Raw genomic sequence first — 54,899 nt, 5'->3', positions numbered from 1 at the left:
CGAGGGTGAACAGGCCCACGAGTCCGACGGTCGCCACGAGGCTGACGCCGAAGACGGTGCCGAGAGCTGCCCAGTCGATGTTCATGCTGCGGTGTCCTTCTGCTTCAGACCGTGGCCGGTCGGCTGGGCTCCGGTGCGGCGCCCCCCGGTGCGGGGATGGTGGCCCTGAGTTCGTCGGCGGACAGTCCGGCCGGGGGAGGGGCGACGGCCGCGATGGCGGTGGTCACCACACCCGCGGGCTCGTCGGGGGTGACGCTGTGCTGGTCGACCGGCTGGCGGCGGGAGAGCGACCAGATGACACCCGAGCCCGCGATCAGCAGGGCGGCCACGGCGGCGACGCCCCAGGGGCCGTTGCGGGTCAGGTACTCGGCGCCCGCGCCGACCACGGCCGCCGCGGGAAGCGTCAGGCACCAGGCGACGGCCATCCGGGTCGCGGTGGACCAGCGGACCACCCCGCCCTTGCGGCCGACGCCCGCGCCCAGCACGGCGCCCGAGCAGACCTGGGTGGTGGAGAGGGAGAAACCGAGGTGCGAGGAGGCCAGGATCACGGTCGCGGCGCCGGTCTGGGCGGCGAAGCCCTGCTGCGGCCTGAGTTCGGTGAGCCCCTTGCCCATGGTGCGGATGATGCGCCAGCCGCCGAGGTACGTACCGAGTGCGATGGCCGTGCCCGCGGAGACGATGACCCACAGCGGAGGGTTCGAGCCCGGGGCGATGACGTTGCCGGTGACCAGGGCGAGGGTGATGACACCCATGGTCTTCTGCGCGTCGTTGGTGCCGTGGGCGAGGGAGACCAGTCCGGCGGAGGCGATCTGGCCGGCCCGGTAGCCCTTGGCGGTGGCCTTCTCGTCCGTACGGCGGCCGATCCGGTACGTCAGCTTGGTGGCGAGCACCGAGGCGATGCCGGCGACGACGGGTGCGGCGACCGCGGGCAGCAGCACCTTGGTGACGACGACATCGCCGTTGACACCGGAGGAGCCGACCGACATCAGCGTGGCGCCGATGAGTCCGCCGAAGAGCGCGTGGGAGGAGCTGGACGGCAGGCCGAGCAGCCAGGTCAGCAGATTCCAGAGGATGGCGCCGACGAGCGCCGCGAAGATCACCTCTGTGGTGATGCCCTGTTCGTTGATGATCCCGCCGGAGATCGTCTTGGCGACCTCCACGGACAGGAATGCTCCGACGAGGTTGAGTACGGCGGACATGGCCACCGCGGTCTTCGGCCGGAGAGCGCCGGTCGAGATGGTCGTCGCCATCGCGTTGGCCGTGTCGTGGAAACCGTTCGTGAAGTCGAACACGAGAGCGGTAATGATCACGATCCCAAGGAGCAGGGTCAAGTGTTCCATTTACCTGGGCAATCGTTCGAGGTCATTGACGAGACGAACGTAGGCAACCTGGATGAACGGAAGGTGAACTGGGGCAGGCGCTGTGGTGACTCCGAACGGGCGCTCTCCTTCCGCTTGCCGCCGCTCCTACCGCCGTCCGCGGGCGGCTGGCATCATCGCCGGATGACCGACCCGACGGCAGGCCCCCCATCGCAGGAGAACGACCCGGTCGCCCGCGCCTGGCACGACGTCGTGGCCACCGCCCGCAGAACGGCGGCGGAAGGCCTGGTCGTCGGCACCTCGGGCAACGTCTCGGTCCGCTGCGGCGACCTGGTCCTCGTCACCCCCAGCGGGGTTCCGTACGACCGGCTCGGCCCCGAGGACACGGTTGCCGTGGACCTGGAGGGCCGCCAGGTCCTGGGCGAGCTGAAACCGACCAGCGAACTGCCCCTGCACCTCGCGATCCACCGCGGCACCGGAGCCACCGCCGTGGTCCACACCCACGCCGTCCACGCGACGGCCGTCTCCACCCTGGTGACCGAACTGCCGGTGATCCACTACATGGCCGCGGCGCTGGGCGGCCCGGTGCGGGTCGCCCCGTACGCGCTGTACGGATCGGACGAACTGGCCGGGAACATGCTCGTCGCGCTCACCGACCGCACCGGCTGCCTGCTGCAGAACCACGGCACGGTCACCTACGGGACCTCCCTCGACCAGGCCTACGACCGCACCGCCCAGCTGGAGTGGATGTGCCGGCTCTGGCTCACCGCGTCCGCACTGCCCGGCCGCACCCCCACCCTGCTGTCGCCCGCCGAACTCTCCGCCGTGAGCGAGAAGCTCCGCGGTTACGGCCAGCAATGACGGGCCGGGGCCGCCCCGCCACCGTTGGGTCCGGCCCCGTTTGCTCCCGCCCGCTGGCAGCCCGGCCCACCGAGCCGGACACTTGAGGCGTGCGCCCGGCTACCGCGACGGCAACGGCCGTCACCACCCTGATCGGCGTCGGCGCGGCTGCGGTCGCAGCCGGCCGGCTCGCCGGCGACGCCGCCCTCAAGGCGCGCCGGGGCCGCCCACTGCCCGACGAACCCCGGCTCTCCGTGCACGCCACGGCGCCCGGCCAGGTCACCCTGACCCGGTGCCTGGCCTCGCTGCGCCCCGGTATGTACGGCCTGGCGGGCCCGGACGTCCAGGCGGTCGTCGGTCCCGTCCTGGACCGGGCGCCGCACACCGCCGACACCGTCGTCCGCCGCCTGGAGCGGATCGGTCACGGCTCGCTCGCCCCCGGAACCAAGGTGCGGCTCACCCCGCAGGTGTACGCCGGGGACCCCCGCTCCGCCCTCGGCATCGACTGCACCGACGTGGAGATCCCCGGCGAACTCGGCGCCTCACCCGCCTGGTTCGTGCCGGGCCCCCGCCCCACCTGGGTGATCACCGTGCACGGCCTCGGGGCCACCAGGGAACACCCCATGAACGTGCTGGGCTTCCTGCACCACCTGCAGTTCCCGGTCCTCGACATCTCCTACCGGGGCGACCCCGGCGCACCCGCCTCCCCGGACGGACTCGGGCACCTCGGCGAGACGGAGTGGCGCGACCTCGACGCGGCCATCCGGTACGCCGTCGGCCACGGAGCCAGGCACGTCATCCTGCACGGCTGGTCCACCGGCGCCTCCATGGCCCTGCACGCGGCGGCCCGCTCGGCCCTGCGCGACCGCATCAGCGGACTGGTGCTCGACTCCCCGGTCCTCGACTGGGAGGCCACGCTGCGCGCGCTGGCCTCGGCCCGGCGCACCCCGGCCGCCCTGCTGCCGCTCGCGGTACGGGCCGCCCAGGGGCGCACCGGCCTGGACGGCGACCGGCTCCGGTCCGCCGCCGACCCCCGGGCCCTGCACGTGCCCACACTGATCTTCCACGGCCCCGACGACCGGCTGGCGTCCTGGCAGCGCTCCCGCGAACTCGCCGCGATGCGGCCCGATCTGGTCGAGATGCGCACCGTCGCCGACGCCCCGCACGGGGCCATGTGGAATGCGGACCCGGCCGGATACGAGGAAGCCCTGCGGCGCTTCCTGACCCCGCTGATGTAGCGGCGGGAGACCGGCGTACGCCCTCCGTCAACCTGTAACGAGGGGTTCCGTTTGGGCTTTCGGCCCGTCAGAGGCAAGACTGCTCCCCGTGACGTCCCGTAACCCGCGCGACTCCAGACTCCGACTCGTCCGCCCCCGGCCTCTGGTCACGGCCCGCCGTGTCGTGAGCAACCGGCCAATCCGCCCCACCCCGCGCCCGCCGGAGGGGACTCCCGCCCCGGCGGAGCTGGCCCGCCAGGCCAGGGCACTGCTCGCCGACGCCGTACGGATCGCCCGCTGGGCCGGGGCCGTCCTTCCCCACGCCCTCGGTTCCGACCGGCCGGGGGAGCCCCCGTTCGTACAGGCCGGTGCCCTCTCCGCGCCGGCTGCCGAACAGGCCGTACGCACACTGGCACTGACGCCTGAAGAGGTACGTGCGGGCTGGGACCGCGCCCGGCTCGCCGGACTTGTCGAACTGCACGGGGACACCGCACGCCCCGGCTGGCGGCTGCGCGCCTGGGACGGCGACGACATCGCGGTGCTGCGCGGCTGGGTGGCGCTCTTCGACGCCTGGTCGATCGTCCACCCGGCCGCCGCGGACGTCGCGCCGACCGCCGTGGCCGAGGTCGTCGAGGCCATACCGCAGGTGCTGTCACTGCTCCAGCTCTCCGCCGGCCCGGTGACCGTGCCCGCCCTGCTCGACCTGCTCCAGCAGCGGGTCGCCGAGCTCCACGACGAACGCTGCGAGGTGCCCTACGGCCCGCAGCAGCAGCCCGCGACGCCGTCCTCGGCCGCACTGCTCCCCGCTCTCCTCGACTGGGCCCTCCAGGGCCTGGCCGCCGTGGGCGCACTGACCCTGGCACCCGGCCAGGCGACGCTCACCCCGCTGGGCAACTGGGCGGTCTGGGTCAAGCTGGAACAGATCTGCGTCGCGGCGCAGAGCCCGGCGGGCAACATCGAACAGCCCGCCGACGACATGCTGCGTGGCTGCGCCCAGCTGACCCCGGGCCCGGCCCGCGCCGAGTACCGCGCCTGGCTGGCCGCCCGCACCGTCGGCAGCGCCGTCACCGAACTGCTCGGCGTCGCCCGTGGCGAGGACGCGCTGCTGCGCGGTCTCGCCTTCGAGGCGCTGCGCGTCGTCGGCGCCCCCGCGGAGGCGGCGGTACGCGGAGCGGCCGGAGAGACCTCGCTCCGCCCGTACGCCGTGCTCTGGCTGGCCGAGTACGAGGGAGCGGACCCCGAGGACGCCCACGACGCGCTCACCCGTGAGGAAGCGACCTGGCTGTGGGTGGACACCGCGGCGGCCGTGGCCGACCACGGCGAGAGCCCCCTGCTGGTCCGGCACCTCGAATCGGCCGTGCAGGGCACCGTCCCCGCGCTGCTCGAAGAGGTACGGGCGGTGGGCCATCCGCGGACCGTGCAGGTGCTGGTGGCCCTGGCCGCCGCGCACCCCGACCCCGCGCTGGCCAAGGCCGTGCGCAGGGCCGCGTTCCAGGTGCACACCGGCGGCGTCTGAGCCCGGCGGCCCGGTGCGCGGCAGTACGCGCACCGGGCCGCCGGTCCGCCCCCCCATGTACCGGCTGGTCTAAACCGGCCGCGGCGACAGAGTGGTTGCACGGCACCGTTAGACTGGGCCACATGGCATTTCTCCTTGTGCATTAGCCGGCGTCGAAGGAACCCCTCCGCCTGCCCTTCCGCCGTCCATACCGCCCTGGAGTTTTTCCGTGATCACCGCTTCCGGCATCGAGCTGCGCGCCGGCGCCCGAGTCCTCATCGAGTCCGCCTCCTTCCGTGTCGCCAAGGGCGACCGCATCGGCCTCGTCGGCCGCAACGGCGCCGGCAAGACCACCCTCACCAAGTGCCTCGCGGGCGAGGGCATCCCCGCCGGGGGCACCATCACCCGCTCCGGTGAGGTCGGCTACCTCCCGCAGGACCCGCGCACCGGCGACCTCGACGTGCTCGCCAAGGACCGCATCCTCTCCGCCCGTGACCTCGACTCCGTGCTGCGCAAGATGCGCGAGAACGAGGAGCGCATGGCCAACGGCCAGGGCGCGACCCGCGAGAAGGCGATGAAGAAGTACGAGCGCCTGGAGACGGAGTTCCTCACCAAGGGCGGGTACGCCGCCGAGGCCGAGGCCGCCACCATCGCCGCCGCGCTCGGACTGCCCGACCGGGTGCTCGGCCAGCCGCTCCACACGCTCTCGGGCGGTCAGCGCCGCCGGGTCGAGCTCGCCCGGATCCTCTTCTCGGACGCCGACACCCTCCTCCTCGACGAGCCGACGAACCACCTCGACGCGGACTCCATCGTCTGGCTGCGTGACTACCTCAAGAACTACCGCGGCGGCTTCATCGTGATCTCCCACGACGCCGAGCTCGTCGAGACGGTCGTCAACAAGGTCTTCTACCTGGACGCCAACCGCACCCAGATCGACGTCTACAACATGGGCTGGAAGCTCTACCAGCAGCAGCGCGAGGCCGACGAGAAGCGCCGCAAGCGCGAGCGCCAGAACGCCGAGAAGAAGGCCGCTTCCCTCAACTCGCAGGCCGACAAGATGCGCGCCAAGGCGACCAAGACCGTCGCCGCGCAGAACATGGCCAAGCGCGCCGACCGGCTGCTCGCGGGTCTCGAAGCGGTACGGGTCTCCGACAAGGTGGCCAAGCTGCGCTTCCCCGACCCCGCCCCGTGCGGCAAGACCCCGCTCATGGCGGAGGGCCTGTCCAAGTCGTACGGCTCGCTCGAAATCTTCACCGACGTGGACCTCGCGATCGACAAGGGCTCACGCGTCGTCATCCTCGGCCTCAACGGCGCGGGCAAGACCACGCTGCTGAAGCTGCTCGCAGGCGTCGAGAAGCCCGACACCGGCGAGGTCATCGAGGGCCACGGGCTGAAGATGGGCTACTACGCCCAGGAGCACGAGACCCTGGACCCGGACCGTTCGGTCCTGGAGAACATGCGCTCGTCGGCGCCCGACCTCGACCTGGTCCAGGTCCGCAAGACGCTGGGCTCGTTCCTCTTCTCCGGCGACGACGTCGACAAGCCGGCGGGCGTGCTCTCCGGTGGTGAGAAGACCCGGCTGGCCCTGGCCACCCTCGTCGTCTCCTCGGCCAATGTGCTGCTCCTCGACGAGCCCACCAACAACCTCGACCTGGCCAGCCGCGAGGAGATCCTCGGCGCGCTGCGCACCTACAAGGGCGCGGTCATCCTCGTCACCCACGACGAGGGCGCGGTGCAGGCGCTGGAGCCCGAGCGGATCATCCTGCTGCCGGACGGTGTCGAGGACCTGTGGGGTCCGGACTACGCGGACCTCATCGCACTGGCCTGATCCCGTCCCCGCCGGTTCCGGCCGTTCCTGGCCGGTTCCGCAGGGTCGTGCTGCGACCTGATCCACTCCGGATGGATCATTCGGCCTACCCGTGATCCTTCATCTGGGTGAGACGCTCTCGTACCACGGCGTGTCCCACGCCTGGCCGCCCGCTCCCGGAGCGGCGCACGGGTCCGTACCGCCCTCTTGCCAACCGACCCCCGCTGACCAGCCATTTCGCGCCCAGCGGGGGTTTGGCGTATCCCCGGCCGTCGGCGGAATGACGAAATCCGGCCGGGACAGTGAGGCGTGCCACAGAAATCCGTGTCCCACAGACCTTGCCGAATGGGTGGCCAGGAAGCCGTGTAGGGGTGATCATGAGAGTCCAGAGCGCACTTCCTTGAGGAGGCACGGGTGGCCGAGACTCTGAAGAAGGGCAGCCGGGTAACCGGCGCCGCGCGCGACAAGCTCGCGGCAGACCTGAAGAAGAAATATGACTCCGGTGCGAGCATCCGGGCGCTGGCCGAAGAGACCGGCCGCTCCTACGGATTCGTCCACCGGATGCTCAGCGAGTCCGGAGTGACGCTGCGAGGACGCGGCGGAGCAACGCGAGGCAAGAAGGCCGCTACGGCCTGACAGGCCCGCGGTCCGGGGTTCGCCGGCTCGAAGGTGACCACCCGCCCGGTCGAAAGGCCGACATGGTGGTTACTGTGCAGTCACTTAACTGTCTGCACCCGAACCGGAGATCCCATGACCTCGCTCGACAACGTGCTCGACAAGGACGGCGTACGGCTCACCGTCGAGGACGCGGTCGCCACGGTGACCCTGACCAATCCCGCGAAGCGCAACGCCCAGTCTCCCGCTCTGTGGCGGGCGTTGACAGAAGCGGGACGGTCGCTGCCGGGCACTGTCCGCGTCGTGGTGCTGCGTGGTGAGGGCAAGTCCTTCTCCGCCGGCCTGGACCGTCAGGCGTTCACGCCTGAGGGCTTCGACGGTGAGCCGTCCTTCCTCGATCTGGCACGTGGCGATGACGCCGCGCTCGACGCTGCCATCGCCGAGTACCAGGAAGCGTTCACCTGGTGGCGCCGCACCGACCTGATCACGATCGCCGCCGTACAGGGCCATGCGATCGGCGCCGGGTTCCAGCTCGCCCTCGCCTGTGACCTGCGGGTCGTCGCCGAGGACGTGCAGTTCGCCATGCGCGAGACCAGCCTCGGACTCGTCCCCGACCTCACCGGCACACACCCGCTGGTGGGGCTCGTCGGCTATGCCCGCGCGCTGGAGATCTGCGCCACCGGCCGTTTCGTCCACGCGGAAGAGGCCGTCCGCACGGGCCTCGCCAACATCGCCGTCCCCGCCGACGAGCTGGAGAGCGCGGTCCAGGACCTGACCGCGGCGCTGCTCGCCGCCCCCCGGGACGCGGTGATCGAGACGAAGGCGCTGCTGTTCGGCGCCTCGGACCGTACGTACGAGGAGCAGCGCACCGCCGAGCGCGCCGCTCAGGGCCGCAGGCTGCGTGACCTGGCGGGCCTGTCCGACTGACCGCGCGCCGCTCCTCCGCCACGGAGGTGCTCCTCCGCCACGGAGGACGGAAAGGCGGAGGAGCGCCCTCAGGCCACCCGCTGCGCGCGGTGCTTCGCCGCGCGCAGCCGGACCTCGGCCGGCAGCTCCGCCAGGCCCGCCGATGCGCGGGCGTGCTCCAGCGCCTCGGTGGTGAGGCGCGACAGGGCGGCCGTCGGCTGGGCGTGCGCCGTGAGGACGAGACCCACCCGGGCCTCCGGCGCGGTCCGCCGGCCCGTCAGCCGGACGGTCGCCCGGTCGACGCCGCGCAGTGACTCGGCCTCACTGGACAGGACGTTCTCCAGGGCCCGGCCCCTGAGCCGCGCTCCGTTGCCGTCACCGCTGGCCACGAGCACCTCGGAGAGCCGCGCACGGCGCAGCTGGGCGAGCAGCCACCAGAGTGCGAGCAGGACGATGACGGCGAGCGCCGCGATGACCACCGGCCACCACCAGCCGTTCTTGCGCCACTTGTCCCGGTCGGCCACGCTGAGCAGCACGTCGTGGGGCCCGTCGAAGGGCCACCAGGACGGCACGGAGAAGTTGAGCCCCGCCGCGAGCACCGCGCCGCCGAGCGCGAGCAGCACCAGTCCGGCGAGACAGAGCAGTACCCGGTTGACCGGCCTCAGCATCGCCGTCACCCCTTCCTGGCAGGACGGCCGACACGCACGGAGAGTCCGGGCGACGAGGCGAGCCCCAGCTCCGTGATCCCCGCGTCCAGCGCGGCGTCCAAGTCGGCCCGTACATCGTCGAGTTCACGGAAGTGCGAGCGCGCACGCGCCTTGACCCTGGAGCGCTTCACACGAATGTGTACGGACTGCACACCCGCCACCTCCATCGCCCGGTCGCGCAGTACCAGCGCCGCCGCGTCCCGCTCAAGACCGCCCTTGACCTGTGGGCTGTCGCGGCGCATCGACAGCAGCGAGCGCAGTCCGGGGGTGAGGGCGAGCACGATCAGCCACAGGCCGATCGCCATCGCGACGCCCGCGCCGACCTTGATCCAGATGTTGTCGAGGGGGCGCGTCGCCAGATCGTTCGCCACCACACGGCGCCAGTGCATCGCGGGGCGTCCCGCCCGTACCGCCGACACGTCGTAGAGCAGCACACCGGCCGCGGCGAGCAGGAGAAGTGCCAGCAGTCCGGCCGGGATCCGGCGCCGTGACCAGAAACGGCCCGCCCGGCCGCCCGAACCCGGGGGCCGGTAGGCCGTGGCGGACGACAACGGCTCCAGATCCGCCGAAGGCGACTTCTCGACGGCGGGAAGCCGCTGGGTGCTGTTGTCGGGTTCGCTCATCGGGCCCTCCCCCGATCGGCGCCACGGGTCTGTTCCGAGTGCAGCCGCTCGATCTGTACCGCCACCTCGGGTACTTCCATGCCCGCCAGTGTCTCGACCCGCTGCTTGACCCGGCGGCGCACCTCACCGCACTGGGCGCCGATGTCTGACGGGTAGGCCAGCTCCAGACTGACCCGTACCCGCGCACGGGCCTCGTGCACCGTGACCGCGGCGTTCGGGGCGGCGCCGCCCTCGGGTACCTCGCCGATCGCCTCCCGGGCCGCCTGCGCGGCGATCTTCGACACGACCCGGTCGGCGATCCGTGTCGAACCGCGCTCCGCGGGCGCGACCTGAGTGGTCATCGCCGCCCGTCACCGTGGTCGCGTCCGCGGAAGAAGTCGCCTGCTTCCAGGTCACCGTCGAGGAACTTGCCCGCGACGAATCCGACCGCGCCGAGCGCGGCAACCAGAAGGAAGGCTCCGAAGCCGCCGAAGTAGCCGGCGAAGCCAAGTGCCATACCGACCAACAGGCCGACCACAGCCATACTCATCCTGCACTCCTTAGACCGACCGGGGTTGGGCCCTACTGAAGGCGGGACTCCGGCTCTTCGTCGTCCTCCTCGTCGGGCAGCTTCACATCGCTCACCGCGATGTTGACCTCCACCACCTCCAGGCCCGTCATCCGTTCGACGGCCGAGATGACGTACTCGCGTACCTCGCGTGCGACCTCCGCGATCGAGACGCCGTAGTCGACGACGATCTCCAGATCGAGAGCCGTCTGGACTTCACCGACCTCGGCCTTCACCCCCCGGGACACGGACTTGGTACCGCCCGGGACCCGGTCGCGCATGGCACCGAAGGTGCGCGAGAGACCGCTGCCCATCGCGTGGACACCGGAGACGTCACGGGCTGCGAGGCCCGCGATCTTCTCCACCACACCGTCGGCGATGGTGGTGCGCCCGCGCGAAGCGGGGCTGCCGCCACCACGTTTCGTCACGTCCGTCCTGCGGGGCTCCTGGCCGGCCTGCCCCCTCCCGGGGGTCTCGGACTGGTTCTGCTGTGCGGTGTCGCTCATCGCCGTACGTCCCTTTCCGAGCGGTAGCGGATTCCGGTGCCCACGTTATGTGCGCTTGCCCGATTCCGCGCCGGGAATGCGGCAGGGTGGAGACATGACGGGTGACGGAGACGACGGTTGGACAGCGGCGGTACGCAGTCGGCTCGCCCTCGGCAGGCTGCTGCCGCTGGGCGGTGCCCACGACGGGGCGTGGATCGCCGAACAGGCCGCTGCCGCCGTGCTGCGGCGGGCCGCGGACGGTGTGTCAGGGATGGCCCTCGGCAAGCTGCGGATCGCCCTGGCCGACCCCGGGCCGGACACGGTGCCGCAGGTCCCGCCGCCGCCGAGCGCCCTGCCGCCGGGTCCGCTGCGGATCGAGGCGGAGGCCGAGGGGACGACCGGGGGAGAGTCGCTGCCCGCCGCGGTCGACGGCCTGCGTGACGCGCTGTTCGCCGCCGCCGCGGACCTGCTCGGCCTCGCTGTCACCGAGGTGGACGTGCGGGTGACCGGCCTGCTCGACGCTCCGCGGGATCCGTCGGCCCGGGTTGGGCCGGACAGGCGATTGGCAGCGGTACGCGGTCCTGTGGCGGAGGCCGCGGCGGCCGTCCCCGGGGTCGCCCACCTCACCGGGGCGCTGGGGGCGGCCGTGCACAGCGGGGACGGCCACGTACGGGTCGAGATCGCCGTGGCGCCGGGTCACCGGGCGCTGGACGTCGCCGCGGCCGTCCGGGCCGCCGCCGCCCGCGCCGCCGACGGCGGGCCCTCCGTGACGGTACTGGTCACCGCGGTGGAACTGCCCTGAACGCGGCCTGTTCCGGCGGGTGTTCAGAAACCGTGCCGGGCGCCTCCGTCGACCGGCAGCATCACGCCGGTGAGATAGGAGGCCCCCGGCGACAGCAGGAACGCGGCCGTCCTGCCGAACTCCTCGGGCTTCCCGTACCGCCGTAGCGGAATCCCCGCCTCACCGCGCGTCCGGGCCGCCTCCGCGTCGCCGCCGAGGGCGTCCAGCTGCCGGACCCGGTCCGTGTCGATCCGGCCGGGCAGCAGTCCGACCACCCGGATGCCGCGCGGGCCCAGTTCGTCCGCGAGCGACTTCGCGAAGCCCGCCAGGCCGGGGCGCAGGCCGTTGGAGATCGTCAGCCCGCCGATCGGCTCGTGCACCGAGGCGGAGAGCACGAAGCCGATGACTCCGCCTTCGGAGAGCTCGGCCGCCGCCGTACGGGCCAGCCGCACCGCGCCGAGGAAGACCGTCTCGAACGCGGTACGCCACTGCTCGTCGGTGTTGTCGGCCGCCGAGCCGGGGGCCGGACCGCCGACGCTGATCAGGATTCCGTCGAAGCGGCCGAAGTGCTCGCGCGCCGTGGCGATCAGCCGCGCGGCGGCAGCGGGGTCGCTGTTGTCCGCGGCCACTCCGAGCGCGTTCGGGCCCAGCTCGGCCGCCGCGGCCTCCGCGGACTCCGCCTCCCGTCCCGTGACGATCACCTTCGCGCCGTCGGCCGCCAGTTCCCGGGCGGAGGCGAACCCCAGTCCCCTGGTGGCGCCGGTGACGATGTAGACGCGGTCCTTCAGTCCAAGATCCATGCACCTATCCTGCATCCTCCTCGGGCGCCCCCTGCGCGCGGGCCAGTGCCAGAGCGGTGTTCACCAGACCGATGTGGCTGAACGCCTGCGGGAAGTTCCCGAGCTGCCGGCCCGCCGCCGGGTCGTACTCCTCGGCGAGCAGGCCCACGTCGTTGCGCAGTGCCAGCAGCTTCTCGAAGAGACACTCGGCCTCGGCGACCCGGCCGGTCAGCCGGAGCGCGTCGGCCAGCCAGAACGAGCAGACCAGGAAGGTGCCTTCGCTGCCGGGCAGCCCGTCGACCGCAGGGCCCCCGGTGCTGTAGCGGCGCACCAGACCGTCGTGGCTCAGCTCCTCGCGCACGGCGTCGACCGTGCCGATGACCCGCGGGTCGTCCGGCGGCAGGAAGCCGACCTGGGGGATGAGCAGCGTCGCCGCGTCCAGCTCCTTGGAACCGTACGACTGGGTGAAGGTGTTGCGCACCGGATCGAAGCCCTTGTCGCACACCTCCTGGTGCACCTCGTCGCGCATCCGCCGCCACCGCTCCACGTCGCCGCGCGCCCGCGGCTCGTCCTCCAGGGTGCGTACGGCGCGGTCGGCGGCCACCCACGCCATCACCTTGGAGTGCACGAAGTGGCGGCGCGGTCCGCGTACTTCCCAGAGCCCTTCGTCGGGCTCGCGCCAGCGGGTCTCCAGGAAGCCGAGGAGGCTCAGCTGGACGTTCCAGGCGTGCGGCTTGTTGACGAGACCGGAGGTGCGGGCCAGGTGCAGCGAGTCGATGACCTCCCCGTACACATCGAGCTGGACCTGGTCGACCGCGCCGTTCCCGGTCCGTACCGGTGCGGAACCCCGGTGGCCGCGCAGCCAGCCCAGCTCGGTCTCGGGCAGCCGCCGCTCGCCCGAGAGGCCGTACATGATCTGCAGATCGCCGGGGCTGCCCGCGACCGCGCGCAGCAGCCAGTCCCGCCAGTCGGCCGCCTCGTCGAGATAGCCGCAGGCGAGCAGCGCGCCCAGGGTGAGGGTGGAGTCGCGCAGCCAGCAGAACCGGTAGTCCCAGTTGCGCACGCCCCCGATCTCCTCCGGGAGCGAAGTGGTCGGAGCGGCGACGATCCCGCCGGTCGGGCCGAAAGTGAGCGCCTTGAGCGTGATCAGCGAGCGGATGACGGCCTCGCGGTACGGCCCCCGGTACCGGCAGCGCGCCGACCACTCCTCCCAGTCGGCCAGGGAGCTCTCCAGCGCCTCGTGCGGGTCGGTGAGCGCCGGCCGGGGGTCGTGCGAGGGGTGCCAGGTGAGCACGAACGCCACCTTCTCGCCCTCGGCGACAGTGAACGACGAGCAGGTGGAGAAGTGGTGGCCCCAGGTCTTCACCTCGGGCTCGCTGCGCAGCCACACGGAGTCGGGACCCGCCACCGCGACCCGGTGTCCGTCCGCCCGGCGCATCCAGGGCACGACCGACCCGTAGTCGAAGCGCAGCCGCAGCGTCCCGGACATGGCCACCTCGCCGGAGACACCCTCGATGATCCGCATGATGTCGGGTGCGGTGTCGCGCTGCGGCATGAAGTCAGTGATCTTGACGGTGCCGGTCGGTGTCTCCCAGACCGATTCCAGCACGAGGGAGTCCCCCACGTAGCTCCGCCGTGTGCAGTTGCCCGCGCCCGTCGGGGCGATGCGCCAGTGGCCGTTCTCGTCGTCCCCGAGCAGGGAGGCGAAACAGGCACCGGAGTCGAAGCGCGGCAGGCACAGCCAGTCGATGGAGCCGTCCCTGCCGACCAGGGCCGCCGTCTGCAGATCGCCGATGAGGGCGTAGTCCTCGATACATTGGGTCACGCTCTCGCGTGTTCCCTGGAGCGGGCCGGGCTAAGCGGCTGCCGGTACCGGTTCCGGCGCGCTCTTCGCCCCGGCAGCGGTCCGGTCGCGCTTTTCACGCCGTACGAGAACCACCCATCCGATGGGCACTCCGGCGGTGAACAGCCACCACTGGACGGCGTACGCCATGTGCGGACCGATGTCCGAGTGTTCGGGCGTCGGGATCAGCTCGGGGGAGTCGCCCCTGGGCTCGGGCGCGGTCTGCTCGATGTACCCGCCGAGGACCGGTCTGCCCAGCGCCTTCGCCTGCTGGGCGCTGCTGATCAGCATCACCTGGCGTGGCGGGAGCCCCTTGACGTTCCTGATCCCGCTGGCCGCGGTCGTCTGATCGGCCATCAGCCGACCGGTCACCGTCAGGTCGCCCTTGGGGGCGGCGGGGATCTTGGGGAGGGTCATCTGGCTGCCGTTGTCGGGGATCCAGCCGCGGTTGATCAGCACCGTCTTGCCGTTCGTCAGGACGAACGGGGTCAGGACGTGGTAGCCGACGGTGCCGTCGGACGAGGTCCTGCGCCGTACGACGACCTCGTCCGCGGTGTCGAAGTGACCGGTCGCGGTCACCTGGCGCCAGTACTCGTCGTGCGGGACGGTGTGCCCCGGAGCGGTGAGGTCCTCGACGGGTACGGGGGTCGCCTTGAGGTTCTCGCCGATGAGGGCGTTCTGTGCGACCTTGTGCTGGTGGCGGTGCAGCTGCCAGAAGCCCAACTTGATCATCGTCGGCATGAGGACGAGGGCGACAAGGGTGAGGATCACCCACTGCCGGGTCAACAGGAAGCGGTACACGCCTTTGAAGGTACCCCTCAGGTGAAGGCCCCCGGACGGGGGGTCCCGTCGGGGGCCGAACCGGACCTCAGACCTTGTCGACGATCCCCACCTTCCCCTCCGCGCGGGCGCAGTGCCCGCCGCAGTACCACTGGCCGTCGACCTCCACGCCCTGGCCGATGACCCGGACGCGGCAGTGTTCACAGATGGGCGCCATGCGGTGAATGGCGCAGGAGAAGCAGTCGAAGACGTGAATCGCGCCCTGCGCGTGCACCTCGAACGACATGCCGTAGTCGTTTCCGCATACCTCGCAACGTGCCATGCGCCACAGGGTGGGACGGCGGAGCGGCGGCGGGCGAGCGGACGGCGGGCGAGTCGCCCGTCAATCACCCGTCTGCCGGGGCCGGTGTGACATCGCGCAGCAGTTGCGTGAACGCGGCCTCGTCCACGACCGGGGTGCCGAACGACTTCGCCTTGACCGTCTTCGACGTGGCGGAATCCGGGTCGTTGGTGACGAGCAGGCTGGTCAGCCGGGACAGGCTCGTCGCCACGTGCAGCCCGGCCTCGGCCGCCCGGTCCTCCAGCAGCTCGCGGTCGACCGAGGTGTCGCCGGAGAACGCCACCCGCATGCCCTGCAACAGCGGTTTCCCCGGCTCGTACCGGCCCGGATTCGGATAGGGACAGACCGGACGCTTCCGGGAGGGGCGCCAGTTGCCCTGCCGGTACGAGGCCTGGTACCCGACGCGCGGCGCCGGCGGGGCGTCCGACCACTCGGTGAGCGGCAGGCACTCCAGGAGCGGCAGCCGCACCCCGTCCCGGGCCGCCGCGTGCAGACTCGGACGGAAGGCCTCGGCGAGCACCCGGGCGTCGTCGAGGGCGTGGTGCGCGTGTTCCTGTACGACGCCGAAGTGCGCGGCGAGCGACTCCAGCTTGTGGTTGGGCAGCGGGAGCGCCAGCTCCTTGGAGAGCGCGATGGTGCACAGCCGCTGGCGGACCGGGGCGGTGCGCTGCGCGCGTGCGTACTCCCTGGCGATCATCTGCCAGTCGAAGATGGCGTTGTGCGCCACCAGGACCCGGCCGTCGAGCCGTTCGGCGAACTCGGCCGCGATCTCCGGGAAGAGCGGGGCGCTCTCCAGGACGTCACTGGTCAGACCGTGGATCCAGACGGGCCCGGGGTCCCGCTCCGGATTGACCAGCGTGTACCAGTGGTCCTCGACGTTTCCGCGGGCGTCGAGCCGGTAGACGGCAGCGGAGATTATCCGGTCGTCGCGGGCGAGGCCGGTGGTCTCCACGTCGACGACCGCGTATCCCTGCGGGTAAGCGGTCGGCCATGCTGTCGCTGTTGTCTGGCGGTCGTCGAGCATGGTCACAGAGAATACGGGCCCCGACCGACAACCTGGGAATCCCGGGGTCCCCGGCCGCCGCTCAGGGCGCGAACAGGCTCTGCACCAGGGCAGTGACCGAGAGGGTGAAGAGGTGTTCGGGGTCGGCCGGTCCGGCCAGCGCGCGCGCCAGGGCCGGGTCGTGCTCCGCGGCCGGAGTGTCCCAGAGCTCCTCCTCGCCGGGGTGCTGGGCGGGTGAGCGCTCGCGGTTGCGCTCGACCAGTACGAAACCGACGGTCTGGAACTGCACGGCCCGTACCGCGTCGGCGGCGCGCGCCCCGCGCAGCCCGGCCGCGTGCACCTCATGCACGAGCGCCTGCTGTGCGGGGAGGAACATCCGTTCCGTCAGGCCGCGTTCATGGACCATCGCGATCAGGTGCGGGCGTCCGCGCAGCTCCTTGCGCAGCGTTCTCGCCACCGACACGACCCGGTCCGCGGGTGTGCTGCCGTGCGGGGTTATCTCGCCGAGTTCCCGCACGGTGCGTTCGACGAGGGCGTCCAGCAGCGACTCGCGATTGCCGATGTGCCAGTAGATCGAGGTGACCGCGGTGCCGAGTTCGGCGGCGAGTTTGCGCATGGACAGGGCGCGCGGTCCCTGCTCCTTCACCAGCTCCGCCGCAGCGGTCAGGATCTCCTCGCGGGTCAGCGAAGGTCGTGGCACGGGACTCTCGACTTCCTTTCCTGCATGGCTCTTTACCCTTCACGGGCTCTGCTGTAACTGTGTTACAGGCTACCTGCGAAAGGTGACGACATGGCACGCGTACGGTACGGCGCGCGCACCGGCGAAGAGATCTCGGCCGCCCGCGCAGCGAGTTCCAGGCTTCCCGACATCTGGTCCACCGGGGTGGTGGCGGTCTGGGAGAGCGACCCCGACGCGGTGGCAGCGGTGCTGCCGCCGCCGCTCGGCCCGGCCGGACGGCCGCTCGTCCGGGCCAACATCAGCAAGGTCGATCTGCCGGGTTATCCGCTCGGTGCGGGCTCGGTGGCGGTCGCCGCCGTCCACGAGGGGGTGGAGGGCTGGTATCCGCTCGTCATGCCGATGACCCATGAGCGCGCCCTGACCGGCGGGCGCGAGGTCTTCGGCGAGCCGAAGAAACTGGGTGAGGTCACCGTCGAGCGGGACGGCGCGACCGTGCGCGCGGTGCTCGCCCGGCACGGCATCGCCTTCGTGGAGGTGCGGGGCGAGGTGACAGGCCCCCTCCCGCTGCCCGGACCGCGCGAGAAGGTCGACTTCTACTTCAAGTTCCTTCCCGCGGTGGACGGTCAGGGCTTCGACACGGAACCCGTGCTCGTCCACTGCACGCGCCACGAGAAGGTCCGCAGGCTGGAGGAGATCTCCGGCGAGGTGCTGCTGCGCGAGTCGGCGTACGACCCGGTCGCGGACCTCCCCGTACGCCGTGTCGTCGAACTCACCATCGGTGAGAAGACCACCGACCAGCGGGGCCGGGTCGTCGGGCCGGTGGACGCGCAGGCCCTGCTGCCGTACATCCACCAGCGTTACGACGATCCCCAGCAGATCCTCGACGGCCCGCCGGAAGGGAGCGTCTGATGCGGCTGGAACCGGGCCGGGTGGCCGTCGTCACGGGCGCCGCGAGCGGCATCGGCCTCGCCATGGCACGGAAGTTCGCCGCCGGTGGGCTGAAGGTCGTACTCGCCGATGTGGAGGCGGCGGCGCTGGACAGCGCCGCGGAGGAACTGCGCGCCGAGGGCGCACAGGTACTGGCCCGCGTCGTCGATGTCGGTGAGCGTGACGAGGTACTGGCGCTCGCCGACGCGGTGTACGGGACCTTCGGCGCCGTCCATGTGCTGTGCAACAACGCGGGTGTCGGCTCCGGTGCGGAGGGCCGCATGTGGGAGCACGATCCCAACGACTGGAAGTGGGCCTTCGCCGTCAACGTGTGGGGCGTCTTCCACGGCATCCAGGCCTTCGTCCCGAAGATGATCGCCTCCGGCGAACCCGGCCATGTCGTCAACACCTCGTCGGGCGACGGCGGTATCGCCCCGCTGCCGACCGCCTCCGTGTACGCCGTCACCAAGTCGGCGGTGGTCACGATGACCGAATCGCTGTACGCACACCTCAGGGCGGAGGGCGTGCGGGTCGGAGCGTCCGTGCTCTTCCCCGGGCCGCACATGCTCCGTACCGGGCTGTGGGAGTCGCACCGCAACCGGCCCGAGCGGTACGCGAAGGAGCGGCCCCGCAGGACCCCCTACCGCAGTCTCGACCAGTGGGAGTCCGCGATGAAGGACTCCGGGCAGGAGGTGCGGTTCACCCCGGTCGAGGAGGTTGCCGAGCTGGTCGCCGAGGGGATCGAGGCCGAGCGGTTCTGGCTGCTGCCGGAGAGCGAGCACAGCGACCTGCAGATCAGGAGGCGCGCGCAGTCGATGCTCGACCGGGCCGCCCCGTCGTACCTGGAGAACTTCGTACTCGACTGACCCGTCCCCGGCCGACCCGCACCGGCTGATCCGTCCCTGGCCGAGCCGCGCCGACTGATCCGTCCCCGGCCGACCCGCACCGACTGATCCGTCCCCGGCCGACCCGTGCCGACTGATCCGCGCCGACTGATCCCTTCCGTACCCGACCGAGGAGTCAGCGATGACAGACCCGTACCTGATCATCTCCTCCGACTGCCACGCCGGTCTGCCGACCGAGCAGTACCGGCCGTATCTGGACCCGCGCTTCCACCGTGCCTTCGACGGCTTCCTCGGCGAGCGCGACGCCCGCCGCGCGGAGATGACCCGGCTGGGGGTGCGCAACGAGGCCTTCGCCGCCCAGTGGTTCACGGACAACGAGGAGGGACTGAAAGGCGGTTGGGACACCGGCCGGCGCCTCAAGGAGCTCGACGGCGACGGAGTGGCGGCCGAGGTCGTCTTCCCCGACGCGGACGCCGTGGACAGCCGGACCGCGGCACCCTTCGGGGTCGGCCTCGGGCTCTCCGGGGACCAGGACCCCGACCTCGGGATGGCCGGTGCGCAGGCGCACAACCGCTGGCTGGCCGAGTTCGTCGGAGAGCACCCCGAACGGCACTGCGGGGTCGCGCTCCTGCCCATCACGGGCGAGGTGGACCGGGTCGTCGCCGAGGTGTACCGGGCGAAGGAATCCGGGCTCGGCGCGCTGATGATCCCCGCCATGTGGGTGGACAAGGCGCCCTACCACGACCGGCGTTACGACCCCGTGTGGGCAGCCGCCGCCGAGACGGGCATGCCGGTCGTCACCCACTCGGGCGCCGCGCCACGCCATGAGTACGGTGACCACCTGGGCATCTACGTGAGCGAGGTGACCTGGTGGCCGTCCCGCCCGCTCTGGTTCCTGCTCTGGTCAGGTGTGTTCGAGCGCCACCCCGGGCTGAAGTTCGGCATCGCCGAGTCCGGTTGCTGGTGGCTGCCCAATCAGCTCTGGTTCATGGACCGCCTCTACCTGGGCGCGCACGGCGGGAAGAAGCTCTCCCCGTTCGCCGAGCTGCAGCGCCCGCCGAGCGAATACCTGGACCGTCAGGTCTTCATCTGTGCCACCAACACCAAACGCCGCGAGCTCGCCCTGCGTTACGAGATCGGCGTCGACAACATCCTCTGGGGCAGCGACTTCCCGCACCCCGAGGGCACCTGGCCGCGGACCCGTGAGTGGCTGCGGAACACCTTCCACGACATTCCGGTCGACGAGACCCGGCGCATGCTGGGCCTGGCGGCAGCCGATGTCTTCGGCTTCGACACGAAGGCGCTGGAGCCGATCGCCCGGCGGATCGGCCCCACCCCGGACGAGCTGGGCCAGCCGGCCGACCAGACAGCCGTCGAGGCCGCCTGGGCGAAGTCCCGTGAGGTGGGCCGCCACTGGCTCACCGGCCATGAATTCCCGCAGACAGGGGTCCTGTGATGTCCCCGGTGGACCGCTACACCGTCATCTCGGCCGACTGCCACGCCGGCGCCGACCTGCTGGACTACAAGCCGTACCTGGAGAAGCGCCACCACGAGGACTTCGACGCCTGGGCGGCCACGTACGTCAATCCGTACGAGGACCTCGTCGCCGACACCGCCGACCGCAACTGGAACTCCGCCCGCCGGCTCGCCGAACTCGAAGCGGACGGCATCGTGGCGGAGGTCGTCTTCCCCAACACCATTCCGCCGTTCTTCCCGAGCGCCTCGCTGATGGCCCCGGCGCCGTCGAAGGAGGAGTACGCGCAGCGCTGGGCCGGGCTGCGCGCCCACAACCGCTGGCTCGCCGACTTCTGCGCGCAGGCGCCGGGACGGCGGGCGGGCGTCGCCCAGATCCTCCTCAACGATGTCGGGGAGGCCGTACGGGAGGTGCGTCGCACCCGGGCGGCGGGCCTCACCGGCGGGATCCTGCTGCCCGGCGCCCCGCCGGGCTCCGGGGTGCCCGAGCTGTACTCGCAGACGTACGACCCGCTCTGGGCGGTCTGCGAGGAGCTGGGAGTCCCGGTCAACCACCACGGCGGCTCGGCCTCCCCGCCGCTGGGCGACGAACCCGCCGCGCGGGCCGTCTTCATGGTCGAGACCACCTGGTTCTCGCACCGCGCCCTCTGGCATCTGATCTTCGGCGGGGCCTTCCGGCGGCACCCCGGCCTCCGGCTCGTCCTCACCGAACAGGGCTCCGGCTGGATCCCGCGGGTCCTCGACATGCTGGACTACTACCACGGCCGACTGGTCTCGGCGGCCTCGAAGGCGGCCACCGCCGAGTCCAAGTTCGGTGCGGGGCTCGCTACTTCGATGGGCGGCGGGCCCAGCGAGGTCTGGCGCGACAACTGCTTCGTCGGTGCGAGCTTCATGCGTCCGCACGAGGTGCCGCTGCGGGAGCAGATCGGCCTGGACAAGATCATGTGGGGCAGCGACTACCCGCACGACGAAGGCACTCATCCCTACACCCGCGAGGGTCTGCGGATCGCCTACGCGGGGCTCCCGCGCGAGGAGGTGGCCGCCATGGTGGGCGGCAACGCCGCCCGGGTGTACGGCTTCGACCTCGCCCTGCTCGATCCCGTCGCCGCGAAGACGGGGCCGACCGTGGCCGAGGTCGCCGAGCCGCTGACGGAGGTCCCGGCGGACGCCACGAGCCCGGCCTTCGCCCGCGGAGGGTCGGTCCGGGTGTGGTGAGACGCGGGGTCCGAGCGGGTCGGTGCGGATCCCCGGCGGGAGCGGGTGAGACCCTCCCTGGGTGACTGATCAGACCCACGACGAGGCCCACGGCGGCGGCATCGGGGCCCGCCTCAACTGGCTCCGGGCCGCCGTGCTCGGCGCCAACGACGGTGTCGTCTCCACCGCGGGCATCGTCGTCGGCGTCGCCGGTGCCACCGACTCGCGCGCCGCGCTGCTCACCGCCGGACTCTCCGGACTGCTCGCCGGATCGATGTCGATGGCGGCGGGGGAGTACGTCTCGGTCTCCACCCAGCGCGACTCCGAGAAGGCCGCCCTGGCCCAGGAGAGGCGCGAGCTGCGCGAGACCCCGGAGGCCGAACTCGCCGAGCTGGCCGGGCTGTTGGAGGGCAAGGGGCTCTCCGCCGAACTGGCCCGCGAAGCCGCCGAGCAGCTGACCGAGCGGGACGCCCTGCGCGCCCACGCCGAGGTGGAACTGGGCATCGACCCCGACGACCTCACCAGCCCCTGGCAGGCGGGGGGAGCCAGTTTCCTCGCCTTCACGGTGGGCGCGCTGCTCCCGCTGCTGGCGATCGTCCTGCCGCCCGCGTCCCTGCGGCTGTACGTCACGGTGCTCTCGGTCCTGGCGGCGCTGATCCTGACCGGGTGGTGGAGCGCCCGCTCGGGGGCGGCTCCGGTGCGTGCGGCGGTGGTGCGGAACGTCGCCGGGGGAGCGCTGGCCATGGCGGTGACCTACGCGGCCGGTGCGCTGCTGGGGGCGGCCGGGGTCTGAGCCCCGGCGGCCGGGGCGCTCCGGAGGGCGCGTCGGCGCCCCTACCGGCAGCGGTACCAGCAGTGGTATCGGCAGCCGTATCGGCAGTGGCATTGGCGGAAGTCACCAAAACTCGCTGACAGATCGTCTCGCATACTTGTCAGTAACAACATCTAGCCGCAGCCGATCGCCCGGCCGTACCGTGCTGGCATGCCGAACCTGCCTGATGTCGTGCTGTGGTCCGTACCGGCTTTCGTCCTGCTCACCGTCGTGGAGATGGTGAGTTACCGGTTCCACCCGGACGAGGAGGCCGCCGGGTACGAGACCAAGGACGCCGCCACCAGCGTCGGCATGGGTCTCGGCAGTCTGGTCTTCGACGCCCTCTGGAAGATCCCGATCGTCGCCGTCTACACCGCGGTGTACGAACTGACCCCGCTGCGCATCCCGGTGCTGTGGTGGACGGTCCTCCTGATGCTGCTCGGGCAGGACTTCTTCTACTACTGGTCGCACCGCGGCCACCACGTCGTCCGCATCCTGTGGGCCTGCCACGTGGTCCACCACTCCAGCCGCAAGTTCAACTTCACGACCGCGCTGCGCCAGCCCTGGACCACGCTGACCGTCTGGCCGTTCTACGTCCCGCTGATCGCCCTCGGCGTGCATCCCGCGGCCCTCGCGTTCTGCTCCTCCGTCAACCTCGTCTACCAGTTCTGGGTACACACCGAACGGGTCGGCACGCTGCCGCGCCCCTTCGAGTACGTGCTCAACACGCCCTCCCACCACCGGGTGCACCATGCCTCCCAGGGCGGCTACCTGGACCGTAACTTCGGCGGCATCCTGATCGTCTGGGACCGGCTGTTCCGGTCCTTCACGGGCGAGGGCGAGCGGCCCGTCTTCGGGCTGACCAAGAACATCGCGACCTACAACCCGCTGCGTGTCGCGACCCACGAGTACGCGGCGATCGCCCGGGACGTCCGGGCGGCCGACAGCTGGCACGAGCGCGCCGGGCGGATCTTCGGCGGGCCCGGCTGGCAGCCGGCGGGACGCTCCCCCGCACCCGGCGCCGGGACCGTTCACGAGGCGACGGCAGCCGAGCGGATCGCGTGACGACGGATCCGGCGGTGCCGAAGCCGGTGACACCGGAACGGGAGATGCCTGAACAGGTGGTGCCGGGTCAGGTGCCGGAGCCGGTGGCGCAGAGCAGGGCGGCCCGGCTGCTGCTGCTCGTCTTCGTGCTCGTGGCGCTCGTCGACCTCGTCGCCGTTCTCGCCCACTGGCCCACCGCTCACACCGTCGCCAAGCCGCTGCTGATGCCGCTCCTCGCGGCCCATGCGTACGCCCGCGGCGCCCCCCGTCCGCTGCTCGCCGCGCTGCTCTTCGGCTGGGGCGGCGACACCCTGCTCCTCATCGACGCGGACCCCGCCTTTCTCGCCGGAATGGCGTCCTTCGCGGCGGGACACCTCTGCTACCTGGTGCTCTTCGGGCGCCGTCGTACGCCTCCGGGCCGGGGGAGTGCCAGGCGTACCGGGCCGGCCGTGGCGTACGCCGTCGCGCTCGGCTGCGCGATCGCCGTTCTCTGGCCCGGCCTGCCCGCCGGGCTGCGCGTCCCGGTGGCGGGATACTCGCTGCTGCTCACCGCGATGGCGTACCGCGCGGGCGGGCTCGGCCGGTACGCCGCGCTCGGCGGGGCGCTCTTCCTGGTCTCGGACACCCTGATCGCCACCGGTATCGCCTCCCTTCCGCAGCTGCCCGCGCCGGACTTCTGGGTCATGGCCACCTATCTGGCGGCCCAGTGCCTGCTGGTCACGGGGGTACTCCGGTGCGGGGCCACGCCGCCGTCGGCGTACCGTGACAGTCGTACATCTGTCTGACCAGCAAGGATTTCCCCATGCGCGCCACCGTCATCCACGCCCCTCACGACATCCGGGTGGAGGAGGTGCCGGACCCCGAGATCCAGCAGCCCGGCGACGCGGTCGTCCGCGTGCTGCGCGCCTGCATCTGCGGCAGCGACCTGTGGGCGTACCGCGGTGTTGCCGCCCGTAAGCCCGGTCAGAGGATCGGCCACGAGTTCCTCGGCATCGTCGAGGAAGCGGGCTCCGGGGTGAGCGGCTTCGCGGCCGGGGACCTCGTCGTCGCCCCCTTCGTCTGGTCCGACGGCACGTGCGAGTACTGCGCCGAAGGGCTCACCACCTCCTGCACGCAGGGCGGCTTCTGGGGTTCGGTCGGCTCCGACGGCGGTCAGGGCGAAGCCGTCAGGGTGCCCTTCGCCGACGCCACACTCGTCAAGCTCCCGGCCGACGCCGCCTCCGACGACCACCTGCTGACCGCGCTGCTCGCACTCTCCGACGTCATGGGCACCGGCCACCACGCGGCCCTCGGAGCGGGCGTGCGCCCCGGCAGCACGGTCGCCGTCGTCGGTGACGGGGCCGTCGGGCTCTGCGGCGTGCTGGCCGCCAAGCGGCTCGGCGCCGAGCGGATCATCGCGCTGGGGCGGCACCAGGTGCGTACCGACATCGCCAGGACGTTCGGCGCCACGGACGTGGTCGCGGCGCGCGGTGACGAGGCCGTCGCCGCGGTACGTGACATGACCCGCGGGCAGGGCGCCCACGCCGTGATCGAGGCCGTCGGCACCGAGCAGTCGATGCGCACGGCCGTCGCCATCGCCCGCGACGGCGGCGCCGTCGGCTACGTCGGCGTACCGCACGGCAGCGGTACCGGCCTGGACCTCAGCGACATGTTCGACCGCAACATCGCGCTGCGCGGCGGCGTCGCGCCCGTCCGCACCTACATACCCGAACTGCTCCCCGACGTACTGGACGGCACGATCGACCCCTCGCCGGTCTTCGACCTGACCGTCGGCCTGGACGGTGTTCCGGACGGCTACCGGGCGATGGACGAGCGCACCGCGCTCAAGGTGCTCGTCAAGTAGGCCCGGCGGGCCTCGACCGGTCCGCCGGGCCGTCGGTGGGGGCGGCCGGCCGCCCCCACCGGAGGTGCTACCAGGTCACCGCGTTCAGGGCGTTGACCAGGCCGGACCCGTAGAAGCCGTTGTGACCCCGGCCGCCCTGGCAGACCGCGTCGACGGTGCCGTCACCGTCGATGTCGTACGACGCGGGGCAGGCCAGCTTGTCCGCCTCGGCGGACAGCAGCGCCTTGACCAGCTGCGGCGAGGCGTGCGGGTGCGTGGACTTGATCAGCGCCGCGACACCCGCGACATGCGGGGACGCCATGGACGTACCGGCCATGTAGGCCCAGCCGCCGCCGGGGACCGGGCCCAGGATCAGGCCGTTGTTCGCCGGCGCGTCGGGGGCCTGGTAGGCGGTGGAGTCACCACCGGGGGCCGCGACGTCGATGATTCCCCGGCCGTAGTTGGAGAACGACGACTTCAGGTTCTTGGCGCCCGTCGCGGCGACCGTGACGACCCCCGGCAACTCGGTGGGTATGTCGAGGCACTTGGACGGGTCCACCGTCCGGTCCCCCGGGGTGCCGTCGTTCGGGCTCGACGGGTCGGTTATCGAGTGCGAGGCGAGGTCGTAGCTCTCGTTGCCCGCGGCTGCGACATTGACCGTGCCCTTCTTCTCCGCGTACTGCGAGGCGCGGGTGACCGCGTCGACCAGGGCCCGCTGGTCCGGGTCGTCCTTGCAGTTGAAGTACCACGGGTCGGTGTAATAGCTGTTGTTGGTCACGTCGACCCCGTGGTCCGCGGCCCACATGAAGCCGCACACGACGGCCTCCGTGTAGAAGGACCCGCCCGTCGTGCCCACCTTGATGCCCGACACCTTCACCCCGGGGGCGACCCCGGTGATGCCGACGCCGTTCTTCGCGCCCGCGATCTCACCTGCCACATGGGTGCCGTGCGGGCTCTCCTCGGCGGTCGGCCGCCAGGCACCGTCCGTGGTGTCGGGCTTGCCCGTCACACAGTTGACGGAGGCCTTGCGGTCGAAGTTCGGTGCGATGTCCGGGTGGGTGTCGTCGACGCCCGTGTCGATCACCGCGACCGTCACCTCGGAACTGCCGAGAGTCTTCTCGTGCGCCTTGTCGGCCTTGATCGCCTTCAGGTCCCACTGCAACGGCTCCAGCGGGTCCTCCCCGGAGGCCGCCTTCGCCGACAGCGACTTCAGCTGCTTCGCCGTGAGCTTCAGCGGGGTACCGACGTCCGTCGTCGACTCGGCGGGCAGCGGCGCGGTGCGGGTGGCACCGGCCGAAGAGACGCCCTTGACCGCGCGGACGTTCTTCGCGAAGTCCGGGTCGGCCGAGTGCGCGACGATCACGCCGATCTTGTCGTACGTCATCACCACCGAACCGCCGGCCCGGGAGATCGCCTGTCTCACCGAGTCCAGCGTGCGGTGGTCGGTTCTGGTGTTCACCACGTACGAGAGTGCAGGGCCCGTGGCGTGCGCCGAGCCACCCCCCGACTCCGCGGTGGCCGTGCCCGGCAGGAAGCCGAGCGAAGCGACGAGTGCCAGTCCGGCGGGCAGCGCGACCGCGCGCCACCGCCCGGATGCCAGATGAGCCATGGGTTCTCCACATCATCCGTATCAGCCGCCCTGCTGCGGGACGCAGTTGGGCGGTACATGACCAGCGAAACTATCGCTGATCATCGGCGGACAGCAATCAATCGGTCAAGAATCAACCAGCGTTGAACCGGGCCGCCGCGCGCTCCGTGCCGTTGTCGGGGGGACCCGCACCACCCGCCTCCCGACAGCCCAGCCGCTCCGGCCCCACCCACACCGCGTCGCGAGGAGAATCCGTGGCTACCGATGCACCGCAGCGCCCGGACGGAACGGGCCCCGGCCCGGCCCGGCCCACGGCAGAGAAGTACGTCGAGGTGCAGGAGGGCGCGGAATTCGGCGAACTGCGCCGCGCCCACCGCTCCTTCGCCTTTCCGCTGACCATCGGCTTCATCGCCTGGTACCTGCTGTACGTCCTGCTGTCGAGCTACGCCGGCGGCTTCATGGGCACCACGCTCCTCGGCCACATCAATGTGGCCCTGGTCCTCGGTCTCGCCCAGTTCCTCACCACGTTCCTCATCGCCTGGCTCTACTCGCGGCACGCCGCGACGAAGCTCGACCCGAAGGGCGCCGCGATCAAGTCCCGTATGGAGGCCGACGCATGAGCCCCGCAGTCCAGCTCGCCGCCTCGGCCACCACCGAGCACCGGCCGCTGATCATCACGCTCTTCGCGGTCTTCGTCGTCGCGACCCTGGTCATCACCGTCTGGGCCGGACGCCAGACCCGCAGCGCCGCGGACTTCTACGCGGGCGGCAGGCAGTTCTCCGCCTTCCAGAACGGACTCGCCGTCTCCGGCGACTACATGTCGGCCGCCTCGTTCCTCGGCATCGCGGGCGCCATCGCACTCTTCGGCTACGACGGCTTCCTCTACTCGATCGGCTTCCTGGTCGCCTGGCTCGTCGCCCTGCTGCTGGTCGCCGAACCGCTGCGCAACTCGGGCCGCTACACGATGGGCGACGTCCTCGCGTACCGGATGCGCCAACGCCCCGTGCGTACCGCGGCGGGCGCCTCCACCATCGTCGTCTCGATCTTCTATCTGCTGGCTCAGATGGCGGGCGCCGGAGTGCTCGTCTCCCTGCTGCTCGGCATCACCAGCGACGCGGGCAAGATCGCCATCGTCGCGCTGGTCGGCGTCCTGATGATCGTGTACGTCACCATCGGTGGCATGAAGGGCACCACCTGGGTGCAGATGGTCAAGGCCGTCCTGCTGATCGCGGGCACCATCCTCATCACCTTCCTGATCCTGCTGAAGTTCCACTTCAACGTCTCCGACCTGCTCGGCTCCGCGGCCTCGAACAGTGGCAAGGGGAAGGCCTTCCTGGAACCCGGCCTGAAGTACGGCACCTCGGGCACCACCAAGCTGGACTTCATCTCGCTCGGCATCGCGCTGGTGCTCGGCACCGCGGGCCTGCCGCACATCCTGATCCGCTTCTACACCGTGCCGACGGCCAAGGCCGCCCGCAAGTCGGTGAACTGGGCGATCGGCATCATCGGCGCCTTCTACCTGATGACGATCGTGCTCGGGTTCGGCGCCGCCGCCCTCCTCAAGCCCGCCGACATCATCGCCTCCAACCCGGCGGGCAACACCGCGGCACCGCTGGCCGCCCTGGAGATCGGCGGCGGCGCCGACTCCACCGGAGGGTCCATCCTGCTCGCGGTGATCTCGGCGGTCGCCTTCGCCACCATCCTCGCGGTGGTCGCCGGACTGACCCTGGCCTCCTCGTCGTCGTTCGCGCACGACATCTACGCCAACGTCATCCGCAAGGGCAGGGCGACCGAGAAGGAGGAGATGCGCGCGGCCCGCTGGGCCACCGTCGCGATCGGCGCCGTCGCCATCGTCCTCGGTGCCTTCGCCCGTGATCTGAACGTGGCGGGCCTGGTCGCCCTCGCCTTCGCGGTCGCCGCCTCCGCCAATCTGCCCACTCTCCTCTACAGCCTGTTCTGGAAGAGGTTCACCACCGGCGGCGCCCTCTGGTCGATCTACGGAGGGCTCGTCTCCTCCGTGGTGCTGGTGCTCTTCTCGCCGGTCGTCTCCGGAAAGCCCACCTCGATGTTCAAGGGCGTGGACTTCCACTGGTTCCCGCTGGAGAACCCGGGCCTCATCTCGATCCCGCTGGGATTCCTGCTCGGCTGGCTGGGCTCGCTGCTCTCGAAGGAGGAGCCCGACAAGGGCAAGTACGCGGAACTGGAGGTCAAGTCCCTCACCGGGTTCGGAGCGCACTGAGCCGGTCGCCGGAGCACGGCGGAGACGGTACGGACCGGGGCCGCGTCGTAGATCTCTACGACGCGGCCCCGCCGTACCTCGTGGTAATCGGCCCTGTTGCTGTCACAGGGGTCGCGTACGCTCGGTTGCATACAGTTCTTCAGCAGGGATTCCTCGTGGGAAGGGGGCCGCAGTGCTTATCGACACCTTTGGCCGCGTAGCCACTGACCTGCGCGTTTCACTCACCGACCGCTGCAATCTGCGGTGCACGTACTGCATGCCCGAAGAGGGGCTGCAGTGGCTGGCGAAGCCGGATCTGCTCACCGACGACGAGATCGTCCGGCTGATCCGTATCGCCGTGACCGGCCTCGGGATCACCGAAGTCCGGTTCACCGGCGGCGAACCGCTGCTGCGCCCCGGGCTGGTGGGCATCGTCGAGCGGTGCGCGGCCCTGGAGCCCCGCCCCCGGATGTCGCTGACCACCAACGGCATCGGCCTCAAGCGCACCGCCCGAGCCCTCGCGGCAGCGGGCCTGGACCGGGTCAACGTCTCGCTCGACACCCTGCGCCCCGACGTCTTCAAGACCCTCACCCGCCGGGACCGGCACCGCGATGTGCTGGACGGTCTGGAGGCCGCCGGCGCCGCCGGGCTCACCCCGGTGAAGGTCAACGCCGTACTGATGCCCGGACTCAACGACGACGAGGCTCCCGAACTCCTCGCCTGGGCCGTGCGGAACGACTACGAGCTGCGCTTCATCGAGCAGATGCCGCTCGACGCCCAGCACGGCTGGAAGCGGGACGGCATGATCACAGCGGGTGACATCCTGGAGTCGCTGCGCACCCGTTTCCTGCTCACCGAGGAGGCCGCGGACGCACGCGGTTCGGCCCCCGCCGAGCGCTGGGTGGTGGACGGCGGACCGCACCGCGTGGGGGTCATCGCCTCCGTCACGCGGCCGTTCTGCGGAGCCTGCGACCGCACCAGACTCACTGCCGACGGTCAGGTGCGCACCTGCCTCTTCGCCCGGGAGGAATCGGACTTGCGGGGCGCGCTGCGCTCCGGGGCGTCCGACGAGGAGATCGCCCGTCGCTGGAAGCTGGCGATGTGGGGAAAGAAGGCCGGATCCGGTCTGGACGACCCGTCCTTCCTCCAGCCCGCCCGGCCGATGTCGGCGATCGGCGGCTAGGCCGTGTTTTGAAAGTAGCGTCGTCCGCCCGAAGGGCGGGCGCCGCGGTGCCTGGTGCGTGCGATCGCAAGGCGCCGGAGAGTCCTCGTAGCGGAGCTACTAGGACTTTTCGGCAACGCCGCGAGCGTGCGTGCCAGGCACCGCGGCGCAGGCGGGACTTTCAAAACACGGCCTAGGCCCTGGACGGGCCGGGGCCGTCGGCGGAGTCCTGTTCCCACTCGTTCAGGGCCACCACGTCCTTCAGGAAGCCCCGCACCCCGAGGAACTGGGAGAGATGCTCCCGGTGTTCCTCGCACGCGAGCCAGGTCTTGCGGCGCTCGGGGGTGTGCAGCTTCGGGTTGTTCCAGGCCAGTACCCAGACGGCGTCGGTACGACAGCCCTTGGCGGAACAGACAGGGGCGGAACCGGCGGTTTCGGGGGAGTTCACCCGCCCAACCCTAGGCCAAAGCATGGCTCGTACGAGAGCCGGTACGGACTTCGTCACTCCGCGAATCCGCGTAACAGGCCCCGGAAATGGCGACGCCGAGCAGCCACGGGGGGAGCTGCCCGGCGTCGGTCCGTCGCTCCGACGGGGGATGCGGAGCGCTTTCGAAGTATGTCACGGGCCACTGGGCATGCGGCACCGGAACTTCATGATTGATCTGAGCTTTTCTTGAGCTTTGCGGCCCGCGCGGATCCCGCCCCGTTTCAGCTCTGTTCAGGCGCCGGACGCTCACTCTCCGTGGCGGACGGATCGGCCGCGGCCTCCGCCCCCGGGACCACGGACGAGGGCTCCAGCGCCGGCCGGTAGGGCGCCGGGACGAACGTCGTGGGCAGCCCCGGGGCGTTCTCCCGGCCCGCGTTCGCGATCACCACGGCGACGTACGGAAGGAACGCGCCGAGCACCAGGGTCACGATCGCGACCGGCCGCTCCACGTTCCAGAGGGCCGCGGTCAGGATGACCGCGACGGTACGCACGGACATCGAGATGATGTAGCGCCGTTGCCGGCCGCGGACGTCCTCCGCGAGTCCCTGCCGCGCTCCCGTGATCCGGAAGACCTGACCGCTGCTCTGCTTCCGCATCGCGTCCCACCACCCGATTCCTGCGCCGGACTCTCCCCGGACCGGACGGCACAACGTTACGCCGCGGCCGGGCCGCCATCGAGACCGGGGCGCGCCGCCACGGGCAGGTGGCGGCACGCGCGGCACGGATGGCGCCGCCCGACATGCGCCGTATGGCCGAAGCGCCGATGCTGGGCGTCATGCGTACACAGCTGCCGCACCAGGAGGCGACATGAGTTGGTTGTGGGCCGTCATCGTGGGGCTGGTGCTCGGCCTGATCGCCAAGGCGATCATCCCGGGCAAGCAGCAGATCCCGCTGTGGCTGACCGTGGTGTGCGGCATCCTGGGCAGTGTGCTGGGCAACTGGGCCGCCACCGGACTCGGCGTCAACGACACCAACGGCATCGACTGGATCAGGCATCTGCTCCAGCTGATCGGGGCCGTGATCGTCGTGGGTGCCGGGGACAAGCTCTGGGCCGCGGTCCGGGGCAACAGGAAACAGCCGAGCTGAACGAACGCGGGAGGGACGGCCGGTACGCACCGGCCGCCCCTCCCGCGTATGTCCGGGGGTCCAGGACCTCTCCTAGGACCTGACCTCGACCGCAGCCAGGTTCTTCTTGCCCCGGCGCAGCACCAGCCAGCGCCCGTGCAGCAGATCCTCCGCGGCGGGTACGGCGTCCTCGCCCGCCACCTTCACGTTGTTCACGTACGCCCCGCCCTCCTTCACGGCACGCCGTGCGGCGGACTTGCTCGGGACCAGGCCGGTCTCGGCGAGCAGGTCCACCACCGGGACCAGCGCGTCCACCTGGACGTGCGGCAGCTCGGAGAGCGCGGCACCCAGCGTCCGCTCGTCGAGCCCGGCGAGGTCGCCCTGGCCGAAGAGCGCCTTCGACGCGGCGACGACCGCCGCGCACTGCTCGGCGCCGTGCACCAGCGTCGTCAGCTCCTCGGCCAGCGAACGCTGGGCCGCGCGGGCCTGCGGACGCTCCTCGGTGAGCTGCTCCAGCTCCTCCAGCTCCGCGCGGCTCTTGAAGCTGAGAATGCGGTTGTACGTGGAGACGTCACGGTCGTCCACGTTCAGCCAGAACTGGTAGAAGGCGTACGGCGTCGTCATCTCCGCGTCGAGCCAGACGGCCCCGCTCTCGGACTTGCCGAACTTGGTGCCGTCCGCCTTCACCATCAGCGGGGTGCCCAGCGCGTGCACCGACGCGTCCGGCTCCAGGCGGTGGATCAGGTCGATACCCGCGGTGAGGTTGCCCCACTGGTCGCTGCCGCCCTGCTGGAGGGTGCAGCCGTACCGCCGGTACAGCTCCAGGAAGTCCATGCCCTGGAGCAGCTGGTAGCTGAACTCGGTGTAGCTGATGCCCTGTTCGGACTCCAGGCGGCGGGCGACCGACTCCTTGGTGAGCATCTTGTTCACCCGGAAGTGCTTGCCGATGTCCCGCAGGAACTCGATCGCGGACAGCCCGGCCGTCCAGTCCAGGTTGTTGACCATCACGGCCGCGTTCTCCCCCTCGAAGGAGAGGAACGGCTCGATCTGGGCGCGCAGCCGCCCGACCCAGTTGGCGACGGTCTCCGGGTCGTTCAGCGTGCGTTCGGCGGTCGGCCGGGGATCGCCGATCTGGCCGGTCGCCCCGCCCACCAGCGCCAGCGGCCGGTGTCCGGCCAGCTGGAGCCGGCGGACGGTGAGGACCTGCACGAGATGGCCCACGTGCAGGCTGGCCGCCGTCGGGTCGAAGCCGCAATAGAACGTGACGGGACCGTCCGCGAGCGTCTTGCGCAATGCGTCCTCGTCAGTGGAGAGGGCGAAGAGCCCTCGCCACTTCAGCTCGTCGACGATGTCCGTCACGGGTCTCGCGTCTCCTTCGGTGTGGCTGGAAGTACGTCCAGAGGTTATACGCCCTGGCTGACGGAACTCATATTGAAATCCGGGATGCGCAGCGCGGGCATCGCGGCGCGGGTGAACCAGTCACCCCACTCACGGGGCAGCGTCCGCTCCGTACGCCCGGCTTCGGTGGCCCTGGACAGCAGATCCACCGGCGACTCGTTGAAGCGGAAGTTGTTCACCTCACCCACGACCTCGCCGTTCTCCACGAGGTAGACACCGTCCCTGGTCAGACCGGTCAGCAGCAGCGAGGCCGGGTCGACCTCCCGGATGTACCAGAGGCAGGTCAGCAGCAGGGCGGGCCCCTGGTGCCCGGACGCCGCCACCATCTCGTCCAGCGACCGCTCACCGCCGCCCTCCAGGATCAGATTGCTGATCGCGGGAGCCACCGGCAGACCGGTCAGGTCCGCGCTGTGCCGGGTGGTGACCAGGCGCTCCAGCCGCCCGTCCCGCACCCAGTCCGTGCGGGAGAGCGGCAGCCCGTTGTCGAAGACCGACGAGTCGTCCCCCGAGGCATGCGCCAGGACGAAGGGCGCCGACTCCAGACCGGGCTCGGCCGGATCGCTGCGCAGGGTCAGCGGCAGCGGGGAGAGCCTGTCCCCCAGCCGGGTACCGCCGCCGGGACGCGAGAAGACCGTACGGCCCTCGACGGCGTCCCGCGCGGCCGACGACCACAGCTGGTAGATCAGCAGGTCGGCGACGGCGGTCGGCGGCAGCAGCGTCTCGTACCGTCCGGCGGGCAGCTCGATACGGCGCTCCGCCCAGCCCAGCCGCTGCGCCAGCTCGGCGTCCATGGCGGTGGGGTCGACGTCCTTGAAGTCGCGGGTGGCACGGCCCGCCCAGGCGGAGCGGGTCCGGTCGGGGGACTTGGCGTTCAGCTCCAGGGTGCCGTTGGGCTGGTCGTGGCGGAGCCGCAGCCCCGTGGAGGTACCGAGATAGCTGGAACTCATCTCGTGGTGGGCGAAGCCGTAGAGCTCACGGCCGCCCTCCCGGGCACGGGCGAAGGACTCACCGAGCGCGGGCGCGAAGTCGGCGAAGACCGCCGAGGTCGTCTCGGCGGGCGCGTCGGTGAAGTCGGGCGACGCGGGGACGCCGGAGACCAGCGGCTGCGCGTCCTCGGCGGGCGCCCCGCCCCGGGCGGCGGCCTCCGCGGCCCGGACCAGCGGTTCGAGATCGTCCGCGGTGACCGCCGAGCGGGAGACCACACCGGAGGCGGTGCCCTCCTTCCCGTCGACGGTGGCGATGACGGTCAGGGTCCTGCCACGGGTCACGCCGTTGGTGGTCAGCGCGTTGCCCGCCCACCGCAGGTTGGCACCGGACTGCTCGTCGGCGATGACCACGCAGCCGTCCGCGGTGGACAGCGCGAGGGCGCGTTCGACGATCTCGTGCGGTGTGACGGTGCGCTTCGACGAGGTCATCGTCCGGCCTCCTGCGTGGTGTTCAGGATGTTGACGCCCCGGAAGAGGGCGGAGGGGCAGCCGTGCGAGACGGCGGCGATCTGTCCCGGCTGGGCCTTGCCGCAGTTGAACGCGCCGCCGAGCACATAGGTCTGCGGGCCGCCGACCTTCTCCATCGAGCCCCAGAAGTCGGTGGTGGTCGCCTGGTAGGCGACGTCACGCAGCTGCCCCGCCAGCTGCCCGTTCTCGATGCGGTAGAAGCGCTGACCGGTGAACTGGAAGTTGTAGCGCTGCATGTCGATCGACCACGAGCGGTCGCCCACGACATAGATCCCGCGCTCGACGCCCCCGATCAGATCCTCCGTCGAGAGCCCGCCCGGATCCGGCTGGAGCGACACATTGGCCATGCGCTGCACGGGCACATGGCCCGGGGAGTCCGCGTACGCACAGCCGTTGGAGCGCCCGAGCCCCGTCAGCTTCGCGATCCGCCGGTCCAGCTGGTACCCGACCAGCGTGCCGTCCTTGATGAGGTCCCAGGACTGCGCGGCCACCCCCTCGTCGTCGAAACCGACGGTGGCGAGGCCGTGTTCGGCGGTGCGGTCGCCCGTCACGTTCAGCACGGGGGAGCCGTACGCCAGCTTCCCGAGCTGGTCGAACGTGGCGAAGGAGGTTCCGGCGTACGCCGCTTCGTACCCCAGCGCCCGGTCCAGTTCGGTCGCGTGCCCGATCGACTCGTGGATGGTCAGCCAGAGGTTCGACGGGTCGACGACCAGGTCGTACGTCCCCGCCTCGACACCGGGCGCGCGCATCTTCTCGGCCAGCAGTACCGGGAGTTGCTCCAGTTCGGAGTCCCAGTCCCAGCCGGTCCCGGTGAGGTACTCCCACCCTCGGCCGGCCGGTGGGGCGATCGTCCGCATCGAGTCGAACTCACCGCTGGCACCGTTCACGGCGACCGCGGTGAGCTGCGGATGCACCCGCACCCGCTGCTGGGTGGTGACGGTGCCCGCCGTGTCCGCGTAGAACTTGTTCTCGTGGACGGTCATCAGCGAGGCGTCCGCATGTGCCACTCCGTCCGCCCTCAGCAGCCGGGACGACCAGTCGGCCAGCAGGGCGGTCTTCTCGTCGGCGGGTACGGAGAAGGGGTCGATCTCGTACGCGGAGATCCAGGTCTGCTCGGAGTGCACCGGCTCGTCCGCCAGTTCCACCAGCTCGTCCGATCCAGCCGCCTTGATGACCTTGGCGGAGAGCTTCGCCATCGCGACCGCCTGCGAGGCGACCTTCGCCGCGGCGTCCATGGTCAGGTCCACCCCGGAGGCGAACCCCCACGCGCCGCCGTGCACCACCCGCACCGCGTATCCGAGATCGGTGGTGTCCGACGACCCGGCCGGCCTCGCGTCCCGCAGCCGCCAGGCCGCGCTGCGCACGCGCTCGAAGCGGAAGTCGGCATGGTCGGCGCCGAGTGCGCGCGCACGGGCGAGGGCCGCGTCGGCCAGGGGGCGCAGCGGCAGCGCCGTGAAGGCTGCGTCGATGGAATGTGGCACGGAGGTCTCCTGTCGTCACGACCGGTCGCTCGCATCATGTCGCGCGAAGGGGGCCGCCTGCCAGATCGTTCTTCTGCAGGGACCCGACCGCGTTCTTCTGTAGGGACCCGACAGGCGCCGCCGTGCGGTGCTGTCGGAGGCGGATTCCCCTTAAGTGGGACAGAGCCGATAGTTTGCGTGGGTACCAAACAGCTATCGAAAGGGTGATCCGTTGAGCCGCTCGGTTCTCGTCACCGGAGGAAACCGGGGCATCGGCCTCGCCATCGCCCGCGCTTTCGCCGACGCAGGCGACAAGGTCGCGATCACGTACCGCTCGGGCGAACCTCCCGAGGGCTTCCTGGCCGTCAAGTGCGACATCACCGACACCGAGCAGGTGGATCTGGCCTACAAGGAGATCGAGGAGAAGCACGGTCCGGTGGAGGTCCTGGTCGCCAACGCCGGTGTCACCAAGGACCAGTTGCTGATGCGGATGTCCGAGGAGGACTTCACGTCCGTACTCGACACCAACCTCACCGGTGCCTTCCGGGTCGTCAAGCGGGCCAACCGGGCCATGCTGCGCGCCAAGAAGGGCCGGGTCGTCCTCATCTCGTCGGTGGTCGGGCTGCTCGGCGGGGCGGGTCAGGCGAACTACGCCGCCTCCAAGGCGGGCCTGGTCGGTTTCGCGCGTTCCCTCGCTCGTGAACTCGGCTCGCGCAACATCACTTTCAACGTCGTCGCACCCGGTTTCGTCGACACCGACATGACCAGGGTGCTCACCGACGAGCAGCGCGCGGGCATCGTCTCGCAGGTGCCGCTCGGCCGGTATGCGAAGCCGGAGGAGATCGCCGCGACGGTGCGGTTCCTCGCCTCCGACGACGCGTCGTACATCACTGGAGCCGTCATCCCCGTTGACGGCGGATTGGGCATGGGGCACTGATCACATGAGCGGAATTCTTGACGGCAAGCGCATCCTCATCACGGGTGTGCTGATGGAGTCCTCCATCGCCTTCCACACCGCCAAGGTGGCCCAGGAACAGGGTGCCGAGGTCATTCTGACCGCGTTCCCGCGGCCCACCCTCACCGAGCGCATCGCCAAGAAGCTGCCCAAGCCTGCCAAGGTCATCGAGCTGGACGTCACCAGCACCGAGCACCTGGACCGGCTCGCGGACCTGGTCCGTGACGAACTCGGCTCGCTCGACGGTGTCGTGCACTCCATCGGCTTCGCGCCGCAGGACGCGCTCGGCGGCAACTTCCTCAACACCCCGTTCGAGTCGGTCTCCACGGCGATGCACGTCTCGGCGTTCTCGCTGAAGTCGCTCACCATGGCCTGCCTGCCGCTGATGAGCGAGGGCGGCGCGGTGGTCGGACTGACCTTCGACGCCCAGTACGCCTGGCCGCAGTACGACTGGATGGGCCCGGCCAAGGCCGCGCTGGAGGCCACCTCCCGCTACCTCGCCCGCGACCTCGGCAAGCAGAACGTCCGCTGCAATCTGATCTCCGCCGGACCGATCGGCTCGATGGCCGCGAAGTCCATCCCGGGCTTCTCGGAGCTGGCGGACGTCTGGAACCACCGCTCCCCGCTCGCCTGGGACATGTCCGACCCGGAGCCGGCCGGCCGCGGTGTCGTCGCACTGCTCTCGGACTTCTTCCCGAAGACCACCGGCGAGATCGTCCACGTCGACGGCGGCGTGCACATGATGGGTGCCTGACCGCTCCCGAGCTCTTCGCTCACGAGGCCGCGTGCCGTCCAGGAGACGGCGCGCGGCCTCGGTGCGTTCCGGAGCACCCAGGATCTGCCCCCTGTCGTGATCGACTCGAATATCCGGTCGAACCACCGCAGACTGCTCCTGTCGGAGGTGCCCTCCGGCTCGCCTGGGGAGGAGACACGCGTATGCGTCATCTGCTCTGCCGAACGGCAGTCCTGCTCGTGGCCTCGGCCGGAATGGCGGGGTTCACCGGCCCGACGGGCGCGTATGCGCGGGAGGTCCCCTTCGGGGCCGGGTGCCGCATCGCGGTCAAGGGTTCCCAGGTGGCCGCCACCTGCCACAACTCGTACGTCGACAGCGACCGGGTGGCCCTGCACATCGAGTGCGCCCGCTGGTGGGACATCGACATGGACAGCGCCCCGGTCGAGGTCGGGCCCGCGCGGACCGTGCGGCTCACCGGCCGCTGCTGGAAAGAGATCGGCTCGGTCCGGATGACGCACGAACGGGTCGGCTGAGCCCTCCGGCCCTGGTCACACCTGGGCTTCCAGGCAGTTGATGAAGGCATGGCTGGCGGCCTCCGAGGCCGCCAGATCCGCGTCGCCCGCCAGGATCGCCCCGATCAGCCTGCTGTGGTCCACGTATCCCTCGGGCCGCAGCTCGTGCCCCACGCCGCCGCGCAGCCACTCGCGGAGCAGATCGCCCAGATCGGCGTAGAGCTCGGTCAGTACGTCGTTGTGCGAGGCATTGACGATCGCCAGGTGCAGCGTCGCGTCGGCGGCGACGAAGGCCTCCGCGTCGCCCGCCGCCCAGGTGCTCTCCCGGTGGGCGAGGAGCGCGGTCAGCTGCTTCGCGTCCCGCTCGGTGTGCCGTACGGCGGCCAGCCGGGCGGCCGACGATTCGAGCGTGGCACGCACCTCCGCGACGTCACGGGGGTCGGCAGCCGCGAAGCGGTGATGCATCACCCCGGCCAGTTCGCTGGTGGCGACCACGTACGTGCCCGAGCCCTGGCGGATGTCGAGCAGCCCGTTGTGCGCGAGCGCGCGCACCGCCTCCCGGACGGTGTTGCGGGCCACCCTCAGCTGCTCCACCAGTACCGGCTCTGTCGGGATGCGCGATCCCACCGGCCACTCGCCCGAGGTGATCTGATTCCGCAGTTCCGTGATCACCTGGTCGGCGAGTGCGGAACGCCGGGGAGAGTTCAGCGCCATCGTGCTCCTCGTTCGTGAAACCGCCGGGGCCGGACAGCCTGATTCCGGCGGGTGGGCCGGACAGGTGAACAGCCAATCATCCCATGATTCTATGATGGCCTCATGCCTGATGACGAGACCAAGATCCTCAGCCCGGTGGCCGAGCCGGGAACCCCCGTGGATTCCACACCTCCGCAGCTCGCCGCGTGGACCGTGAAACTGGTGATCGCCGGGATCGTCCTCGCCGCAGTCAACCTCCGTCCGGCCATCACCAGCCTCGGCGCGCTCCTCGAAGAGGTACGCGACGGTCTCGGCATGAGCGGCAGCGTGGCGGGCGTCCTCACCTCCGTACCGCCGCTGTGCTTCGCCGTGTTCGGCGTCATGGCGCCGCGACTGGCCCGCCGGTTCGGACCGGGCGCGGTCGTCTGCGCAGGGATGGCCGCGATCACCGCGGGCCTGGTGATCCGCCCGCTCATGGGCGGTACGGCCGGCTTCCTCGCGGCCAGCGCACTCGCGCTGATGGGCATAGCCGTCAGCAACGTACTCATGCCGGTCATGGTGAAGCGGTACTTCCCCGACCGCGTCGGCTCCATGACAGGGCTCTACTCGATGGCCCTCGCCCTGGGCACCGCACTCGCCGCCGCCGTCACCGTGCCGCTGACCGACAGCCTCGGCGGCAGCTGGCGGATGGGACTCGGCGTGTGGGCGGTGCTGGCCGCCGTCGCCGTACTGCCCTGGATCGGGCTGATCCGGGACCGCAGCGCCGCCGCCGCGGACGCCACCGGGACCCCCGGATCCGATGTCCCGGCCCTGCGGATCGCCCGCAGCCGCACCGCCTGGGCGCTCGCCTGCTTCTTCGGTCTCCAGGCCACCGCCGCCTACGTCACCATGGGCTGGATGCCGCAGATCTTCCGGGACGCCGGAGTCTCCGCCGGCACCGCCGGACTGCTGCTCGCCGTGACGATGGTGATGGGTGTGCCGCTGGCCTTCGTCATCCCGCGACTGGCCGGCCGGATGAAGCACCAGGGCCCCATCGTCGTCGCCCTGGGCGTCTGCGGACTCGTCGGCTACGCGGGGCTCTACCTCGCCCCGTCCGGCGGCGCCTGGGCCTGGGCGCTGCTGCTCGGCATCTCCAACTGCTCGTTCCCGCTGGCCCTCACCATGATCGGGATGCGCTCCAGGAGCGGCGCCGGCGTGGTCAGGCTCTCCGCCTTCGCCCAGTCCACCGGCTATCTGATCTCGATCCCCGGGCCGCTGCTCGTCGGCGTCCTCTACCAGCACAGCGGCGGCTGGGGGCTGCCCATCGCCCTGATGGCCGGGCTGATGGTGCCGCAGATCGGGGCGGGGATCCTCGCGGGACGGGACCGGACGATCGAGGACGAATCCTGAGATGCGAGACTGACGTCATGCCAGTGCTCGAACCGAATCCCCAGAACGGTCAGAAGAAGCTCCTGCTCGTGCTCGGCGCGATGCTCGCCGTCACGGTGATCGTCGCGATCGTCGCGACGTTGGCCTCGCCCTGACACCCCGCGGTGGTGGGGCTGGCCCCACCACCCCCTAGGGGGCCAGGGTCAGGGTGAAGTGGGTGGGTCACCGGATGGGACCGGCCGCCCGCACTCCGTAAGTTCGAGGTACTTCAACAACCGCGAACTCGACGGAGGCGGCCATGTCGGCCCGTACGCACACCAGGTCCCACGCACCGGCCTCGGGCAGCGTCGATGTCCGGCTGCCGTGGTGGGCGATCGCCCTGCCCGCCGTCGCCTTCGCCGCCCTGCTCCTGCTCATCAGCGCGCCCGGCCAGGCGCACGCCGAGGCCGGCGGCGCCAACATCACCCATGTCCTGGAGCTCATCCAGCGGAACCTGCCGCTCTAGGTGTACGGCCCGGCCGGTCTTCGCCGGGCCCTCGGACCCGCCCGGCGTACGGCGCCCGGCCACCGTGGCCGAACACCGTTCACTCGTGCTGGGGAGCCTCCCCACACCCTCTGCCCGATGGTCCGATCCGTGCGAAGCTGGATTGTATGAGCGCCGTTGTGTCATCCGGGGGGACAGCCCCCGGAACCCCCGAGTCCCACAGGATCGCCCTTCTCCGGCATGCGAAGGCCGACTGGCCCGAGGTGTCCGACCACGACAGGCCGCTCGCCGACCGCGGCCGGATGGATGCCTCCGCCGCGGGCCAGTGGCTCGGCTCGCACGACCTCCACATCGATCTGGCCCTCTGCTCGACAGCGGTCAGAACGCGTGAGACCTGGAAGCTGGCCGTGCAGGAGATGCCGAGCCGGCCCAGGACCGTGTACGAGGAGCGGCTGTACGACGCCTCGCTCGGCGAGTTGCTCGCGCTGCTCAACGAGACCCCGGACGACGTGGACGACCTCCTGGTCATCGGCCACAACCCCGGGATGCACGCACTCGCCGACGCCCTGGCGGGCCGCTCCGAGGGCTCCGTGCTGAGCAGGATGAACCGCAGCGGATTCCCGACGGCAGGGGTCGCCCTCATCGAGTTCACCGGACCCTGGAAATCCGTCGAGCACGGCGTGGGCAAACTCGCCGACTTCTGGGCGCCGCACGAGTAGGCCCCCCGGACATGCGTGCGGGCCCCGGTACGCGTACCGGGGCCCCGCGGCTCTACCAGGAGCTAGACCTCGTCGTCGACGAGCCCGTCCGCCGCCTCGACCTCTTCGCGGGTGATGCCGAGCAGATAGAGCACGGTGTCCAGGAAGGGCACGTTCACCGCGGTGTCGGCGGCCTTGCGGACCACCGGCTTGGCATTGAACGCGACGCCGAGTCCGGCCGCGTTGAGCATGTCCAGGTCGTTCGCCCCGTCGCCGATCGCGACCGTCTGGGCGAGCGGTACGCCCGCCTCCGCGGCGAACCGCCGCAGCAGCCGCGCCTTGCCCGCGCGGTCCACGATCTCCCCGACGACCCGGCCGGTGAGCCTGCCGTCGACGATCTCCAGGGTGTTCGCGGAGGCGAAATCGAGGCCGAGACGCTCCTTGAGGTCATCGGTGACCTGGGTGAAACCACCCGAGACGACGCCCACTTGGTAGCCGAGCCGCTTGAGCGTACGGATCAGGGTGCGGGCACCGGGGGTGAGCCGCACCTCGGCCCGTACCTTGTCGACGACCGAGGCGTCGAGCCCCGCCAGCAGCGCCACCCGCGCGTGCAGCGACTGCTCGAAGTCCAGCTCGCCGCGCATCGCACGGGCGGTGACCTCGGCGACCTCCTGCTCGCACCCCGCGTGCGCGGCGAAGAGCTCGATCACCTCGTCCTGGATGACGGTCGAGTCCACGTCCATCACGACGAGCCGCTGTGCCCGGCGGTGCAGACCGGCGGAGATCACGGCCACGTCCACGCCGAGCGCCGATGCCTCGGTGGCCAGCACGGTGCGCAGCGCTTCGGTCTCCACACCGGACACCGCGAATTCCACGGCGGTCACCGGATACTTCGCCAGCCGGAAAATGCGGTCGATGTTGCCGCCGGCGCCGGTGATACCGGCCGCTATGGCAGCGGTCGACTCCGCGGTGAGCGGATTGCCGAGGACGGTCACATGGGAGCGTCCGCTGCCCCGGGGCCGGTTGTCGCCGGTGCCGGAGATGATCTCCGCCTCCAGCTTGAGCGATTCGGCCCAGCTGTGCACGGTCGCCCGCAGCTCTCCCTGGGCAATGCCGTCGGGGCCCGGTGCGGTGATCAGGACGCACAGGACGATGCGGCCCCGCGTGACGACCTGCTCGATGTCGACGACGTCGACGGCGTAGGCGGCGAGGGTGTCGAAGAGCCCGGCGGTGATCCCGGGGCGGTCCTTCCCGAAGATCTTGACGAGAAGAGTGGGGAAATCGGCGGGGACTGGGGGCTGCGATGCGCTCATGGTGATCCCACCGTATAGGGCACTGCGGACCCCCCGGCAGTCCGTCCCGAGGACCGGACGCCCGTACCTCCGGTGGCCCATCGCGGCAATGAACGGCGGAAGGGGGAAATACTGAGTGATTCATGAGAAGGCAGGCGAAAAGGGAGAGGAGTCCGTCCGGTCACGTCCGCAGATGCCCCGGGGAACCCATTGGTACATGGTCGTCACACGGCCCGGGTTCCCGATACGTCACTGCGCCTGAAATAGTTCCCCACGATGTTCGCCATCCCTAGACTCCCTGCAATGGGGGTACCTCGGGGGACAATAAGTGGGGCTGGAGTGCAGGAACTCGTACTGGAATTGAATGGCAGGACCTGGACGCTCGATCCGTCCAGGTCGTACACCCTTGGCCGTGATCCGCAGGGAGACCTGGCGATCGACGACGCGAGGGTCTCGTGGCGGCACGCCACGATCAGCTGGGGGGGCCGTAGTTGGGTCATCGAGGACCACGGCTCCACCAACGGCACGTTCGTGCACGGGCAGCAGGTCCAGCAGGTGGAGATCGGTCCCGGCTCGGAGGTGTACCTCGGCAACGCGACCGACGGTCCGCGGCTGAGCCTCTCCGGCGCGGCGGCCCGGACACCGGAGCCGATGCAGGCGCAGGCCGTTGCCCAGGCACCCGTACAGCCGCAGGCGCCGATGCAGGCGCAGCCGTACGCCCCGGCCCAGTACCAGGGCGGTGACCCCGGCTGGGGCGCCGCTCAGCAACAGGCCCCGGCCCAGCAACAGGCCCCGGCCCAGCAGGGCTGGCAGCCGCAGCAGGCCCAACTGCCCCAGCAGGGCGGCCCGGTGGGCGGGGGCGCGGGGGCCTCGACCCCGTACGGGGACCGCAGCCCGACCACTTTCCACCAGCTGGCTCTCGGCCGGGTGATGCGCATCGGCCGTGCGCTGGAGAACGAACTGGTCGTCTCCGACCTCCAGGTCTCGCGTATCCACGCCGAGTTCGTGGCCACGCCCGACGGCCGCTTCGAGATCCGTGACCTCGGTTCCCACAACGGCACCTACGTCAACGGTCTGCCGATGGCCAAGTCCGGAACGGCCCTGATCGGCCCGAACGACATCGTCGGCGTCGGCCACTCGACCTTCCGCCTCGTCGGCGACCGGCTCGAGGAGTTCGTCGACACCGGTGAGGTCTCCTTCTCCGCCCGCCACCTCACGGTGACGGTCGACGGCGGCAAGGACATCCTCAAGGACGTCTCCTTCGGCGTCCCCGAGAAGTCGCTCGTCGCGGTCATCGGCCCCTCGGGTTCGGGCAAGTCCACCCTGCTCAAGGCGCTCACCGGCTACCGGCCCGCCAACCGGGGCGATGTCCTCTACGACAACCGGAATCTCTACAAGCAGTTCGCCGAGCTGCGCCAGCGCATCGGTCTCGTCCCGCAGGACGACATCCTGCACAAGGAACTCTCGGTCCGTAAGGCCCTGAAGTACGCGGCCAAGCTGCGCTTCCCCGCGGACACCACCGAGGCCGAGCGCGAGTCCCGTATCGACGAGGTGCTGCGCGAGCTGAAGCTGGACATCCACAAGGAGAAGAAGGTCACCTCTCTCTCCGGCGGCCAGCGCAAGCGGGTCTCGGTCGCACTGGAGCTGCTGACCAAACCGTCCCTGATCTTCCTGGACGAGCCGACCTCCGGCCTCGACCCGGGGATGGACCGCGATGTCATGCAGCTGCTGCGCGGCCTCGCCGACGACGGTCGTACGGTGCTCGTCGTCACCCACTCCGTCGCCGAACTCGCCATCTGCGACAAGCTTCTGGTGATGGCACCGGGCGGCGCGGTCGCGTACTTCGGGCCGCCGGAGGAGGCGCTCAACTTCTTCGGCTACTCCAGCTGGGCCGATGTCTTCTCCGCCTTCGAGAACTACCGCGACTACGACTGGGCGGGCCGCTGGCGCGGCTCGCAGCACTACCAGATGTACGCGGCGGACATCGACGCGGTCGCCGTGCAGTCGGTCCAGATGCCGCCCGCCCAGGCGATGAGGGTCCCCAAGCCCCAGGGCTGGGGCTCGCAGCTGGTCACCCTGATGCGCCGCTACGTGTCGGTCATCGTCTCCGACCGCGGATTCATGGCGCTCTCGGTCCTGCTCCCCGCTGTCCTCGGCGCGGTCGGTGCGCTGATCCCCGCGGACTACGGACTCGGCTTCGGCCCGGTCAGAGGACACGGCAGCAACGGCGACGGCGCCGTGATCCTGCTGATCCTGGCGGTGGGCGCCTGTTTCGCGGGCGCGGCCAACTCCGTACGCGAACTGATCAAGGAACGGGTGATCTACGAACGGGAGCGGGCCACCGGCCTGTCGCGTTCCGCCTATCTGATGTCCAAGGTGATCGTGCTCGGTCTGATCACCGTGGTGCAGGGCGCGATCATCGGGGGCATCGGCTTCGGACTGAAGAAGGCGCCCGAGGAGGGGCTGGTCTTCTCCGCCTCCACCCGGATCGAACTCACCCTGCCGATCATGGCTCTCGGCTTCACCTCGATGATGATCGGCCTGATCATTTCCTCGCTGGTGAAGACCTCCGAGAAGACCATGCCGCTGCTGGTGATGTTCGCGATCACCCAGGTCGTCTTCACCGGTTGCCTCTTCACCCTGAACGGCGCCGCCGGGGTCAACCAGCTGTCGTTCCTGATGCCCGCCCGCTGGGCGGTCGCAGCCGCGGGCGCCACCGCGTCACTCAACATCCTGCTGCCCAACAAGAAGAACCTGACCAGCACGGACCCGCTGTGGGACCACACGCTGGGCACCTGGGTGATGGACATGGGCATCCTGATCGCGATGGGCGTGATCTGCGGAATCGTCGTGGCCCGGCTGCTGCGCCGCCACGAGCCGGAGGTCATGCGCAAGTAGTCGCTCACGGAGCAGCGCCGAAGGGCGGCACCCCCGCAAGTGGGGTGCCGCCCTTCGGCGTGTGACCGGTGGCGTGTGTCCGGTGCGCCGGATCAGTAGGCGCTGTTGACGTTGTCGATCGATCCGTACCTCGCGGCAGCGTAGTTCGCGGCGGCGGTGAGGTTGGCGACCGGGTCGTAGATGTTCGTGGAGGTGCCGGTCACGTGGTACGCGGAGAACGTCGGCTGGATGACCTGGAGCAGGCCGATCGACGGGGTGCCGTTCTGCGCGTTGATGTCCCAGTTGTTGATGGCCTGCGGGTTACCGGCGGACTCGCGGATGATGTTGCGGTGCAGACCGTCGTACGAGCCGGGGATGCCCTTGGCCTGCATGATCGACAGCGCCTGGCGGATCCAGCCGTCGAGGGTGTTCGGGTAGCTGGCCGCGTTGACGGTCTTCGCCTTGGCGGCGGCCTTGGCCTTCGCGGCGGCCTCGGCCTTGGCCTTGACGGCGGCCTCGGTCTTCGCCTTCGCCTCGGCCTTCGCCTTGGCGGCAGCCTGGGCCTTCTCCTTGGCGACGGCCTTGGCCACGGCCTGCGCCTTGGCCTTCGAGGCGGCGTCGGCCTTGGCCTTCGCCTCGGCCTTCGCCCTGGCGGCATCTGCCTTGGCCTTGGCCGCGGCGTCCTTGGCGGCCTGCTCGGCGTGCGCCTGCTGCAGTTCGAGGCCGGTCTTCACGGTTGTGGTCTGCGAGGTGAAGGCCGCCGGGGCGGCGTCGATCGACTGGTGGGTCGTCTCGGCGGACGCGTTTCCGGGAACAAGGGTGAACGCGACGGCGGCGGCGCCGACGGCGGCCACACCACCGATCGAGTACTTGTGGGTCTTGGTCAGACGGCTGCGGCGGTGGCGGGAGGACATGTGGGCGTACCTCTTCGAATAGCGGAAGTCGCGAGCGCCTGGGGCGGCGGTACGCCCTGGTGGCGGCGACGGGAGCCATTCTTAGCGGCAGCAAAATCTTGTGGCAAAGGTGTGACGTACGACCCCGCTTAGTGGCGTGGGGTACCGCCGGTAAGGCCGGACATCCACCGATGCCCGGCCCAGGTGGCTCTTGAGGATCAACTAGCCTGCGTCGTAAGTGACGTGCGTCCTGTGCGGGGCGTCACAGCAGGCGGACAGGATTCTCACAGTACGTTGCTCAAGCAATCCGGAGTGTGAGCGTCCTCATCCGGAAGGATGAGGTGGACGTCCCCGAACTCGTGCCAGAGGTAGCGGGCCCGTACTACCTCCGCATAGCTGCGGGTCAGCGCCCCACACCCGTCACGCCTCCTCCAGCAGAGCGGGCGCCGTGTACCGGCCGCTCGCCGGACGCTCTTCGAGCAACCGCAGGAACGCCGGGACCACACTCGACGGAGCAGGTCGCCCCTCCTCCCCGGGCGCGGCTGCCGCGTAGAGATCGGTCTCCATGTCGCCCGGGTCCACCGCCCGGACCCGCAGCCCCGGTTCCTCCGCGGCGAGCACCGCCGACAACTGGTCGAGCGCGGCCTTGGACGCCCCGTACCCGCCCCACGTCCGGTACGCCTCGACGGCCGCGTCCGAACTGACCGAGATCACCGCGCCCGCCCCGGCCGCCCGCAGCAGCGGCAGCGCCTCCTGCACCAGACCCAGAGCCGCCACCACATTGGTCTCCAGCGCCGTCCGCAGCCCGTCCAGCGCCAGCTCGTCCAGCGCGCTTCCGCCCCGTGCGCCGTCCGCGAGCCGCAGCGGACCACGGCACTTCGACCTAGTCCCTGACCTAGTCCCCGCGTCCCGGTCAGGGCCGTCCACAGCCCGATACGGTCCGCCGCGCCCGCCGGTACGGTGAGGCCATGTCCCATCGACCCCGGTCCGGCCTCTCCGCGGTGAGTACCGCACTGCTCGCCATGAGCAGGCATCTGGAGGTCCACGACGTCCTCAAGACGATCGTCGCCTCGGCCCGCGAACTGCTGGACGCCGAGTACGCCGCCCTCGGCGTGCCCGACGACCACGGCGGCTTCGCCCAGTTCGTGGTCGACGGCATCAGCGACGCCCAGTGGAAAGCCATCGGCCCGCTCCCGCGCCAGCACGGCATCCTCGCCGCGATGCTGCACGACGAGAAGGCCCAGCGGCTGGACGACGTACGGCAGGACCCCCGCTTCGGCGGCTGGCCGTCCGCCCACCCGGACATGTCGGACTTCCTCGGGCTGCCCGTCCGGGACGGCGACGAGACGATCGCCGCGCTCTTCCTCGCCAACAAGAGGTGCCCCAGACCCACCGGCCGCTGCGGATTCACCGAGGACGACGAGGAACTTCTGACGATCCTCGCCCAGCACGCCGCGATCGCCCTCACCAACGCCCGCCTCTACGAGCGCAGCCGCGAACTCACCATCGTGGAGGAACGCTCCCGGCTGGCGCACGAGCTGCACGACGCCGTCAGCCAGAAGCTCTTCTCCCTGCGGCTGACGGCCCAGGCCGCGGCCACCCTGGTGGACCGGGACCCGGCCCGCGCCAAGGACGAACTGCAGCAGGTGGCCGCCCTCGCCGCGGAGGCGGCGGACGAACTGCGGGCCGCCGTGGTGGAGCTGCGCCCGGCAGCCCTCGACGAGGACGGTCTGGTCAACACCCTCCGTACGCACATCCAGGTCCTCGACCGTGCCCACGCCCCCCGTGTCACCTTCGGGAGCAGCCAGGTGCGGGCACTGCCCGCAGCCCAGGAAGAGGCGCTGCTGCGGGTGGCCCAGGAGGCGCTGCACAACGCGCTGCGCCACGCGGAGGCGGACCAGGTCGACGTCGTACTGAACCGGCGGGGGCAGGGCGCCGTCCTGCGGATCACCGACAACGGCCGCGGATTCGAGCCCAGGACGGTACGGCAGGCCGGCCGGCACCTCGGTCTCGTCTCGATGCGCGACCGGGCGAGCGGGGTCGGCGGCAGGCTCACGGTGGAATCGGCGCCCGGCGAGGGCACCACGATCGAGATGGAGGTGCCCGGTGGCTGACACCGAGCCCAGGCCGAAGCCGGCCATCAGGGTCCTGCTGGTCGACGACCACCAGGTGGTCCGCCGCGGGCTGCGTACCTTCCTGGAGATCCAGGACGACATCGAGGTCGTGGGTGAGGCGGGGGACGGCGCCGAGGGCGTGGCCCTCGCCGAGGAACTGCGCCCCGACGTCGTGCTGATGGACATCAAGATGCCGGGTACGGACGGCATCGAGGCGCTGCGCAAGCTCCGCGAGCTGGCCAACCCGGCCAGGGTGCTGGTGGTGACGAGCTTCACCGAGCAGCGCACCGTCGTCCCCGCCCTGCGCGCGGGCGCCTCGGGCTACGTCTACAAGGACGTCGATCCGGACGCCCTGGCCGGTGCCATCCGCTCCGTCCACGCGGGGCACGTCCTCCTCCAGCCCGAAGTCGCCGGGGTGCTGCTCTCCCAGGAACCGGGCGGCGGCCAGGGGAGGGGGACGACCCTGACGGAGCGCGAGCGGGAGGTGCTCGGCCTGATCGCCGACGGACGTTCCAACCGGGAGATCGCGCGGGCGCTGGTCCTCTCGGAGAAGACCGTCAAGACGCACGTGTCGAACATCCTGATGAAACTGGACCTCGCCGACCGCACCCAGGCGGCGCTCTGGGCCGTACGGCACGGCGCGGCGGGCTGAAGGGCCGTCGGGTCATCCGGGGCCGGACAGCCCGCGAGGCGGTCCGGCCCCGTCAGGCTGCTCCGGTCCCCGTCACTCCGCCCCGCCTCAGTTACGCCGCTCCCGCTCCTCCACGTACGCGTTGTACGCCGCGACCTGCGCCCGCCTGGCCACCCGCTCCACCGGCCGCAGCGCCGCTCCCCGCGCCGCCATCTCCGACGCGCTCACCGCGCCGCCGGGACCGTGTTCGTACCCCATCTCGACCAGCAGCCCGACCCGCTGCGCCAGCGTGAGCACCCGGACCGCGCGCGCCGGATAGCCCGGAGCCAGTACTTCGCCCGGCCCCCGTTCCGCCCGCGCCCGGTAGGCGTCGATGGCCGCCTCGGCAACCGGCCCCGAACCCGCCACGTCGAGACCCGAGAGCACCTTGGTCGCCTCCCGCAGCGCCTCCGCGAGCTCCCGCTCCGCCTCGCCCAAGGAGGGGACGTCGGCGGGCGGCGCGTCCCGCACGGCCAGACAGTGCCAGAGCACCTCCCGGTGCAGATCGCCCTCGGGCCCCGCCTCGTACACCTCGGGCACCAGCCCGAGCGGCACACCGAAGGCGACGACCGCCTCCTCCGCGTCCAGCGCCCGCGCATTGAATTCCGGCGGGCCGCTGAGCCCCAGCGGATGCCCCGGCGTGGGCATCGCCACCCGGAACCCGGTCGCGCCGAGCCCTCTCAGCCTGCCGAGCGCCAGCGTGAGCCCGACCGGCCCCGCCTCCCCGGGCAGCCCGTCGACCCGGTGCACCGCGTCCTCGCCCACGATGGCGAGTGCGGCGTCATCCGGCGAAACAATTCCGGCCAAAAGGGCATTTCCCCATGCGGCCAGCCGTCCTGAGCGTGGTTCCGTGAACATGCGTCCAGCCTAGGGACCGGCCCGAGGTGCCATGCCCCGTCCGGCCGGATTCCCTGGCCCGGGAGATCGACCGAATAGGCCCTAGGCACGGGGACACTTCTCAGGTGGCGTAAGTTTTCCCTGGGAGCTGCGCCCACAGGCGCACGCGCGAACCGAGACTGCATGGGGAGACAACGCGCTCATGAGCGATGTACTGGAGCTGCTGGACGTATCCGTGGTCCGCGACGGACGTGCTCTGGTGGACGACGTCTCCTGGGCGGTGAAGGAGGGGGAGCGCTGGGTCATCCTCGGTCCCAACGGCGCGGGCAAGACCACTCTCCTCAACATCGCGTCCAGCTACCTCTTCCCGACCAGCGGCACCGCGTCGATCCTCGGTGAGCAGCTCGGCAAGCCGGGCACCGATGTCTTCGAACTCCGCCCGCGCATCGGCATGGCCGGCGCGGCCATGGCGGAGAAGATGCCCAAGCGGCAGACCGTGCTCCAGGTGGTGCTCACCGCCGCCTACGGCATGACGGCCACCTGGAACGAGGACTACGAGGAGGTCGACGAGCAGCGCGCCCGCGCCTTCCTCGACCGCCTCGGCATGACCGAGTTCCTGGACCGCAAGTTCGGCACGCTCTCCGAGGGCGAACGCAAGCGCACCCTGATCGCCCGCGCGATGATGACCGACCCCGAACTGCTCCTCCTCGACGAGCCCGCCGCCGGTCTCGACCTCGGTGGCCGCGAGGACCTCGTACGCCGTCTCGGCCGGCTGGCCCAGGACCCGTACGCCCCCTCGATGGTCATGGTGACGCACCACGTCGAGGAGATCGCGCCCGGCTTCACCCACGTCCTGATGATCCGTCAGGGCAAGGTGCTCGCCGCCGGACCGATGGAGACCGAGCTGACGTCCCGCAACCTCTCCCTCTGCTTCGGGCTGCCGCTCGTCGTCGAACAGCGCGGCAACCGCTGGACGGCGCAGGGCCTTCCGCTCGGCTGACCGGTTCCCGCCCTTCTGCGCCCTGTCCCCGGAAGGGGCTGTCCACCTACCATGACCCCGTGGACATCGAGGCGTGGGTGTGGTGGCTGATCGGGGCAGCCGGGCTGGGAATCCCGTTGGTGATCACCGCCATGCCCGAATTCGGGATGCTGGCCGTCGGGGCGATCGCCGCATCGGGCGTCGCCGGCCTCGGCGGTGACCTGGTCGCGCAGGTACTGGTCTTCGTGATCGTCTCCGTCGCGCTCATCGCCGTCGTACGCCCGATCGCGAACCGGCACCGCTCCCAGCGGCCCGAACTGGCCACCGGGATCGATGCGTTGAAGGGCCGTCAGGCCGTCGTCCTGGAACGGGTCGACGGCAGCGGTGGCCGGATCAAGCTCGCCGGTGAGATCTGGTCGGCCCGGTCGCTCGACACCGACACCAGCTACGAACCAGGTCAGCAGGTGGACGTCGTAGAGATCGACGGAGCAACGGCCGTCGTCCTGTGACAGAACCTCACCCACGGCAGGCCGAGGTCTGCGAAACTCGATCATTGCCAACCGCCGGCTATCGAAGGACACGGGGAGCACGATGCCATCCGTCATCATCGTTCTGATCATTCTGGTGGTGCTGGTCTTCATCGCCCTGATCAAAACGATCCAGGTGATCCCACAGGCCAGCGCTGCCATCGTCGAACGGTTCGGCCGTTACACGCGCACGCTCAACGCCGGACTGAACATCGTCGTCCCGTTCATCGACTCGATCCGCAACCGGATCGACCTCCGCGAACAGGTCGTCCCCTTCCCGCCGCAGCCCGTGATCACCCAGGACAACCTGGTGGTCAACATCGACACCGTCATCTATTACCAGGTGACCGACGCCCGCGCCGCGACCTACGAAGTGGCCAGCTACATCCAGGCGATCGAGCAGCTCACCGTCACCACGCTCCGCAACATCATCGGTGGCATGGACCTGGAGCGGACGCTGACCTCCCGTGAGGAGATCAACGCGGCGCTGCGCGGCGTGCTCGACGAGGCGACCGGCAAGTGGGGCATCCGCGTCAACCGCGTCGAGCTCAAGGCGATCGAGCCGCCCACCTCCATCCAGGACTCGATGGAGAAGCAGATGCGCGCCGACCGTGACAAGCGCGCCGCGATCCTCCAGGCCGAAGGTGTCCGGCAGTCGGAGATCCTGCGGGCCGAAGGTGAGAAGCAGTCGGCGATCCTGCGGGCCGAGGGTGAGGCCAAGGCGTCGGCGCTGCGCGCGGAGGGCGAGGCCCAGGCCATCCGTACGGTCTTCGAGTCCATCCACGCGGGTGACGCGGACCAGAAGCTCCTCGCGTACCAGTACCTCCAGATGCTCCCGAAGATCGCCGAGGGCGACGCCAACAAGCTCTGGATCGTGCCCAGCGAGATCGGCGACGCGCTCAAGGGCCTCAGCGGAGCCTTCGGCAACCTCGGTGACAACGTCCCGGGCTTCAACACCGGCAAGGAGCAGGCGGCTCCGCCTGCTGCCCGCAAGCCCTCGGAGTAGCGAAGAGCCCGTCCCCCGGCCGGGGGACGGGCTCAACTGCTGTACGGCTACTGCCCGTACGGGAGCTCGTCTAGGCGGTCCGCGGAAGCCACTCCGGCAGCGCCCGGCGCTCACCGGCACCGAGAGCGAGCAGCATCGCGTCGGCTGGGGTCGGCACGAACGGCCCGCGCAGCAGCGGCATCCCTGCCTGGTCCGGCGTACGGGCCGCTTTGCGGTGGTTGTCCTCGGCGCAGGAGGCAACCGTATTCAGCCAGGTGTCCTGACCGCCCTGGGCACGCGGCACCACGTGGTCGACGGTGGTGGCCCGCCGACCGCAGTACGCGCACCGGTGCTGGTCCCGGATCAGCACCCCCCGTCTCGACCACGGTGCCTGTCTTCGGAACGGCACCCGTACGTAACGGCAGAGCCTGATCACCCGGGGCACCGGAAGCTCGACAGCCGCCGCTCGCACCCGGAGTCCTGGATGGGCCTGCTCCACGACGGCCTTGTCCTGGAGCACGAGCACCACGGCGCGGTTCAGCGTCACCGTCGACAGCGGCTCGAAGCTCGCGTTCAGTACCAGCGTGTCCCGCATGGTGCCCACCTCCATCAGCGGGCCCGCCCCCTGGCGGGCCGGAATCAACTCTGGCCGGGCACGCCACGATGGACAACGCAATAAAAAAGGCCCTGCCCTGATCTCTCCAAGACCGGGGCAGGGCAAACTAACGGCGGACTTCAGCTCTCCGCGGGACCGGTGTACTCGGCGACGAGCTGCGCACGCGCCAGTGTGTGGAACCGCAGATTGAATCCGACGACCGCGGGGGAGGCGTCGGCGTCGATACCCAGCCGCTCGGTGTCCACCGCGTACACGGTGAAGACGTAACGGTGGTTCTCACCGGCCGGCGGCGCGGCGCCCCCGAACTCCTTCGTCCCGTAGTCGTTGCGCGCCTGGACCGCGCCTGCGGGCAGCCCGTCGAACGCACCACTGCCCGCGCCCGCGGGCAACCCGGTCACCGAGGCCGGGATGTCGAACAGCGACCAGTGCCAGAACCCGCTGCCCGTGGGCGCGTCCGGATCGAAGCAGGTCACGGCGAAGCTCCTGGTCTCCGGCGGGAATCCCTCCCACCGCAGCTGCGGCGAGGTGTTCCCCGCCGCGTACACCTGGGCGTCCTTCAATACCGATCCCGGCGCGATGTCCTCGCTCACCACGGTGAACGAGGGCACCGGCGGGTGAAAATCATGGGGAAGCGGCGGCTTGCTGAGCCCGGTCACAACGGCACCTCCTGCATCGGCTGTCCAGTTCCTTCCCCGACCCTAGAGGCTGCCCCGCACCCCTCGGAGCAGGACCCTAGAGCCAGTTGCGCCTGCCGCCGACATCGGCCAGCCACTGGTGCAGGTACCCGGCCCAGTCCGTCTCCCCGAAATCACGAAGCCCCACCTGGAACGCCCGGTAGGAATCGCCGCGCTCGCCGAAGAGGCCCGGCTTCTTGTCCATCTCCAGGATGACGTCCATCTCCCGGTCGTCCGCGACGAAGGTCAGCTCCACCTGATCCAGCCCGCGGTACTCCTCCGGCGGGCAGAACTCGATCTCCTGGTAGAAGGGGAGTTTCTGCCGGGTGCCCCTGATGTGGCCGCGCTCCAGATCCGCGCTCAGGAACCGGAACCCGAGCCGGCCGAAGGCGTCGAGGATCGCCTGCTGGGCGGGCAGCGGATGCACCTGGATGGGGTCCAGGTCACCGGAGTCCACCGCCCGCGCGATCTCCAGCTCGGTGGTCACACCGAGGTGCATGCCGTCCAGCGGCCGGCCGCCGATGCTGGAAATCGGTGTCTCCCAGGGGATCTCCAGTCCGAACGGCACCACGTGCACCGCTCCCGCCTCCACCTCCAGTTCCCCACCGAGGCGTAGCTGGGTGAACTCGATGTCCTGCTTGACCTCGTGGTCGCCGCCCTCGATCTCCACCCGGCCCTGGATTCCGACGGAGAGGCCCTCCACCCGCTGGGCCACGGATCCGCCGTGGATGCGTATCTCGCCCTGGACCACCCCGCCGGGCACGACGTTCGCCTCGGCCAGCACGGTCTCGACCGAAGCACCACCGGCCCCCATGCTGGCAAGCAGCCTCTTGAACCCCATACCCACTCCTTCTCGAACCTGGGCCCGCGCCTCCGGGCCCGTACCTCTGGGCCCGTACTTCCGGGCCATCCGTACGGGCATACGGCCGACAGTGGGGAACCGTTCCCCACTACGCTCGGACGCCATGATCGTCACCCCGGACCGTAATCCGTTGCCGCGAGACTTCTTCGAGCGCCCGGTACTGGAGGTGGCCCCGGATCTCCTGGGACGCACCCTGGTCCGCCGCACGCCGGACGGGCCCATGGAACTCCGGCTCACCGAGGTGGAGGCGTACGCAGGGGAGGCGGACCCGGGATCGCACGCCTACCGCGGCCGTACTCCCCGCAACGAAGTCATGTTCGGCCCGCCCGGCCATGTGTACGTCTACTTCACGTACGGGATGTGGCACTGCCTCAATCTGGTGTGCGGCCCCGAGGGGACGGCGAGCGGTGTTCTGC

Annotated in this window: 59 protein-coding genes and 1 pseudogene (2 of these 60 running past the window's edge); 33 read left to right on the top strand and 27 right to left on the bottom strand. The window is 70.6% G+C overall.

Features of this window, described 5'->3' with window-relative positions; translation table 11 throughout:
* Together OG709_RS07240 and OG709_RS07235 are read right to left on the bottom strand one after the other, a co-directional pair.
* A protein-coding gene (locus OG709_RS07240) for a hypothetical protein (RefSeq protein WP_250303945.1) crosses the window boundary here: on the bottom strand, positions 1-85 show its 5' end (the start). The gene continues 146 nt to the left of window position 1, outside the view; the window shows 85 of its 231 coding nt (coding positions 1-85); the start codon lies at positions 83-85; its stop codon lies off the left edge, out of view.
* Between the two features lie 19 nt (positions 86-104).
* Positions 105-1,340 carry an inorganic phosphate transporter gene (locus OG709_RS07235; protein WP_250303947.1) on the bottom strand — a complete coding sequence of 412 codons (1,236 nt, stop codon included), beginning with the start codon at positions 1,338-1,340 and terminating at the stop codon, positions 105-107.
* Between the two features lie 162 nt (positions 1,341-1,502).
* On the opposite strand from OG709_RS07235, the gene OG709_RS07230 reads away from it, so the two are divergent.
* The 6 genes from OG709_RS07230 (at position 1,503) to OG709_RS07205 (ending at position 8,220) form a co-directional block, all read left to right on the top strand.
* Complete coding sequence (locus tag OG709_RS07230; protein ID WP_250303948.1) at positions 1,503-2,180, top strand: class II aldolase/adducin family protein; 678 nt, start codon at positions 1,503-1,505, stop codon at positions 2,178-2,180.
* An 89-nt stretch (positions 2,181-2,269) separates the two neighbouring features.
* Complete coding sequence (locus tag OG709_RS07225) at positions 2,270-3,397, top strand: alpha/beta hydrolase family protein (protein WP_250303951.1); 1,128 nt, start codon at positions 2,270-2,272, stop codon at positions 3,395-3,397.
* A gap of 88 nt (positions 3,398-3,485) precedes the next feature.
* A complete protein-coding gene (locus tag OG709_RS07220; protein WP_250303952.1) occupies positions 3,486-4,892 on the top strand; it encodes a hypothetical protein in 1,407 nt (468 codons plus the stop codon).
* Positions 4,893-5,100: 208 nt separating this feature from the next.
* The gene (locus OG709_RS07215) at positions 5,101-6,699 is read left to right on the top strand and encodes an ABC-F family ATP-binding cassette domain-containing protein (protein WP_250303955.1); all 1,599 of its coding nucleotides are present in this window, start codon (positions 5,101-5,103) and stop codon (positions 6,697-6,699) included.
* Between the two features lie 393 nt (positions 6,700-7,092).
* Positions 7,093-7,314: a helix-turn-helix domain-containing protein gene (locus OG709_RS07210; RefSeq protein ID WP_018518904.1), complete on the top strand. Its 222-nt coding sequence runs from the start codon at positions 7,093-7,095 to the stop codon at positions 7,312-7,314.
* 114 nt (positions 7,315-7,428) lie between these two features.
* Complete coding sequence (locus OG709_RS07205) at positions 7,429-8,220, top strand: enoyl-CoA hydratase/isomerase family protein (protein ID WP_250303957.1); 792 nt, start codon at positions 7,429-7,431, stop codon at positions 8,218-8,220.
* Between the two features lie 68 nt (positions 8,221-8,288).
* On the opposite strand, the gene amaP is transcribed toward OG709_RS07205, so the two are convergent.
* Genes amaP through OG709_RS07180 form a run of 5 tightly spaced genes read right to left on the bottom strand, consistent with a single transcriptional unit; the run spans position 8,289 to position 10,582 of the window.
* On the bottom strand, positions 8,289-8,867 hold the full coding sequence (amaP, locus tag OG709_RS07200; RefSeq protein ID WP_329165287.1) for an alkaline shock response membrane anchor protein AmaP: 579 nt from the start codon (positions 8,865-8,867) through the stop codon (positions 8,289-8,291).
* Between the two features lie 5 nt (positions 8,868-8,872).
* A complete protein-coding gene (locus tag OG709_RS07195) occupies positions 8,873-9,529 on the bottom strand; it encodes a DUF6286 domain-containing protein (protein WP_250303961.1) in 657 nt (218 codons plus the stop codon).
* The gene (locus OG709_RS07190) at positions 9,526-9,870 is read right to left on the bottom strand and encodes an Asp23/Gls24 family envelope stress response protein (protein WP_250303963.1); all 345 of its coding nucleotides are present in this window, start codon (positions 9,868-9,870) and stop codon (positions 9,526-9,528) included. The genes OG709_RS07195 and OG709_RS07190 overlap by 4 nt, the downstream gene beginning before the upstream one ends.
* On the bottom strand, positions 9,867-10,058 hold the full coding sequence (locus OG709_RS07185) for a hypothetical protein (RefSeq protein WP_250303965.1): 192 nt from the start codon (positions 10,056-10,058) through the stop codon (positions 9,867-9,869). The genes OG709_RS07190 and OG709_RS07185 overlap by 4 nt, the downstream gene beginning before the upstream one ends.
* Positions 10,059-10,090: 32 nt before the next feature.
* A complete protein-coding gene (locus OG709_RS07180; protein WP_250303967.1) occupies positions 10,091-10,582 on the bottom strand; it encodes an Asp23/Gls24 family envelope stress response protein in 492 nt (163 codons plus the stop codon).
* Positions 10,583-10,676: 94 nt separating this feature from the next.
* Between OG709_RS07180 and OG709_RS07175 the strand changes: the two genes are divergently transcribed.
* Positions 10,677-11,363 (top strand): hypothetical protein, encoded by a 687-nt coding sequence (locus OG709_RS07175; RefSeq protein ID WP_329165283.1) that lies wholly within the window; start codon positions 10,677-10,679, stop codon positions 11,361-11,363.
* Between the two features lie 23 nt (positions 11,364-11,386).
* On the opposite strand, the gene OG709_RS07170 is transcribed toward OG709_RS07175, so the two are convergent.
* The 6 genes from OG709_RS07170 to OG709_RS07145 all read right to left on the bottom strand — a co-directional run bounded on the left by OG709_RS07170 (position 11,387) and on the right by OG709_RS07145 (position 16,787).
* A complete protein-coding gene (locus tag OG709_RS07170; RefSeq protein ID WP_329165281.1) occupies positions 11,387-12,142 on the bottom strand; it encodes an SDR family oxidoreductase in 756 nt (251 codons plus the stop codon).
* A 4-nt stretch (positions 12,143-12,146) separates the two neighbouring features.
* Entirely contained in the window at positions 12,147-13,946 is a 1,800-nt protein-coding gene (locus OG709_RS07165; RefSeq protein WP_250303972.1) for a glycoside hydrolase family 15 protein, read from the bottom strand.
* 30 nt (positions 13,947-13,976) lie between these two features.
* Entirely contained in the window at positions 13,977-14,765 is a 789-nt protein-coding gene (locus OG709_RS07160) for an SURF1 family cytochrome oxidase biogenesis protein (RefSeq protein WP_250303975.1), read from the bottom strand.
* A gap of 67 nt (positions 14,766-14,832) precedes the next feature.
* Positions 14,833-15,066, bottom strand: coding sequence for a hypothetical protein (locus tag OG709_RS07155; protein ID WP_250303977.1), 234 nt, complete (start codon positions 15,064-15,066; stop codon positions 14,833-14,835).
* A gap of 64 nt (positions 15,067-15,130) precedes the next feature.
* A complete protein-coding gene (locus OG709_RS07150) occupies positions 15,131-16,114 on the bottom strand; it encodes a DEDDh family exonuclease (RefSeq protein WP_250303979.1) in 984 nt (327 codons plus the stop codon).
* Positions 16,115-16,169: 55 nt separating this feature from the next.
* Positions 16,170-16,787 (bottom strand): TetR/AcrR family transcriptional regulator, encoded by a 618-nt coding sequence (locus tag OG709_RS07145; RefSeq protein WP_250303981.1) that lies wholly within the window; start codon positions 16,785-16,787, stop codon positions 16,170-16,172.
* Between the two features lie 90 nt (positions 16,788-16,877).
* Between OG709_RS07145 and OG709_RS07140 the strand changes: the two genes are divergently transcribed.
* From OG709_RS07140 to OG709_RS07105, 8 genes are all read left to right on the top strand, one after another.
* Complete coding sequence (locus OG709_RS07140) at positions 16,878-17,675, top strand: acetoacetate decarboxylase family protein (protein ID WP_266643747.1); 798 nt, start codon at positions 16,878-16,880, stop codon at positions 17,673-17,675.
* Positions 17,675-18,559: an SDR family NAD(P)-dependent oxidoreductase gene (locus OG709_RS07135; protein ID WP_250303984.1), complete on the top strand. Its 885-nt coding sequence runs from the start codon at positions 17,675-17,677 to the stop codon at positions 18,557-18,559. The genes OG709_RS07140 and OG709_RS07135 overlap by 1 nt, the downstream gene beginning before the upstream one ends.
* A gap of 160 nt (positions 18,560-18,719) precedes the next feature.
* A complete protein-coding gene (locus tag OG709_RS07130; protein WP_250303986.1) occupies positions 18,720-19,994 on the top strand; it encodes an amidohydrolase family protein in 1,275 nt (424 codons plus the stop codon).
* Positions 19,994-21,226, top strand: a complete 1,233-nt coding sequence (locus tag OG709_RS07125; RefSeq protein WP_266643749.1) for an amidohydrolase family protein — start codon at positions 19,994-19,996, stop codon at positions 21,224-21,226. The genes OG709_RS07130 and OG709_RS07125 overlap by 1 nt, the downstream gene beginning before the upstream one ends.
* 61 nt (positions 21,227-21,287) lie before the next feature.
* A complete protein-coding gene (locus OG709_RS07120) occupies positions 21,288-21,998 on the top strand; it encodes a VIT1/CCC1 transporter family protein (RefSeq protein WP_250303989.1) in 711 nt (236 codons plus the stop codon).
* 189 nt (positions 21,999-22,187) lie between these two features.
* Entirely contained in the window at positions 22,188-23,081 is an 894-nt protein-coding gene (locus tag OG709_RS07115; protein ID WP_250303992.1) for a sterol desaturase family protein, read from the top strand.
* Between the two features lie 44 nt (positions 23,082-23,125).
* Entirely contained in the window at positions 23,126-23,845 is a 720-nt protein-coding gene (locus tag OG709_RS07110; RefSeq protein WP_250303993.1) for a lysoplasmalogenase, read from the top strand.
* Positions 23,846-23,862: 17 nt separating this feature from the next.
* Complete coding sequence (locus tag OG709_RS07105) at positions 23,863-24,903, top strand: zinc-dependent alcohol dehydrogenase family protein (RefSeq protein WP_266643759.1); 1,041 nt, start codon at positions 23,863-23,865, stop codon at positions 24,901-24,903.
* A 67-nt stretch (positions 24,904-24,970) separates the two neighbouring features.
* Here the strand turns inward: OG709_RS07105 and OG709_RS07100 are convergent, their stop codons facing one another.
* A complete protein-coding gene (locus OG709_RS07100; protein ID WP_266643761.1) occupies positions 24,971-26,491 on the bottom strand; it encodes a S8 family peptidase in 1,521 nt (506 codons plus the stop codon).
* Positions 26,492-26,724: 233 nt separating this feature from the next.
* Here OG709_RS07100 and OG709_RS07095 point away from each other — a divergent pair, with 233 nt between their 5' ends.
* The 3 genes from OG709_RS07095 to moaA all read left to right on the top strand — a co-directional run bounded on the left by OG709_RS07095 (position 26,725) and on the right by moaA (position 29,871).
* Positions 26,725-27,090 carry a DUF485 domain-containing protein gene (locus tag OG709_RS07095; protein WP_266643762.1) on the top strand — a complete coding sequence of 122 codons (366 nt, stop codon included), beginning with the start codon at positions 26,725-26,727 and terminating at the stop codon, positions 27,088-27,090.
* Entirely contained in the window at positions 27,087-28,709 is a 1,623-nt protein-coding gene (locus tag OG709_RS07090; protein WP_250304002.1) for a solute symporter family protein, read from the top strand. Before OG709_RS07095 ends, OG709_RS07090 begins: the two co-directional genes overlap by 4 nt.
* Positions 28,710-28,881: 172 nt before the next feature.
* Complete coding sequence (gene moaA / locus OG709_RS07085; RefSeq protein ID WP_250304004.1) at positions 28,882-29,871, top strand: GTP 3',8-cyclase MoaA; 990 nt, start codon at positions 28,882-28,884, stop codon at positions 29,869-29,871.
* Between the two features lie 172 nt (positions 29,872-30,043).
* Here the strand turns inward: moaA and OG709_RS07080 are convergent, their stop codons facing one another.
* Positions 30,044-30,298, bottom strand: a complete 255-nt coding sequence (locus OG709_RS07080; protein ID WP_374211341.1) for a hypothetical protein — start codon at positions 30,296-30,298, stop codon at positions 30,044-30,046.
* 260 nt (positions 30,299-30,558) lie between these two features.
* A complete protein-coding gene (locus OG709_RS07075; protein WP_250304008.1) occupies positions 30,559-30,933 on the bottom strand; it encodes a DUF3099 domain-containing protein in 375 nt (124 codons plus the stop codon).
* Between the two features lie 211 nt (positions 30,934-31,144).
* Here OG709_RS07075 and OG709_RS07070 point away from each other — a divergent pair, with 211 nt between their 5' ends.
* Positions 31,145-31,423, top strand: a complete 279-nt coding sequence (locus OG709_RS07070) for a GlsB/YeaQ/YmgE family stress response membrane protein (RefSeq protein WP_250304010.1) — start codon at positions 31,145-31,147, stop codon at positions 31,421-31,423.
* Between the two features lie 72 nt (positions 31,424-31,495).
* On the opposite strand, the gene tyrS is transcribed toward OG709_RS07070, so the two are convergent.
* The 3 genes from tyrS to OG709_RS07055 are packed head-to-tail and all read right to left on the bottom strand — an operon-like array spanning position 31,496 to position 35,735.
* Entirely contained in the window at positions 31,496-32,761 is a 1,266-nt protein-coding gene (gene tyrS, locus OG709_RS07065; RefSeq protein WP_266643770.1) for a tyrosine--tRNA ligase, read from the bottom strand.
* 44 nt (positions 32,762-32,805) lie between these two features.
* Complete coding sequence (locus tag OG709_RS07060) at positions 32,806-34,215, bottom strand: metallopeptidase TldD-related protein (protein ID WP_250304016.1); 1,410 nt, start codon at positions 34,213-34,215, stop codon at positions 32,806-32,808.
* Entirely contained in the window at positions 34,212-35,735 is a 1,524-nt protein-coding gene (locus OG709_RS07055) for a TldD/PmbA family protein (RefSeq protein ID WP_326695118.1), read from the bottom strand. Before OG709_RS07055 ends, OG709_RS07060 begins: the two co-directional genes overlap by 4 nt.
* Positions 35,736-35,946: 211 nt before the next feature.
* Between OG709_RS07055 and fabG the strand changes: the two genes are divergently transcribed.
* From fabG to OG709_RS07040, 3 genes are all read left to right on the top strand, one after another.
* Positions 35,947-36,651, top strand: a complete 705-nt coding sequence (fabG, locus tag OG709_RS07050) for a 3-oxoacyl-[acyl-carrier-protein] reductase (protein ID WP_250304019.1) — start codon at positions 35,947-35,949, stop codon at positions 36,649-36,651.
* 4 nt (positions 36,652-36,655) lie between these two features.
* Positions 36,656-37,423, top strand: a complete 768-nt coding sequence (fabI, locus tag OG709_RS07045) for an enoyl-ACP reductase FabI (protein WP_250304021.1) — start codon at positions 36,656-36,658, stop codon at positions 37,421-37,423.
* 233 nt (positions 37,424-37,656) lie between these two features.
* Entirely contained in the window at positions 37,657-37,935 is a 279-nt protein-coding gene (locus OG709_RS07040) for a hypothetical protein (RefSeq protein WP_329169069.1), read from the top strand.
* 15 nt (positions 37,936-37,950) lie between these two features.
* Here the strand turns inward: OG709_RS07040 and OG709_RS07035 are convergent, their stop codons facing one another.
* On the bottom strand, positions 37,951-38,628 hold the full coding sequence (locus tag OG709_RS07035; RefSeq protein ID WP_329165274.1) for a FadR/GntR family transcriptional regulator: 678 nt from the start codon (positions 38,626-38,628) through the stop codon (positions 37,951-37,953).
* A 102-nt stretch (positions 38,629-38,730) separates the two neighbouring features.
* On the opposite strand from OG709_RS07035, the gene OG709_RS07030 reads away from it, so the two are divergent.
* The 4 genes from OG709_RS07030 (at position 38,731) to OG709_RS07015 (ending at position 41,178) form a co-directional block, all read left to right on the top strand.
* Complete coding sequence (locus tag OG709_RS07030; protein ID WP_250304025.1) at positions 38,731-39,996, top strand: CynX/NimT family MFS transporter; 1,266 nt, start codon at positions 38,731-38,733, stop codon at positions 39,994-39,996.
* A gap of 17 nt (positions 39,997-40,013) precedes the next feature.
* Positions 40,014-40,130 (top strand): SGM_5486 family transporter-associated protein, encoded by a 117-nt coding sequence (locus OG709_RS07025; protein ID WP_266643777.1) that lies wholly within the window; start codon positions 40,014-40,016, stop codon positions 40,128-40,130.
* A 143-nt stretch (positions 40,131-40,273) separates the two neighbouring features.
* Positions 40,274-40,480, top strand: coding sequence for a hypothetical protein (locus OG709_RS07020; protein ID WP_250304028.1), 207 nt, complete (start codon positions 40,274-40,276; stop codon positions 40,478-40,480).
* 146 nt (positions 40,481-40,626) lie between these two features.
* Positions 40,627-41,178 carry a SixA phosphatase family protein gene (locus tag OG709_RS07015; RefSeq protein WP_329165272.1) on the top strand — a complete coding sequence of 184 codons (552 nt, stop codon included), beginning with the start codon at positions 40,627-40,629 and terminating at the stop codon, positions 41,176-41,178.
* Positions 41,179-41,240: 62 nt separating this feature from the next.
* Here the strand turns inward: OG709_RS07015 and serB are convergent, their stop codons facing one another.
* Positions 41,241-42,470: a phosphoserine phosphatase SerB gene (gene serB, locus OG709_RS07010; protein WP_250304032.1), complete on the bottom strand. Its 1,230-nt coding sequence runs from the start codon at positions 42,468-42,470 to the stop codon at positions 41,241-41,243.
* A 318-nt stretch (positions 42,471-42,788) separates the two neighbouring features.
* Here serB and OG709_RS07005 point away from each other — a divergent pair, with 318 nt between their 5' ends.
* A complete protein-coding gene (locus OG709_RS07005; protein ID WP_329165270.1) occupies positions 42,789-45,347 on the top strand; it encodes an FHA domain-containing protein in 2,559 nt (852 codons plus the stop codon).
* Between the two features lie 92 nt (positions 45,348-45,439).
* On the opposite strand, the gene OG709_RS07000 is transcribed toward OG709_RS07005, so the two are convergent.
* A complete protein-coding gene (locus OG709_RS07000) occupies positions 45,440-46,240 on the bottom strand; it encodes a transglycosylase SLT domain-containing protein (protein ID WP_329165268.1) in 801 nt (266 codons plus the stop codon).
* Positions 46,241-46,639: 399 nt separating this feature from the next.
* A pseudogene (locus tag OG709_RS06990) lies at positions 46,640-47,047 on the bottom strand (SDR family NAD(P)-dependent oxidoreductase); the annotation flags it as partial.
* A gap of 140 nt (positions 47,048-47,187) precedes the next feature.
* On the opposite strand from OG709_RS06990, the gene OG709_RS06985 reads away from it, so the two are divergent.
* The gene (locus OG709_RS06985) at positions 47,188-48,333 is read left to right on the top strand and encodes a GAF domain-containing sensor histidine kinase (protein WP_250304038.1); all 1,146 of its coding nucleotides are present in this window, start codon (positions 47,188-47,190) and stop codon (positions 48,331-48,333) included.
* The gene (locus tag OG709_RS06980; RefSeq protein WP_250304039.1) at positions 48,326-48,985 is read left to right on the top strand and encodes a response regulator; all 660 of its coding nucleotides are present in this window, start codon (positions 48,326-48,328) and stop codon (positions 48,983-48,985) included. The genes OG709_RS06985 and OG709_RS06980 overlap by 8 nt, the downstream gene beginning before the upstream one ends.
* Positions 48,986-49,072: 87 nt before the next feature.
* On the opposite strand, the gene OG709_RS06975 is transcribed toward OG709_RS06980, so the two are convergent.
* Complete coding sequence (locus OG709_RS06975) at positions 49,073-49,861, bottom strand: hypothetical protein (RefSeq protein ID WP_250304040.1); 789 nt, start codon at positions 49,859-49,861, stop codon at positions 49,073-49,075.
* A 181-nt stretch (positions 49,862-50,042) separates the two neighbouring features.
* Here OG709_RS06975 and OG709_RS06970 point away from each other — a divergent pair, with 181 nt between their 5' ends.
* From OG709_RS06970 to OG709_RS06960, 3 genes are all read left to right on the top strand, one after another.
* Positions 50,043-50,840, top strand: coding sequence for an ABC transporter ATP-binding protein (locus tag OG709_RS06970; RefSeq protein ID WP_250304041.1), 798 nt, complete (start codon positions 50,043-50,045; stop codon positions 50,838-50,840).
* A 59-nt stretch (positions 50,841-50,899) separates the two neighbouring features.
* Positions 50,900-51,328, top strand: coding sequence for an NfeD family protein (locus OG709_RS06965; protein ID WP_266643785.1), 429 nt, complete (start codon positions 50,900-50,902; stop codon positions 51,326-51,328).
* Between the two features lie 82 nt (positions 51,329-51,410).
* The gene (locus OG709_RS06960; RefSeq protein WP_250304044.1) at positions 51,411-52,352 is read left to right on the top strand and encodes an SPFH domain-containing protein; all 942 of its coding nucleotides are present in this window, start codon (positions 51,411-51,413) and stop codon (positions 52,350-52,352) included.
* A gap of 70 nt (positions 52,353-52,422) precedes the next feature.
* On the opposite strand, the gene OG709_RS06955 is transcribed toward OG709_RS06960, so the two are convergent.
* From OG709_RS06955 to OG709_RS06945, 3 genes are all read right to left on the bottom strand, one after another.
* Positions 52,423-52,926, bottom strand: a complete 504-nt coding sequence (locus tag OG709_RS06955) for an HNH endonuclease (protein WP_250304045.1) — start codon at positions 52,924-52,926, stop codon at positions 52,423-52,425.
* Between the two features lie 140 nt (positions 52,927-53,066).
* The gene (locus OG709_RS06950; protein WP_250304047.1) at positions 53,067-53,603 is read right to left on the bottom strand and encodes a YbhB/YbcL family Raf kinase inhibitor-like protein; all 537 of its coding nucleotides are present in this window, start codon (positions 53,601-53,603) and stop codon (positions 53,067-53,069) included.
* A gap of 76 nt (positions 53,604-53,679) precedes the next feature.
* Complete coding sequence (locus OG709_RS06945) at positions 53,680-54,462, bottom strand: sporulation protein (protein ID WP_250304050.1); 783 nt, start codon at positions 54,460-54,462, stop codon at positions 53,680-53,682.
* A gap of 124 nt (positions 54,463-54,586) precedes the next feature.
* Here OG709_RS06945 and OG709_RS06940 point away from each other — a divergent pair, with 124 nt between their 5' ends.
* On the top strand, positions 54,587-54,899 hold the 5' end (the start) of the coding sequence (locus OG709_RS06940; RefSeq protein WP_250304051.1) for a DNA-3-methyladenine glycosylase. It continues 329 nt past the right edge of the window; the window shows 313 of its 642 coding nt (coding positions 1-313); its start codon is at positions 54,587-54,589; the stop codon falls past the right edge of the window.

The organism is Streptomyces sp. NBC_01267, assembly GCF_036241575.1.
Taxonomy (GTDB): domain Bacteria; phylum Actinomycetota; class Actinomycetes; order Streptomycetales; family Streptomycetaceae; genus Streptomyces.
The sequence above is the reverse complement of the archived record's forward strand: the minus strand, read 5'-3'. Positions and strand labels throughout refer to the sequence as shown.

Coding starts and splice junctions, on each gene's coding strand:
- OG709_RS07235 (WP_250303947.1), bottom strand. CDS start 1,340: ATGGAACACTTGACCCTGCTCCTTGGGATCGTGATCATTACCGCTCTC.
- OG709_RS07230 (WP_250303948.1), top strand. CDS start 1,503: ATGACCGACCCGACGGCAGGCCCCCCATCGCAGGAGAACGACCCGGTC.
- OG709_RS07205 (WP_250303957.1), top strand. CDS start 7,429: ATGACCTCGCTCGACAACGTGCTCGACAAGGACGGCGTACGGCTCACC.
- amaP (WP_329165287.1), bottom strand. CDS start 8,867: ATGCTGAGGCCGGTCAACCGGGTACTGCTCTGTCTCGCCGGACTGGTG.
- OG709_RS07195 (WP_250303961.1), bottom strand. CDS start 9,529: ATGAGCGAACCCGACAACAGCACCCAGCGGCTTCCCGCCGTCGAGAAG.
- OG709_RS07190 (WP_250303963.1), bottom strand. CDS start 9,870: ATGACCACTCAGGTCGCGCCCGCGGAGCGCGGTTCGACACGGATCGCC.
- OG709_RS07185 (WP_250303965.1), bottom strand. CDS start 10,058: ATGAGTATGGCTGTGGTCGGCCTGTTGGTCGGTATGGCACTTGGCTTC.
- OG709_RS07180 (WP_250303967.1), bottom strand. CDS start 10,582: ATGAGCGACACCGCACAGCAGAACCAGTCCGAGACCCCCGGGAGGGGG.
- OG709_RS07175 (WP_329165283.1), top strand. CDS start 10,677: ATGACGGGTGACGGAGACGACGGTTGGACAGCGGCGGTACGCAGTCGG.
- OG709_RS07170 (WP_329165281.1), bottom strand. CDS start 12,142: ATGGATCTTGGACTGAAGGACCGCGTCTACATCGTCACCGGCGCCACC.
- OG709_RS07155 (WP_250303977.1), bottom strand. CDS start 15,066: ATGGCACGTTGCGAGGTATGCGGAAACGACTACGGCATGTCGTTCGAG.
- OG709_RS07140 (WP_266643747.1), top strand. CDS start 16,878: ATGGCACGCGTACGGTACGGCGCGCGCACCGGCGAAGAGATCTCGGCC.
- OG709_RS07135 (WP_250303984.1), top strand. CDS start 17,675: ATGCGGCTGGAACCGGGCCGGGTGGCCGTCGTCACGGGCGCCGCGAGC.
- OG709_RS07130 (WP_250303986.1), top strand. CDS start 18,720: ATGACAGACCCGTACCTGATCATCTCCTCCGACTGCCACGCCGGTCTG.
- OG709_RS07125 (WP_266643749.1), top strand. CDS start 19,994: ATGTCCCCGGTGGACCGCTACACCGTCATCTCGGCCGACTGCCACGCC.
- OG709_RS07115 (WP_250303992.1), top strand. CDS start 22,188: ATGCCGAACCTGCCTGATGTCGTGCTGTGGTCCGTACCGGCTTTCGTC.
- OG709_RS07110 (WP_250303993.1), top strand. CDS start 23,126: ATGCCTGAACAGGTGGTGCCGGGTCAGGTGCCGGAGCCGGTGGCGCAG.
- OG709_RS07105 (WP_266643759.1), top strand. CDS start 23,863: ATGCGCGCCACCGTCATCCACGCCCCTCACGACATCCGGGTGGAGGAG.
- OG709_RS07100 (WP_266643761.1), bottom strand. CDS start 26,491: ATGGCTCATCTGGCATCCGGGCGGTGGCGCGCGGTCGCGCTGCCCGCC.
- OG709_RS07090 (WP_250304002.1), top strand. CDS start 27,087: ATGAGCCCCGCAGTCCAGCTCGCCGCCTCGGCCACCACCGAGCACCGG.
- OG709_RS07075 (WP_250304008.1), bottom strand. CDS start 30,933: ATGCGGAAGCAGAGCAGCGGTCAGGTCTTCCGGATCACGGGAGCGCGG.
- OG709_RS07070 (WP_250304010.1), top strand. CDS start 31,145: ATGAGTTGGTTGTGGGCCGTCATCGTGGGGCTGGTGCTCGGCCTGATC.
- OG709_RS07060 (WP_250304016.1), bottom strand. CDS start 34,215: ATGACCTCGTCGAAGCGCACCGTCACACCGCACGAGATCGTCGAACGC.
- fabI (WP_250304021.1), top strand. CDS start 36,656: ATGAGCGGAATTCTTGACGGCAAGCGCATCCTCATCACGGGTGTGCTG.
- OG709_RS07040 (WP_329169069.1), top strand. CDS start 37,657: ATGGCGGGGTTCACCGGCCCGACGGGCGCGTATGCGCGGGAGGTCCCC.
- OG709_RS07035 (WP_329165274.1), bottom strand. CDS start 38,628: ATGGCGCTGAACTCTCCCCGGCGTTCCGCACTCGCCGACCAGGTGATC.
- OG709_RS07030 (WP_250304025.1), top strand. CDS start 38,731: ATGCCTGATGACGAGACCAAGATCCTCAGCCCGGTGGCCGAGCCGGGA.
- OG709_RS07025 (WP_266643777.1), top strand. CDS start 40,014: ATGCCAGTGCTCGAACCGAATCCCCAGAACGGTCAGAAGAAGCTCCTG.
- OG709_RS07020 (WP_250304028.1), top strand. CDS start 40,274: ATGTCGGCCCGTACGCACACCAGGTCCCACGCACCGGCCTCGGGCAGC.
- OG709_RS07015 (WP_329165272.1), top strand. CDS start 40,627: ATGAGCGCCGTTGTGTCATCCGGGGGGACAGCCCCCGGAACCCCCGAG.
- serB (WP_250304032.1), bottom strand. CDS start 42,470: ATGAGCGCATCGCAGCCCCCAGTCCCCGCCGATTTCCCCACTCTTCTC.
- OG709_RS07000 (WP_329165268.1), bottom strand. CDS start 46,240: ATGTCCTCCCGCCACCGCCGCAGCCGTCTGACCAAGACCCACAAGTAC.
- OG709_RS06985 (WP_250304038.1), top strand. CDS start 47,188: ATGTCCCATCGACCCCGGTCCGGCCTCTCCGCGGTGAGTACCGCACTG.
- OG709_RS06975 (WP_250304040.1), bottom strand. CDS start 49,861: ATGTTCACGGAACCACGCTCAGGACGGCTGGCCGCATGGGGAAATGCC.
- OG709_RS06970 (WP_250304041.1), top strand. CDS start 50,043: ATGAGCGATGTACTGGAGCTGCTGGACGTATCCGTGGTCCGCGACGGA.
- OG709_RS06960 (WP_250304044.1), top strand. CDS start 51,411: ATGCCATCCGTCATCATCGTTCTGATCATTCTGGTGGTGCTGGTCTTC.
- OG709_RS06955 (WP_250304045.1), bottom strand. CDS start 52,926: ATGCGGGACACGCTGGTACTGAACGCGAGCTTCGAGCCGCTGTCGACG.
- OG709_RS06945 (WP_250304050.1), bottom strand. CDS start 54,462: ATGGGGTTCAAGAGGCTGCTTGCCAGCATGGGGGCCGGTGGTGCTTCG.